Below are 53,254 nucleotides of genomic sequence, written 5' to 3'. Positions count from 1 at the left end.
GTGGAGCTGGGCAGCATGTTCGGCAGCGACACCGCCGTGATCATGTCCGGGGCGTGCCCGCCGCCGGCGCCCTCGACGTGGAAGGCGTGCAGGGTGCGGCCCGCGACGGCGGCGAACGTGGCGTCGATGAAGCCCGCTTCGTTCAGGGTGTCGGTGTGCACGGCGAGCTGGGCGCCGGTGTCCTCGCAGACGTTCAGGCACGCGTCGATGGTGGCGGGCGTCGCGCCCCAGTCCTCGTGAATCTTGAAGCTGACGGCTCCGGCCCGCAGTTGGGCGTGCATGGACTCGGCGGAGACCGTGTTGCCCTTGCCGAGGAAGCCGATGTTGACGGGGCTGGACTCCATCGCCGCGAACATCCGGGCCAGATGCCAGGAGCCGGGCGTGATCGTGGTCGCCTTGCTGCCTTCGGCGGGTCCGGTGCCGCCGCCGAAGAGCGTGGTGACCCCGGAGGCGAGCGCCTCGTCGACGATGGTCGGCGAGATGAAGTGGATGTGGGTGTCGATGCCGCCGGCGGTGAGGATCTTGCCGTTGCCGGAGAGGACTTCGGTCTCCGGGCCGATCACGAGATCGGGGTGCACGCCGTCCATGGTGTCCGGGTTGCCGGACTTGCCGATGCCGGTGATGCGGCCGTCGCGTATGCCGATGTCGGCCTTGACGACGCCCCAGTGGTCGATGATCACGGCGCCGGTGACGACGGTGTCGGGGGCGCCTTCGGCGCGCGTCGTGCGCGACTGTCCCATCGACTCGCGGATGACCTTGCCGCCGCCGAACACGGCCTCGTCGCCCGAGCGTCCGGGGCCGCCTGAGCGGTCCTCCTCGATCTCGACGAGGAGGTCGGTGTCGGCGAGCCGGATCCGGTCGCCCACGGTGGGGCCGAACAGGTCGGCGTACGCGGCGCGGGAGAGCTCAGGCATCGAGGGGGCCTCCGGTCTCGCCGCGCAGTCCGGGCACGATGCGCAGACCGGCCAGGGGGACGAGTTCGACGTCGACGGGTATTCCGGGTTCGAAGCGCACGGCGGTCCCGGCGGCGATGTTGAGCCGCTTGCCGCGCGCGGCCCCGCGGTCGAAGTCGAGGCCGGGGTTGGCCTCGGCGAAGTGGTAGTGGGAGCCGACCTGGACAGGGCGGTCGGCGGCGTTGAGGACGGTGAGGGCGGTGACCTCGCGGCCTTCGTTGTAGACGACGGGGTCGTCGGCGAAGAGGATCTCGCCGGGGACGAGGGGCTGCGTGGGGCGTGTGGGGCTCTGCGCGGGATTCATGTGGCCGGCCCCCCGTCAGACGATCGGGTCGTGGACGGTGACGAGCTTGGTGCCGTCCGGGAAGGTGGCCTCGACCTGGACGTCGTGGATCATCTCGGGGATGCCGCTCATGACGTCGTCACGGGTGAGCACCTTGCGCCCCGACGACATGAGTTCGGAGACGGTGCGACCGTCACGGGCACCTTCGAGGATGTGGGACGTGATGAGCGCGATCGCCTCGGGGTGGTTGAGCAGCAGCCCCCGCGCCCTTCGCTTCTCGGCCACGTCCGCGGCCACATGGATGAGCAGTCTCTCCTGCTCGTGCGGGGTCAATTGCACGCGTCCCACCTCACAGTCCTCGCTCCGGACCGTGCGGGGTCCGGCTGCCGCGGCCACCGCGACGGATATAGATGTAACACACATGCAGCGCGCTCGATCTTGCGCACCCCGGCTACGAAATCCCCTGGTGGCGTGGCATCGCAGGCTAGTTGGGAGGAGTTTCAACGAGGTTAACCAGCACTTGACCGCTCCATGACCATCAGCTGGGCCGCCCCATACTCATCAGTCCGCGCAGACCGTCCTCCAGCGCCTCGACCGGGACCTCGTCGAACAGCGCGAGCTGGGCCGCGAATCCCTGCGCCGCGGCGACCATCACGCGAGCGACATGGTCGGCCGGGATGTCGTCCCGCATCATGCCCGCCTCCTGATATCCCTCGACGATCTTCACCCAGGCGACCCGCACCTTGGCGTACCCCTCGTTCATCAGGGCCGCGAGCTCTTCGTTGCGCAGGGTCTCCGCCCACACCTGCACGATCAGCCGCGGGAAGTACGAGACCTCCCCCTCCGGGGCGCCGGACTTCCGGCTGAGGACCTGGCCCAACGCCCGGCCCACCAGCACGTCCGGCGGCGGTGGCGGAGCCTCCTCGGCCGCCGCCTCGAAGGTCGCCCGGAGGTACTCGAGGACCTCGCCGACGATCGCCCCGATCAACTCCTCCTTGCCCCCGAAGTAGCGGTAGACCGCTCCGGCCGAGAGGCCGACCTCCTTGAGCACGTCCTGCATCGAGGTGGCGTGGAAGCCATTGCGGGCGAAGCAGAGGGCGGCGCCGTCGAGGATCTGACGGCGGCGGGCGTCGAGGTGCTCCTGGGATACGCGGGCCATGCCGCCAAACTAAAACGAACATTCCTTCTTGACAAGCTCCCCACCCGGCAGCACAGTGAGGGCATCTCGTAAAACGAACGATCCTTCTCTTTAAATCCCGAAGAGCACGCGGCAGAGCACGCGGCACCACAACACACGGCACACGACCCTCGAAGGAGCTCAGTCCCATGCCCACGCCCGTCGCCACCTCGCCCCCACAGGGCCGCCGCATGGTGGCGGTGGCCATCTTGGTCTCCGCCGTCGCGGCCCTCGCCCTGTGGGCCTTCGCCTGGCCCGCCACCAGGACCGCCCCGCGCGACCTGCCCCTCGGCGTCGCGGGGACCGCCGCGGCGACAGCTCCGCTCAAGTCCCAACTCGCGGACCAAGGAGGCGCTTTCGACGTTCATCAGTACGCCGACGAGGCCGCGGCCCGTGAGGCCGTCAAGGACCGAGCGGTGTACGGAGCGGTCGTCGTCACGCCGCAGGGCGTGCGGCTGCTGACCGCGACGGCTGCCGGGCCTGTGGTGGCTCAGCTCCTGGAGCAGGCGGTGGCGGACCAGGCTCCCCAGGGGGCCGAGGTGCGGACCATCGATGTGGTGGCGGCGCCCGCGGCCGACCCGCGGGGCTCCGCCCTCGGGGCGAGCGTCCTGCCGCTGGCCATCGCGGGAGTCGCGGCCGGCGCGATGGTGACGATGCTCGGCCTGCGCGGCATCCGCGCGGTGACCTCCCTCGTACTGGCCGCCGGGGCGGTCGGCGTGGTCGCCACGGCCGTGACGCACAGCTGGCTGGGCGTCCTGACGGGCAACTGGTGGGCGGAGGCCGGGGTGTTGGGGCTCTCGGCGCTCGCGGTGGGCGGCGCCGTCGCCGGGTGCGCCGCGCTCTTCGGTCCGGCGGGCATCGGGGCCGGCGCGCTGACCATGGTCCTGCTCGGCAACCCGTTCTCCGGTGTGACGTCCGCGCCGCAGCTGCTGCCCGAACCTGTCGGATTCATCGGTCAGTTGCTGCCGCCGGGCGCCGGGGGCACCTTGTTGCGCTCGGTGTCCTTCTTTGACGGCGCGCGCGTCGCGGGCCCGCTCGTCACCCTCGCCGTCTGGGTTCTGCTCGGCCTGACGGCCGTCCTGCTCGGCGCGCTCCGCCGCCGTCCCGCTGCCGCGGCGCGCGACGAGGCGCCGACGGCGACGGAAGCGGTGCCGGTCTCCTGACCTGGCGGCGCTCCGAGACAGCCGTACGCCCCCGCTGTAGCGGACGGGGGCGTACGGCCATGTCTGGGATCGATCGTCCGACTGCTACGTCGCGCTGGGGCCCCGGTGCTCGGCCGCGATGCCGAAGCGCCGCCGCTCACCCGCGCCGGATGACGGAGACGACGTGGGGGTCAACGACGAGACGGAGCTGACGACCTGCTCCTCGTCCGCCGCCAACGCCTCGAGCCGCTCCAGGTCGGCGGCGGAGACAAGGGCCACGAGGGGCTTGCCATGACGCGTGACGACCACCCGCTCACCGCCGTACACGACGCGGTTGATCAGGTCGGCGAGCTCTGCACGGGCTTGCGTCACCGGAATCTCGTAGGCCATGCTCCCCAGCTTAACCGGCGCCCGGTCCGCCATCCCGGTCCGCGAGAAGCGGATGCGCCGCAGGTCAGCCCACACATCACGAGTCGGACTTCAGGCTGCGCGCGTGCGGTGGTGCCGACTCCAACTGCCGCGAGCCGTCCCCGTGGTCCGCATCGTGCTGGGCGAGGAGCGTGAGGAGCTCCGCAACGGCGAGCCCCGATTCGGCGGGATGACGCAGGATCGTCCCCTCTTCGATGCGATACGTGTTGGAGCGGCCTCGTCGTGTGTGCGAGAGATATCCGCCCTCCTCCAGATCGGAGACGATCTTCTGCACGGCACGCTCGGTGAGCCGGCAGCGAGCGGCGATGTCCCGGATGCGGGTGGCGGGATCGGCGGCGATCGCGGCCAGCACGCGGGCGTGGTTGGTGAGGAAGGTCCAACCGCTGTGTGATTCAGGTACGGCACCCATCCCTACAAGATAGGTGGTTTGATTCACGCATTCAAAAGGGCGAACCACATTTCCGGTATCCCTTGACGGGTATGCCCTCTCGGGCCGACGCTGGGTGAGGTGATGACGCCCGGACGCCTACGGAGTGGCCGCCATGACAGAACCTGCACTTTCCACGCAGCTCGCGGAGGAGATGGCCATCGCGGATGACCTGGTATGCGTGTCGGACGACTTGGTGTCCATGCCGGATGACCTGATGGCCGCCTCGGACGCGGACGTGGAGCAGGACCCGCGCGCCGAACTCGTCCAGTTGCGGCGGGCCATGGAGACGAGGCCCGCCATCGACATGGCCCGCGGAGTCCTGATGGCCTCCTTCGGCCTGGCCCCCGAGGACGCGTGGAGCGTGCTGGTGTCGGTCTCCCAGAACACGAACACCAAGCTGCATGTCGTCGCCGACGAACTGGTCGGCGCCGTCACGGGAGGACAGATCCCGAAGCCGTTCCGACGGCAACTGGCCGCGACGATCGCCCGAGTCCAGGAGACACCGGCGGCGGTCGGCCTCGACAAGGTATGAGGCATGCCTGCCCGGGCCCCGGCCCGGGCAGGTCCGACAGGCCGACAGGCCGACAGGTCCGAGAGGAACTCCGCCCCGGAGGGGCACCGAATCAGTGCCCCTCCGCACACGTGCAGTGCTAAAGCGCCGCGGCCCGCAAGGGCACCGGCCGGGCCGCGGGCGCGGTGGCCTCGCCCTGGCTGACCTCCGCCCACCACGCGCCGCCGTCCTCCATATGGCGCAGAAGTACGCCTTCGCGGATGGCCCACGGGCAGAGGGTGACCGTCTTGACACCGGTCAGCTTCATCGCCGTATGCCCCACGATCGCCCCGGCCAGGCTCTGCGCGGCCCGCGGCGCCGAGACCCCTGGCAGAGCGGCGCGCTCGGCCACCGGCAGCTCGGCGAGCCGGTCGCGGCAGCGGCGCAGGTCCGCCCGGCTCAATTGCCGTGCCATGAAGGGACCGTGGCGGCCGGGAGCGGCGCCTCCGAGGCGCGCGAGCTGCTGGAACGTCCGGGATGTGCCCACAGCGGTGCGCGGGCCCTCCCAGCGGATCCGAGCGGCGACATCCCGCAGCTGGTGCCGCACCTTGCGCCGCAGCGCCTTCACGCTCTGCTCGGTCGGCGGGTCCTCGCCGTCGAAGAACTCCCGGGTCAGCCGGCGGGCGCCGAGGGGCAGCGAGGCGACGTAATCCGGGAGCCGTCCGCGCCCGAAGGCCACCTCCAGCGAACCACCGCCGATGTCGAACATGGCGAGGGGCCCGGCCCGCCAGCCCATCCACCGCCGGGCGCCGAGGAAGGTGAGTTCGGCCTCCACCTCCCCGGGCAGCGTGCACAGCGGTACGCCGGTCTCCTCGCCTATCGCCCGCAGCACCTCCACCCGGTTGGGCGCACTGCGTACCACTGTCGTCGCGAAGGCCAGCGGCTCCGCCGCGCCCCATCTCCGGGCGGTCCTGGCCGCCTCGGCCACCGCCTCGACGAGCCGGCCCACCGATTCTTCGGGGATCACCCCGCTCGGCCCCGTCTCCTCGGAGAGTCTCACCTTCCACTTGGCGGTGTGGACCGGCAAGGGCACACCGTCCTCCGCGTCCACGACAACCAGCCGGACCGCATTCGCACCCACGTCCATCACACACATCCGCATGTAACTCTGAGTACCCAGGAGACCCGGGCTCAGTCACTCTGATTGACCTGCGCGGGACCAGGGAACCCGTGATCCGTGACTGTCGTTCGTGCCGGAGTCCCCGTGCTCGAAGCCCTGGCGGACCACCGCAGGAACGGACGGCCACCAGAGACCGACACACCGATCCCCCGCGAGGAAGAAAGCCCGGACGTCTCCGTCCGAGCCCCTACAAGGAGAGTGAGCATCCATGCGTATCGCATTCCTGATGGCGCCCGAGGGCGTCGAGCAGATCGAACTCACCGACCCCTGGAAGGCGGTCACCGACGCGGGCGGCGAGCCCGTCCTCGTGTCGACCGAGCCGGGCCGGGTCCAGGCCTTCAACCATCTCGACAAGGCCGACACGTTCCCCGTGGACAAGGTCGCCGGCGAAGTGTCCGCGGATTCCTTCGACGGGCTCGTGCTGCCGGGTGGCGTGGCCAACCCGGACGCCCTGCGCCTCGACGAGGGGGCCGTCTCCTTCGTACGCGGCTTCTTCGACAGCGGTCGTCCGGTGGCCGCCATCTGCCACGCGCCGTGGATCCTCATCGAGGCCGACGTCGTTTCGGGCCGGGAACTCACCTCGTTCCCGAGTCTCCGTACGGACATCCGCAATGCGGGCGGCACCTGGGTCGACGAACAGGTGAAGGTCTGCGACGGCGGGTCCAACACGCTGATCACCAGCCGCAAGCCGGACGACCTGAAGGCATTCTGCGACGCGTTCCTGACGGAGTTCGCGAAGCCGATCGCTTCCTGAGCTCCCTGAGCTACTCCCTCGGAAGGAGCGGCCCCAGCGGCCCGAGGTCCAGATTCAGGTCCTCGGGCCGCAGCCCGTAGCGCTCGCGCAGTTCGGCCATACGGTCGTCGAGGAGCATCAGCGTGAGGCCGATGCGTTCCTCCTGGTCCTCGTCCAGCTCTCCGGTGTCGAACCGGCGCACGGCCTGCCGCTCCATGAGCTGCCGCAGCAGCTCCACGACGGTCAGGACGAGTTTGATCAGGTCGCGTTCCACCGTGTCCGGCTCGAGTTCCAGCCGGTTCTTCCCCGCTGTCCGCTCCCGTCCCGGCTCCCGCTCGCTCACAGCAACTCCTCGAAGGGGGAGGGCACTTGCTCGTTCACCGAGCTGATGAGTGCGTTCAGGTCGATGCGGACGAGATCGACGTCCGCGATGCGCAGGGTGAGGTCCCCGGTGATGACGACCCCGCCCGCGAGCAGCCGGTCGAGCAGGTCGACCAGGGCGACCTCGCGGCGTTCTACGACAGTCACAGTCCCGCCTCCCCCGCCATGTCGTCCCCTTCGGCCTCCATGCCCGCGAAGGAGTACGCGGCCCACGGCCCGGTGAGTTCCACGCGCATGCCGGACTCCTCGCCCTTCACGCGTTCCACCAGTTCGACGAAGGCCTCCGAGTCCGCCCGCGGCACCAGGTAGGCCGCGTTGAGTACGTTGCGGCCCGATTCCTTGGAGAGCGCGGAGTTCTGCGGTGCGTGCAGCCGGGCATCCTCCGCCTGCTCGCAGAGCGTGTCGTGCAGCCGTCGCGCGAACTTCTCGGCGCTCTCCCACATCTCTTCGTGAGCCCTGTTGCGCTGCCGGCGCTGGCGCAGATAGTCCCGGCCCGACACGGCCTTCTCGGGCTCGGCCGCCGGGCGGGCGGCCTCCGCGTCGGCGTAGATCTTGACGCCCCATTCCACGCGGCCGTCGAGCCGTTCGAGCGTGCGCCTGAGGGAGTCCTCCCGTGCCTCCATCATCGCGCGCACCCCCGCGTCGTCCCGGAACACCGTGGCCAGGCGCAGCGGCAACGGCGTGGTGACCGCCGTGAGCGCGTCGATCACGGACTGGTGAGCGCGCGCGGTCGCGCTCAGCCAGTCCAGGTCCTCCAGATGGCGCCGCAGCGGCTCCTCGGCGAAGTCCTGCTCCGGCACGGTGCCGACCACGGCGATCAGGCCGTGGTGCGACACCTGGCCGGGTGGCGCGCCGTCCACTCCGGTCACCTGCGCCTGAAGCGCCGCGTCGAAGGGCCGGCAGATCGCGTAGACGTACCGCAGCCCACTCATGCGCTCTCCTCCGCCTCGCCGCGCCTCGTCTCGCCCTGCTCCACCTTGCCTTGCTCCGTCCTGCCCTCTTGTCCGGTCCTGCTCTCCTGCTCCGGCCTGCCGCGTTCCAGTTCGGCGACATGGGCGCGCAACTCGGCGTTCTCACGGGTGAGTTCGTCACGGCGTGCGCGAGTGGAAAGCGCGGGGTCGTCCTCCCACCAGTCGATCCCCATCTCCTTCGCCTTGTCGACGGAGGCGACGATGAGCCGCAGCTTGATCGTCAGCAGCTCGATGTCGAGCAGGTTGATCCGGATGTCCCCGGCGATCACGATTCCCTTGTCGAGCACGCGCTCCAGGATGTCGGCGAGGTTCGCCCCGCCGCCCTGCCCGTACGGCTCCGGCATCCGACCAGCCATAGTCATCGACGACTCCCGCTCGCCGCGGCGTCTTCGTCGTACTTCGCCTCGTCGTCCTCGTACTCGTCCTCTTCCTCGCCCTCGTCATACTTCGCTTCGCCCTCGTCCTCCTCGTCCTCGTAGGACTCCTCGGGCAGCTCCTCTTCCTCGCGCTGGTCCTCGTCGCGCGCTTCCTCGTCCTCGTAGGACTCCTCGGGTCGTTCCTCTTCGCCCTCGTACTCGTCCTCGGCGACGTCCTCCCGCTCGTCCTCGGCCTGCTCCTCCGCGACCGCGTCATCGTGGCTGTGGACGACCTCGCCGTCGCGGATCTCGCCGCGCCAGCCGTCTTCCGCCTCGCCCTTGATGGTGATGAACCGCGCGAAGTTCTTCAGGTCGAGCCGGGCCCGGCGGCCCTGGGCGCGCCAGATGTTGCCGGTCTTCTCGAAGAGACCCTTCGGGTAGTACTCCAGGACCAGCAGGACGCGCGTGAGGTTCTCGGCCAGCGAGTGGAAGGAGACGACGCCCTTCGTCGTGCCCTTCGCGCCCTCCGAGGACCACGCGATCCGGTCGTCCGCCACCTGTTCCGTGGTGTGGGACTTCCAGCTCCGGCTGGACCAGAAGACCTTGGCCTGCCAGTCGGAGGTGGTGTCGTCGGCGCGGTTCGCGTTCTTGACGCCCTTGGCGAAGGTCCCGAAATCCTGATACTGCGTCCACTGGTCGTAGGCCGTGCGCAGCGGCACGCCGACGTCGACGAACTCCATGATGACCGTCGGCTTCTTGCCGGCCCCGCTCTTGCGACGGCCCTTGCCGCCGCTCATGTTCTTGAAGGCGCCGACGACACTGTCCTTGGCCCGGCCGGCGCCGATCTCCACGGCGGACCGCAGCGGCCCCTTGCCCTCGGCCAGCTTGCGGCCACCGTCGCGGGCGAGCTTGGCGAAGCCCGGACTGTTGCCCTCGGCGATGTCGTTGAGCTTGCCCGTCGTCTGGCCGAGCTTGTGGCCCACTCCGACGAGCAGGCGCTGGGCCTGGGCGCCGAGATACTCCTGGACCTCTGCCTTCAGCCGGTCAGCGGCCTCGCTCTGCGCGATGCCGGTGAGCGGATTGTCCTTCGCCTTGCCCGTCGCGGACTTCACGGTGTCAGTCATCGCGGCCCCCATCCTTCTTCGGCAGCCGGGCCCCGGTGGCACGGCGTCCGGACGTCTTCGCCGCGGCCCTGGCGGGGGCCTTCTTCGCCGTCTTCTTCGCAGGGCTCTTCTTCGCCGCCGACTTTCCGGCGGGAGTCTTCTTGGCGGCCGCCTTCTTGGGGGCGGCCTTCTGCGCGGGGGCCTTCTTCCGCGACCGGGGCCTTTCGTCGGGTTCGTCCTCGGACTCCCCCTCCGCGGTCCCCTCGCGGTCCCGCTCATCGCGGTCGTCCCGGTCGTTTTCGTCCTCGTCGTCGTACTCGTCGTACGCGTCGTCCGGCTCTTCCGCGTCTTCCTCGCCACCGCGGCCCGGTATGTCAGGTTTCACGCCCGCGAGCTGGTCCCGCACATCCGCGGTCCGGCCGTGCAGCCGGTCGGCGAGACCCGAGATCTGCCGCTCGACCAGCGCTCCGGACGCGGCCTTGCCGACCCCGCGCATGTCCTCGCGCAGCTGATCGCCGATCTCCTTGAACTGCGGGTTGTTCTGCAGCTGTTGAGACAGCAGGTCGCCCAGGGCACGCGGGCTCAGATTCATCCGCTTGCCGGCCACCATGGTGCCGACCGCGAACGCCAGCTTCATCTTCTTCGTACGTCCGAGGACGTATCCGGCCCCTACGGCGAGGCCAAGTCCGACTCGATTCATTGTGTCGTCCCGTTGTCGGTTCCCGCGCCGGTGCGCAGGCCAATTTCCAGACGGTCGAGCAACTCGTCCTCCCTGCGGTCGAATTCCTCCTCACCGATCTCGCCCGACTCGAGCTGCTGCTCGAGAAGGGCGAGTTCGGACCGGACGGTGGCCGGGTCGTAATACAGGCGCTCGGCTTCGGCGAGTACCTGGCTCACCGCCCAGAGGCCGCCGCGCACCGGGGCGAGCGGCAGCATCAGTACTTCGCCGATGAGTCCCATGTGCTACTCCCGGCCGGCCTGCGAGCTCGCGGACTCCGGCGAGGCCCCGGCCGGCTCGGCGGGGCCGGGCTCGACGAAGCTGTAGGGCGGCAGCGGGCCGTTGACGCGCAGTTCGATGTGCGGGTGGGCCTTGCGGGCTTCCTCGACGGCGGCGAGGAACACCTCGGCCGACTTGCGCTCCACGAGGAACGAGAGATTGGCCAGCCACCCCGTGGACTCGGGTCCCACGCTGACGGAGTGCGCCGCCGGCTCCAGGGCGCGGTGCAGTTCCACCGCGTCCTCGGCCTCGCGGGCCTGGAGCGCGGCCACCACCATCTCGCCGAGCTGCAGCTTCTGCTCGTAACTGCCCCCGCCTGCCTGGCGGTTGGCCTCGGCGAGCGCCTGTACCTCGGGGTTGTCCGCCATCACACGGTGCAGTGCGGCCTGTTCGTCGTGGCTGGCCTTGACGTTGTACTCGACCTTGCCGGCCAGCGTCGAGAGCCGCTCCTGGTAGTGCTCGGCGCGCTCCGCGAGGACGCTCGTGACGGCCGCGTCGTCGGGGGCGACGTTTCCGAACCGCATGGGAAGGACCGGACCCGCCGCGCCCGCCTCGCTCAGCACGTTCTGATGGGCCAGCAGGTCGTTGCGCTTGGCGCGCAGCCCGTCGGGGGCGTCACTGACGATCGCCGCCAGGTCACCTTCCTTGATGATGCGCACGGGGCGGGCCGGCTTCCCCACGCCTTCCATGCCCTCGGGGAGCGAAGGGTGCGAAGCCGCGGTGATGCCGTAGACGTACGTGCTCATTCCTGCTCCTCCTTCCGGCGCGCCGACGTGCTCTTGCGGGCGCGCGGGCGGGACTCCGACTGGCTCTCTTCACGGGACTGCTTGAACGCGTCGGAAATGGTCTCGGCCGCACCGGACAGGGCGCCCTTGGACTTGCCGCGCGCACCGGATTCGGTGATCTCGCCCATGAGGTCGGGGAGTCCGGGGTTCTTGTGCGGGCCCGCCTCCAGGTCGAGGCGGTTGCACGCCTCTGCGAAGCGCAGATAGGTGTCGACGCTGGCGACCACCACACGCACGTCGATCTTCAGGATCTCGATGCCCACGAGCGAGACACGCACGAAGGCGTCGATCACGAGGCCACGGTCGAGGACCAGCTCCAGGACGTCGTACAGACCACTGGTGCCGCCCGATCCGCCGGATTGTTGTGCAGGGACAACGGTCATGCCGATCGACCCTCCTTAGTCTGGGATGTTGTGGACATTTCGCTGGAAATCGCGACAGCCGCTTAGCGGCCGCCGGCCTTGCTGCCGTCGGCGCGACCGCGTTCGTAGCGGCGGACGCGCCGGTAACCCCGGAGTTCGCCCTGCGGGTCGCACTCCACCCGATAGCTCGCCAGGAGGCTCATCGTGTCCGGCACCCGGGTGAGTTCCAGGACCTCCACCTCCAACGTCCAGCCGTCCTCGGTCTGTTCGAAGGACGACACGGATTCGGCGGTCATCCCGGTCAGCTCGGCGAGCTGGCTGCAGGCGATGCGCAGGACCTCCGTGAGGCCCGGGCTGCGCTTCGCGCTGCCGCTTTCCCCATTTCCGGTTGAATTCCGCGAGTTTTGTGAACTCGCCTTCTTCTTCTCTGGATCCGATGATGTGTTCAATACCGTCACCTCGATTTCCCGAGTGGCCCGTAAGTCGTTGGCCAAACATCCGTGTCCGGGGTGTCGAAAATCACTGTCCCCAGCGGTGCGGCGGGTCGGGCTCCGCGCCGCCCGGGTGTATCGCGTCCACGGTCGGCGGCGCCACCGGCCGCTCGGGCGTCGGCGGCGTCACGGGCGGCGGGGTCATGGCCGGTCCGTCCACGGAGGGCAGGTCCGCGGACGGGTGTTCGGGGGAACTCCGGTCGGTGGAAGCCCGGTCCGGGGAATGGCGGTCCGCGGAAGAGCGGTCCGCGGCAGGGCGCGCCGCACTTCGCAGCAGATAGGCCACGCCACCGAGCACCACCGCGGTGATCAGCGCCGCCGCCCAGTCGGGCAGCGCCAGAGCAAGCGCGAGGCCGAAGGCGAGTGCCAGTGCGGCGCCGGCGTAGAGGCCGACGGCTCCCGCACCCGCGTACAGCGCGGCCTTGCGGCGCTGCCCACGCGTCTGCTCCCTCAGTTCGTCCCGTACGGCCTCGCGGGCCGCACGCGTCAGTTCATCGACGAGGCTCTTGTCCAGATGCTCCAAACGATTCATGGCGCCCGAGTACCCGTCCGTCCGGGCGCGTAACGCCCTGCCCCGGCCTGCGCTCGCCGTGCCGGGTGGCTTGTTCGAAGGCGTGCCCGATCCGCAGAACTCGTAAGTCGCAGCGGTGCGGCCCAACGATCTGCAGGCCGACCGGCAGTCCGCCCGGAGTGAAACCCGCGGGCACGGACAGGGCCGGGCTGCCGGTGGCGGACACCAGGTACGCCGAGCGCATCCACTCCAGGTAGTCCTTCATCGGCACCCCCTCGACGTTGTCCGGATACTCCAACTCCAGAGGGAAGGGTGGCACTTGGCTGGTCGGCAGGATCAGCGCGTCGTACCGGTCGAAGAACTCCCGCACCCGGTGGAACAGCCGCCCTTGCAGCACGGTGGCCCGCTCCAGGTCGACACCGGTGAGCGCGCGCCCCTGTCGTACGTTGTGGACCAGGCTGGGTTTCATCCGGTCTCCCGCGCTCTCCACGAGCGCGCCGAGCGCCAGGTGGAACTGCCAGGCGCGGAAGGTCCGGAACACCTCGTCGGCGCCGGTCAGTTCGGGGCACGCCTCCTCGACCACGCAACCCAGGTCGGCGAAGACCGTGACGGCGGACGCGAGTACGTCCCTGACCTCGCGGTCGACCGGCACCGCTCCTCCCAGGTCGGGAGACCAGGCGATCCGCAGCCCCTTCGGATCCCGTTCCAGCGGACCGCCGAACGCGCTCCCCGGCGTCTCAAGGGCGATCGGCGAGCGCGGGTCGGGGCCGGCGACGACGGAAAGAAGGAGGGCCGCGTCGGCGACCGTGCGCGCCATCGGCCCCTGCACGGCCATCGTCGACCAGGGTGCGGTCTCCGGCCAGCTCGGCACCCGGCCAGGCGAGGGGCGCAGGCCCACCACGTTGCAGAACGACGCGGGGTTGCGCAGCGAACCGCCCATGTCGCTGCCGTCGGCCAGGGGATGCATGCCGCACGCGAGCGCCGCCGCCGCTCCCCCGCTGCTGCCACCCGCCGATCGCCGGAGGTCGTACGGGTTACGGGTCGCCCCGAAGACCGGGTTGACAGTGTGCGAACCGGCCGCGAACTCGGGCACGTTGGTCTTGCCGAGGGTGATCGCCCCGGCGGCGCGGATCCGCTCGACGATCAACTCGTCCCGGGCCGGGACGTTGTCGGCCAGGAGCGGCGTCCCGTAGGTGGTCCGGATGCCGCGGGTGTCATGGGTGTCCTTGTGGGCGACGGGCAGCCCGTGCAGCGGGCCGAGCGGCCCACCGCGCGCGGCGGTCTCGTCGGCGGCGTGCGCCTCGTCGAGCGCGCGTTCCGCCACGAGCGTCACCACCGCGTTCACGGGTCCGTTGACCTGCTCGATCCGGTCCAGGTGCGCCCGGACGACCTCGCGCGCGGACACCTCGCGGGTGCGGATCCTGACGGCGAGTTCGCGGGCGGTGAGGTGGACGAGCTCGGGGGGCGGGGGGAATGGGTGAGCGTCCGCGGCTTCGGCGGATCGGTGCGTTTCGGGGCTCATGCGACACCTTCGGCTCGGGGCGGCGGAGATCGCGACGAGGCGGAGTATGCCCACGCCGCCGCGCCGGTCATCCGTTCCGCACCAGAACCCTCGCCACAACGCTACGTACGTCCTGTACATTTTTTACAGGAAGTCTTGGGGAGCAGCCGACCCCGGCAGAGGAGAGACGCGCCATGAACCGACCGATCGCCCGTTATGTCCTGCCCGAGTTCACCGAACGCTCCAGCACGGGGCAGCGGACGCTGGACCCGTACTCGAAGCTGCTCGAGGAGCGCATCGTCTTTCTGGGGACGCCGATCGACGACACGTCGGCCAACGACGTGATGGCGCAGTTCATGCACCTCGAATACCTGGCGCCCGATCGCGACATCTCGCTCTACATCAACTCCCCGGGCGGCTCGTTCAGCGCGATGACCGCGATCTACGACACGATCCAGTTCGTCACCTGCGACGTGGCGACGACCTGCCTGGGACAGGCCGCGTCGTCGGCCGCCGTCCTGCTGGCCGCCGGCACCCCCGGCAAGCGGTCCGCGCTGCCCGGCGCCCGCGTGCTGATCCACCAGCCCTCGCTCGCCGAGCCGATCCAGGGCCAGACCTCCGACCTGGCGATCCAGGCCGACGAACTCCTGCGCACCCGCGCGCGGCTGGAGAAGCTGCTCGTCCAACACACGGGCCAGAGCGCCGAACGTGTCGCGGCCGACATCGAGCGGGACAAGATCCTCGACGCGGCCGAGGCAGTTGAGTACGGCCTGGTGGACCGAGTCATCGCCAGCCGCAAGTCGTCTTCGCGCACTCCGAACCCGCACACCCCGGACGCGGGGTGAACCGCCGATGCTGCCGCCCGAACTGCCCCCGCTGCCCGCTCTGACCCGCGCCGAGGGCGAGTTGATCGACCGGTACCTCGAAGTGGTCGACCTGCTGGGCCGGATCAACCCCGGCCGCGCCTCGGACACCTACGGCGGACTGCGTGCCGCCCAGGCCCTGGTGGCCGGCGCGACCGCCCTGCGGGACGCGCTGACGCTCATGCATCAGCGGGGCGAGAGCACCGTGCACGCGCCGACGTTGGCCCGTGCGCTGCGCGTTCTCGACGGGGAGCGGCGGACAGGACGGGTCACCGTGCCGCCCCCGTCGGCGTCCTGAGCGCCCGTCACCCGGGCCCTCGAACTCAGTTGTGTCCGGGGCCGATCTCAAACGAACCAAACGGGCTACCTCGTTCGGCGTAGACATCCGTCCTTTTTTGAGACGTCTTCAGTTGCGTCAGTTGTGTACGCGTGAGCCGGAATTACTCGTTCCGGTGCTGGTCGAACGATCATCCGGTGCCCTCTCCGCTCCCCGAATCCGACCTTGTCCACCCGAACGGTTCAGGCGTGAGGAGCCTCACAAAACACCGTTTCGACTCGGAATTCGTGCCCTTGACGGGTCAAGATCCCTTCCGACGACAAGCCCCCGCCACCACGGCGGGGCGGTCCGAGCGGACGCCAAATCCTGCCGCCGCCCGGATGACCGGTCGACATCTGTGCATCGGCAGGAGTGGAGGACCCAGGCATGACGGGTCGGTCCGGAAAGTCCGGACGACGGCCCTTGGGGTGAAGCCGCACACAGCGGCCGGGCAACTTCGCCAGCCCGAATCCGACAGGTCATCCTTCACAGGCGGTTGACGAAGGGTTGCGCATGACCGCGCTGAATCATGTCCCGTCGCTGCTCACCAGGGCCGGATCCGTGTCCGCCCTCACGCTCGCCGTCGTAGGCGGCACCCTCGTGGCCCCAGGGCTCACGTCGGAGGCAGAGGCGGCCACTCACGGGACGAAGGCGCTCAAGATCGCCGCCGCCAAGAAAGGCTCCCCGTACCGCTACGGAGCGACGGGACCGAACCGGTTCGACTGCTCGGGCCTGACCCAGTACTCGTTCAAGCGCGCGGGCAAGAAACTGCCGCGCACCGCCGGACAGCAGTACAACAAGACCCGCCACATCTCCGCGTCCAACCGAGTCCGCGGTGACCTGGTCTTCTTCCACTCCGGCCGGAACGTCTACCACGTCGGCATCTACGCGGGTAAGGGCCGCATCTGGCACGCCCCCAAGTCGAACACCGTGGTGCGGCTCGAGAAGATCTGGACGAAGAGCGTCTGGTACGGCAGGGTGCGCTGATCTTCCGTCACCGGCGGTCGGCCGGGCGGCGGTAGCGGTGGCGGTGGCCTCACGGCCGCCGTCACCGCCCGCCCGGCCCGGCGCGGCCCCCGCCCGGCCCTCTGGTCGGCGCGCCCGCCAGGCGTGGGGCGCGTGGGCGCGGATACTCGTGCGCCATGGCCGAAAACAACAGCTCTCACACCTCGGACGACCCACCGCGCAACGAGACGCGCTTCGAGCGCGCCGACCGCAACTTCGCGGAGCTTCTCCAGGAGCTGCGCGTCACGCAGGCCGGGGTGCAGATCCTCTTCGCCTTCCTGCTGACGCTCGCCTTCACCGAGCGCTTTCCCTCCCTCGACACGATGCAGCGCACCACCTACGTGACCACGCTGCTGCTCGCCGTGCTCGCCGCGGCGCTGTTCACCGCTCCGGCCGCCGTGCACAGGTCGCTCTTCCAGCAGCACGCCAAGCCACTGATCGTGCGCGTGTCGTCCCGCCTCGCCGGCATCGGTCTGACGGTCCTGGTGTTCGCGGTCTCCAGCGCCGTGCTCCTGGTCGTCGACGTGGCGGTGGGCCGGACCGGCGGGATCATCGCGGGGGCGGGCACGCTGGTGGTGTGCGCGGGCCTGTGGGGGCTGCTTCCCCTTCTGGTGCGCCGCGCGCGCGACGAGGGAGATGCGGACACGTCGGACGACGTCAGGCCGTCAGCGCCTCGGTGAGGAGCACCAGGCCGAGGACGCTCAGCGCGACGCCCGTGCCCCCCTCGATCGCACGGGCCGTACGCGGCTTGCGCAACCACCGCCCGAGCCGGTCGACAAGGAGCGCGACGACCGGGAACCACACCAGGGCGAGGGCCACGATGATCGACGCGAGCAGCAGTGTCCTGGGCATCGCGGGGCTGCCCGCGGGCACGAACTGCGGCAGCACGCTGAGGAAGGTGATGGGCGCCTTGGGATTGAGGGCGTTGGTGAAGAAGCCCTGACGCAGACTGCCCCCGACCGCCTCCTGCCGCGCACCGTCCCGGAGGCCGAAGCTCTCCAGCGGCCGCGCCGCCGACCGCAGCGCGCGACACCCCAGGTACAGGACATAGGCCCCGCCCACGACCTGCAACGCCCTGAAGAGGGTGGGGACGGCCGCGAGGACCGCCGCGACCCCGGCCACCGCGAGCGCCGTGTGCACCACAAGCCCGCCCGCCACACCGATCGCGCAGGCGACTCCGGCGCGGCGGGAGGTGAGGGCATTGCGCACCACGACGGCGAAATCGGCGCCCGGCAGCGCGACCATGCCCGCGGCGACGCCCGTGAAAGCGACCAGTTGTGCGTCCATGGCGGCAAGCCTGCCGTTCTCGTGCCTTCAGCAGGTATGTGGAATATTCTGGGTCTGCCTTAAGCAGTTGTTTACCCCCGTCGTTTACCCCGCCACCGGGAGAGACCATGTACGACCCCACGCGGCTCGCCGCACTGGTGGCCGTCTCCGAGGCCGGGTCGATCACACGCGCCGCCGAGCGCCTCGGCTACACCGTGCCCGCCCTCTCCCAGCAGCTGGCCAAGCTCGAACGTGAGGCGGGCACCGCGCTCCTGGTGCGGCATCACCGCGGGGCACGGCTGACCGGAGCGGGCGAGCTGCTGCTCGCGCGGGCTCGCCGGGTCCTTGACGAGATGGAGCAGGCCCGGCACGAGCTGGCCCGGCTGACGGGCCTGACCGGCGGCAGGCTTCGCGTGGGCACCTTCACCACCGCCGGAATCCATCTGGTGCCGCCCGCGCTGACCGCGTTCCGCCGCGCCCATCCGGACATCGAGCTGACGGTACGGGGCTACGAACCGCCGCTCGGCGTCGCTGCCGTGGCGGCGGGCGAGGTCGATCTGGCCCTCACGCACACGTATGAGCCCACGGATCCGGCACCGCTGCCCGCGTCCGTGAGCGCGGAGCCGGTCCTGGTCGAGGAGCTGGTCCTGGTGACCTCGCCCGGGCACGTGCTCGCGAGCGGCACCTCAAGGCTGCCCCTGAGCGAACTCGCCGGGCAGCCGCTCATCAGCATGGCGCCGACGCACCCGCCCCGGCAGGGCGTGGAGTCCGCGCTCGTCCGGGCCGGTGCGACCCCCTCGGTCCTGGTCGAGACTCCGGGCTACGCGCTGGTGTGCGCGCTGGTCAGCGCCGGGCTCGGCGTCGCCGTCGTACCGGAGATGGTGGCGCGGACGGCTGCCACCCCGGTGGGGACGAGGCCGCTGGAGCCGGGCAGTCTGCGCCGCACGATCTCGGTCGTCCACCGCACCGATCAGTCGCATCCGGCGGCGGACACCTTCCGGGCCCTGCTCCGGGGGGCCTTCGGCCGGTCAGTGGGGTGAGGTCGAGGTCGAGGGGGCCGCTGCCTCGCCGCGGACCGGCGCGGTCCACGGCAGTTCGATCCAGACCGTCTTGCCGCCCTCGGCAGTGGGCGTGACGGAGAGTCTGCCGCCGCACTCCGTTGTCAGCCAGCGGATGATGACCAGACCACGGCCGTTGTCCTGCTGGACGGCGGCGGGCAGCCGCTTGGGGTAGCGGGGGTGGCTGTCGGTGACACCGATGCGCAGCTGCTCGTCCCGGTCCAGCTGGACGTCCACCCGGAAGGTGGGCGACTCGCCCCGGGTGTGCTGGACGGCGTTCGTGGCGAGTTCGGAGACGATGAGCCGGACAGTGTCGGCCTCTTCGGTCTCACTCGGCAGGCCCCACTCGGCCAGGACGGTCGAGACGTATTTCCGGGCCGCGGAGACCGAGGCAGGATCGCTCGGCAGGGTGACGGATGCTTCCTGAAGGTCTGCCATGGCGACGTTGTCCCTTTCCCACCGGGGCTCGGCTCCGACTCGTAGCGAAGGCCCGAGGACAGTCCCGGAATGGTGCTTCGAATCAGCCTGCCACTCTTGGGCCCCTCAGAGGTGGCCATCCACCAAGATGTGCATATATCTGTCGCTCAAAGCGGTGAACTCTGCTACGAGAGACCATATTTGGGCGCGGGTTCGGCACTTCCTCTACTGTCGCCCCTGAGCGGCCCGGGGGAGGCCGAAAAGAAGCGCTCCGTCGGGAAGGAGACGGACATGCCGTACGGTCCCGCGGTGCGCCGCCGGAAACTCGGCGCCGAACTGCGTGCGCTGCGCACGCACGCCGGGCTCACCAGTGGCCAGGCGGCGGACCGGGTCGGCTGGCATCAGTCGAAGGTCAGCCGGATCGAGACCGGCCGTAGCAGCGTCAAGGCGGCTGACGTAGGGCTGCTGCTCGATGCGTACGAGGTGCGGGACCCTCAACTCCGCCAGTTGCTGGTGGCATTGGCGGGCTCGGACGACGACGGTGGCCGCCGCCACTGGTGGCACGCCTATCGCGAGCTGTTGCCGCCCGCCTACCGCGACTTCATCAGTCTGGAGTCGCAGGCCTGTCGGATGCGCACCCTGGAGACGACCGTCGTACCGGGCCTGTTGCAGACGCCGGACTACGCGCGTGCGGTGACGCGGGCGGCGCTCGACGGCCTGCCGGACCAGCAGGTGGACACGCTGGTGGAGGTGCGTCTGGCCCGTCAGGACGTGCTGCGCACGGCCCCGCCGCTACGACTGAGCGTGATCCTGGACGAGGCGGTGCTGCACCGGCCGGTGGGCGGCGGCACGGTGCTCGCGGGTCAGTTGAAACGGTTACTGGAGGCGGCGCGGCTGCCCCACGTACGGCTTCAGGTCCTGCCGTTCGCCGCCGGAGAACACGTGGGCCTCATCGGCCCTTTCGTTATTTTCTCATTTCCGAACATTGCTGATCTGGATGTGGTTGTTCTCGACCACTTGACGAGTAGCCTCTACCTCGAACGGAAAGAAGACCTCCAGGCCTACACCGAGGCCTTCAACTCCCTTCAGAGCAAAGCCCTTTCACCCGAGGAATCAACGGATCACATCGCCGGGATACGTGACGGCGCGTAAGGGGGCACCATGACGGCACTGCCTCGACACGTACCTTCCAGCACATCTCTGCACGGCGCACGGTGGTACCGCAGCAGTCGCAGCAACGGCATGAACAACTGTGTGGAGACAGCCTCGCTCGCTTCAGGGCCGAAGCAGGGGCTGCTCGCCGTGCGCGACTCGAAGAACACGGCGGGGCCCGCCCTGCTCTTCTCGCCCGCGACATGGGAGGCCTTCGTCCACGGCCTCCGGTGACTACCGGGGTGCGGTGCGGCTGATCACTCGTACGGCATCGGCGATCTGTTCGTCGGTGAGATCCGCTCGGGCGGTCAGCCGCAGCCGCGAGATGCCGTCGGGCACCGACGGCGGACGGAAGCAGCCGACGGCGAGCCCCGCGCCCCTGCAGTCGGCCGCCCACCGCACGGCCGCCTCCGGTGAGGGTGCGCGCACGGAGACGACGGCGGCGTCGGGACGTACCGCCGAAAGGCCTTCCGCCGTGAGGCGGGTCCGCAGCTCGGCCGCGACGGCGCGAGCCCGTGCGGCGCGCTCCGGCTCCCGGCGCAGCAGCCGCAGGGCCGCGAGGGCGGCGCCCACGGCGGCGGGCGCGAGCCCCGTGTCGAAGATGAAGGTCCGCGCCGCGTTGACCAGATGGTCGATGACCTTGGCGGGCCCGAGGACGGCGCCGCCCTGACTGCCGAAGGACTTCGACAGGGTGACCGTGGCCACCGTGTGGGACGTGCCCGCGAGCCCGGCCGCCTGCGGGGCGCCCCGGCCGCCGTCGCCGAGCACGCCGAGCCCATGGGCGTCGTCGACGACGAGAGCGGACCCGAACTCCTGGCAGGCGGAACTGAGTTCGGTCAGTGAAGCCGCGTCTCCGTCGACCGAGAAGACCGTGTCCGACACGACGATCGCGGGACCCGCGTGAGCGTCCAGTGTCTTGCGCACCGCTTCGGGATCGGCGTGCGGCACCACCTGCGTCGTGCCGCGGGCCAGGCGGCAGCCGTCGATCAGCGAGGCGTGGTTGCCCGCGTCCGAGACGATCAGCGAACCGTGCGGGGCGAGGGCGGTGACGGCGGCGAGGTTCGCGGCGTACCCGGAGGAGAGGACCAGGGCGGCCTCGAAGCCGCAGAACTCGGCGAGCTCGCGTTCGAGTTCCGCGTGCAGTTCGGTGGAGCCCGTCACCAGGCGGGAGCCGGTCGCCCCGCCTCCCCAGCGCCGGGCCGCGGCCGCCGCGCCTTCGGTGATCTCGGGGTGCCTGGCCAGGCCCAGATAGTCGTTGCTCGCCAGGTCGAGAAGGTCCCCGGCGTCGGCGGGGCGGGGACGCAGGGTGCGGACGAGTCCGGCCCGTGCGCGCAGGCTCGCCTGCTCGTCGATCCAGTCGAACGGCGAGCTCGCCATGGGGTCCCCTCCGGGTCGTCGGCACTGGCCGGTTTGTAGACAGTGCACAGACCCTAGCCGTCCGGCCACCGGGCCAGGATGTGGCAATACCCACACCTCTCAGCGTTTCTGTTGTGCGAAGTCTCCTTGGAAAGCGAGGCTCTCGTACGTAAGGATCAGCGCCATGGATCTGCTGAACACGCTGGTGGACAAGGGGCTTCGGCGCGAGCTGCCGACCCGTGACGAGGCGCTGGCCGTGCTGGCCACCTCCGACGACGAGCTTCTCGACGTGGTTTCCGCCGCCGGGAAGGTACGGCGGCAATGGTTCGGGCGCCGGGTGAAACTCAACTATCTGGTCAACCTCAAGTCAGGGCTCTGCCCCGAGGACTGCTCGTACTGTTCGCAGCGCCTCGGCTCGACGGCAGGCATCCTCAAGTACACCTGGCTCAAGCCCGACGAGGCCTCGCAGGCCGCGGCCGCCGGGGTGGCGGGCGGCGCCAAGCGGGTCTGTCTGGTCGCCAGCGGGCGCGGTCCCACCGACCGCGACGTCGACCGGGTCTCGCAGACCATCGAGGCGATCAAGGAGCAGAACGGCGGCGTCGAGGTGTGCGCGTGCCTCGGGCTGCTCTCCGCGGGCCAGGCGGACAGACTGCGCACGGCGGGCGCGGACGCGTACAACCACAACCTCAACACGTCCGAGGGCACGTACGGCGAGATCACCACGACCCACACGTACGCCGACCGCGTGGACACCGTGCGGCAGGCGCAGGCCGCGGGACTCTCCGCCTGTTCGGGACTGATCGCGGGTATGGGCGAGACGGACGAGGACCTGGTGGACGTGGTCTACGCGCTGCGCGACCTCGACCCCGACTCGGTGCCGGTCAACTTCCTGATCCCCTTCGAGGGCACGCCGCTGGCGAAGGAGTGGAACCTCACCCCGCAGCGCTGCCTGCGCATCCTCGCCATGGTCCGCTTCGTCTGCCCCGACGTGGAGGTCCGCATCGCGGGCGGTCGCGAGGTGCACCTGCGCTCGATGCAGCCCCTGGCGCTGCACCTCGCCAACTCGATCTTCCTGGGCGACTACCTGACCAGCGAGGGCCAGGCCGGCAAGACCGACCTGGAGATGATCGCGGACGCCGGTTTCGAGGTCGAGGGCACGGACACGGTGACGCTGCCGGAACACCGCGCGGACGCCATCGCGGCCGCGGGGTGCGGGTCGCACGGCGAGAGCGGGGGCGGCTGCGGGCCGTGCGGCTCGTCGGAGCGCGAGCCGGCACCGGCCGAGGCCGCCTCGGACGAGACGTCCGAGGCGCGTACGGACCTGGTGGCGGTACGCCGCCGGGGTGCGGGAACGGATCTGGCGCCCAATGCCTGACCTCTCCGTTCCCGAACTGCTCGATCTCGACCGTCGCCACGTGTGGCACCCGTACGGCCCCATGCCCGGCCGCCAGGAGCCCCTGGTGGTCGAGGCGGCGAGCGGCGTGCGGCTCCGACTCGCGGGCGGAGGCGGCGAGTTGGTGGACGGCATGTCCTCCTGGTGGTCGGCGATCCATGGTTACAACCACCCCGTGCTCAACGACGCGGTGCGCGGTCAGCTGGACCGGATGAGCCATGTGATGTTCGGCGGGCTCACCCATGAGCCCGCCGTGCGCCTGGCGAAGCGTCTTGTCGACATATCTCCGGACGGGCTCGAGCATGTCTTCCTCGCGGACTCCGGTTCGGTGTCGGTCGAGGTCGCGGTCAAGATGTGCCTGCAGCACTGGCGCTCGCTCGGCCGCCCGGCCAAGCGGCGGATGCTGACCTGGCGCGGCGGCTACCACGGGGACACCTGGCAGCCCATGTCGGTGTGCGACCCCGAGGGCGGCATGCACGAGCTATGGCAGGGGGCGCTGCCCCAGCAGGTGTTCGCGGACGCGCCGCCCGCGGGCTTCGAGTCGTACGACGACGCCTACGCCGACCATCTGCGCGAGGTGATCGGGCGCCACGCCGACGATCTCGCCGGTGTGATCGTGGAGCCTGTGGTGCAGGGCGCGGGCGGTATGCGGTTCCACTCCCCCGCCTATCTGCGGGTCCTGCGGGAGGCGTGCGACGAGCATGACGTGCTGCTCGTGTTCGACGAGATCGCCACGGGGTTCGGCCGCACGGGCGCGCTGTTCGCCGCGGATCACGCGGGGGTCACGCCCGATGTGATGTGTCTGGGCAAGGCGCTGACCGGAGGCTATCTGACGCTGGCGGCGACGCTGTGCACCTCGCGGGTCGCGGACGGCATCTCTCGCGGCGAGGTTCCGGTCCTGGCCCACGGCCCGACGTTCATGGGCAATCCGCTCGCCACGGCGGTGGCCTGCGCCTCCATCGAGCTGCTGCTCGGGCAGGACTGGCAGAGCGAGGTCAAGCGCATCGAGGCGGGCCTGCGCGACACGCTGGCCGAGGCGGCGGAGCTGCCGGGTGTACGGGACGTACGCGTGCTCGGCGCGATCGGCGTCGTGCAGCTGGACCACGACGTGGACATGGCGGCGGCAACGCGCGCCGCGACGCGCGAAGGGGTGTGGGTGCGGCCGTTCCGTGACCTCATCTACACGATGCCGCCGTTCATCACGAGCGACGACGACGTGACACGGATCGGGCGCGCGGTGTGCGCGGCGGCGAAGGAGGGCTGAGATGACGGTCGTCGTGGTGTCCGGGACGGGCACCGAGATCGGCAAGACGGTGACGACGGCGGCGGTGTCCGCCCTCGCGCTCGCCTCGGGGCGCAGCGTCGCGGTGCTCAAGCCCGCGCAGACGGGAGTGGCGCCCGGTGAGCCGGGCGACGCGCGAGAGGTGACGCGACTTGCGGGCGACGCGGTCACCACCCTCGAACTCGCCCGCTTCCCGGAGCCGTTGGCGCCGAACACCGCCGCGCGGCGGGCGGGCATGGCGCAGGTCCGTCCGTACGAGGTCGCCGCGGCGGCGGAGAAGCTGGCGGCCGAACACGACCTGGTCCTGATCGAGGGGGCGGGCGGCCTGCTGGTCCACTACGACGACGAGGGCGCCACCCTCGCCGACGCCGCGCGCCTCCTCACGGCGCCGGTCCTGGTGGTCGCGTCGGCCGGCCTCGGCACGCTGAACACGACGGCCCTCACGGCCGAGGCACTGCGGGCACGCGACCTCACCGCCCTGGGGGTGGTGGTCGGCAGCTGGCCCGCGACACCGGACCTGGCATCACGCTGCAACCTCGCTGACCTGCCACGGTGCGCGGGCGCTCCCCTGCTGGGCGCTGTACCGGAGGGCGCCGGATCCCTTGCGCCCGTCGACTTCCGCGGCCGGTCCGGGACCTGGCTGTCCCCGGAACTGGGAGGAACGTGGAACGCCACGGCGTTCACCACGCGGGAGGCACCGCCGGGCGGCTGAGTTGACGAGGGTCCACGGGCGGCCTGGCATTACGGCGGGCCGCGCCTGGCACGGGTTGCGGGTCTCGCCTGGCACGGGTTGCGGGCCGCGTCTGGCACGGGTCGCGGGCCGCGCCTGGCACGGGTTGCGGGCCGCGCCGGGGGGGCTGCGAGACTCGCGCGGCGCCCACGCGGTCTCCGTCCGGCACCGATGCGGAACTCGCGCGGCACGGTCCGCCTTCGTGCGCCCGCGCGTGGCGCGGATCCCGGTGAACTCCTTGGCCAGGCCAGGGCGAGCCGTTCCGGCAGCCCGTCGTCCAGTGCCGACCGGCACGGCTACGGCTCTCGCCAGCTCCCCACCGAACTTTACGTCCGGTACCGCTGCGGGTCTTGCCCAGCGCCCCACGCGGACTTACGTCCGGCACCGCCGTCGGTCTCGCGCGGCGCCGCTGTGGCTCTCGCCCAGGGCCCGCGGTGTCCGTCCGCGGCTCTCGCCCAGCGCCCGCGGCGTTCGCCCGGCACAGCTGCGGCTCTAGCCCGGCGCCCCACGCGGTTTCGCCCAGCGGCTACGGGCCGCGCCCAGCACCACCGCGGCTCTCGCACGGTGCCCCGCAGCTTTCCGTTTCCGCCCGTGCCGCCCTCGTTCGGCGGTCCGTGAGTGTGCCTCGGCGCTCGGGCGGATCCGGCGCAGACGGGTGCCCCCGGCATCGTCGGGAGGACACGGTGTTCGACTCGCTTGCGTTCGGCGTAGGGGAAAGCGGCGTCGCGGGGGCACCATTGCCGTATCCGCTCGCCCCGCCGAGGAGGGCCCATGTCACCTCGCTCCGCCAAGGCCGCGTCACGAGATGCGGTGCATCATCCCGTCTTCGCCCGGTTCTACGCCCGTCAGAGCGTGGCCGCCGAGCGCGTCATCGCCACGTACCGCAAGGAGCTGCTCGCCGGTCTCTCCGGGCGGGTGATCGAGGTCGGCGCGGGGAACGGGCTGAACTTCGCGCACTACCCGGCGGCGGTCTCCGAGGTCGTGGCCATCGAACCGGAGCGCACCCTGCGCCAGTTGGCCGCGTCGGCGGCCGTGCGGGCCGACGTACCGGTCGACGTCGTGCCCGGCGCCGCCGAGGCGCTGCCCGTCAAGAGCGAGGCCTTCGACGGAGCCGTGGCCTCACTGGTGCTGTGCAGTGTGCGTGACGTACCCCGCGCCCTCGGCGAGCTGCGGCGTGTCCTGCGGCCGGGCGGCGAGCTGCGGTTCTTCGAGCACGGCATGGCTCCGGGCGCGGCGATGGCGGCCACGCAGCGCGCCCTGGACCGCACGGTCTGGCCTCTGCTCTTCGGCGGCTGTCATGTCGCACGGGACACCCTGGGCGCCCTGCGCGGCGCGGGCTTCGAGATCGGCCCGTACCGGAAGCTGTTGGTGCCCCCGAGGGGCCCGCGGCTGCCCACCTCCTACTGCGTGCTCGGCACGGCCCGGCGGCCCGAGAGCGACTGACCGCGGCGGCGGGACTCAGATCACCTGCGTGAGGTTGACCGCGTTGCCGTCCGGGTCCTTGATGTGCGCCACACGCTGACCCCACGGCATGTCGTTGGCCGGCCCGAGCGCCTCGCCGCCCAGGGATTCCACCTTCTCCAGGAGGACGTCCACGGCTTCCACAGCGACGCTCAGCAGAATGCGCTGCGGCGTGTCGAGCGGCACGCTCGTGTCCGAGACGACGCCGAGCTCCGAGTCGCCGATGCGCAGATCCACGAAGACCGCGGGCCCCTCCTCCGGAGTCCTCGACACCTCCTCGGCCCCGAGCAACTCCTGGTAGAAGCGCAGCAGACGGTCGAGATCCGGGGTGATGATCATCGGCTGGATGGCGACAGGCATGGACGTCCTCCTGGGGTGCGGCTCTTCCCGGCCGAACCTATCCCCGCCGCATGAGCAATGGTGCGCACCCGTGGGTGAACCTGTCCGCCAGGGCGTGCGGTGCGGCTATGCGGCTAAAGGCTCCATTTCCGCAGTTCGTCCGCGATGGCGCGCACGCTCGCGCCGTCCTCCTTCACCAGGCGGGCCAGTTCGCGCACCTGCTCGGGCGAGGTGACGACCTTCATGCCGCTGGCGACCAGGTAGGCGTAGGCGACGGACGAGGCGAAGAGCGCGTTGGAGCGTTCCAGAGCCGGGATGTGCAGAAGGACCTGGAGCAGGGCGGCGGCGCGGTCGTGCGGGCCTTCGTAGACGGGCACGCCGAAAATCTCCGCCTCGTGCCGACTGACGGCGGCCACGAGGGCGCCCCAGTCGGTGACCTGCGGGTCTCCGGGCGTCTTGTGTTCGGCGATCATCAACAACCACGCAAGATCGATTCTGAGGTTCAAGGGCTAACGACGACCCTCGCGCTCAGCACCGAACTCTTCGGCGAACACGGATTCGTACTGCTTCATGAAGTCGGCGGCAGCCTCGACAAAGGTGTGGCCGACCTCGCCGGCGTCCTGTTTGACCAGTTCCTCGATGTAGCGGTTCACGCTCATGCCGCGGGCGAGCGCTCGCTCGCGCGCGGCTCGGGCGGTACCTTCGTCCACCCGCACGTTCAGCTGGGTCTTCGCCATGCCTTCAAGCTAGCGCCGCGGCGCTAGCACCGGCAAGAGGGCGCAGGAGAGCGCGGAAGGGCGCACGCGCGCACCCGCGAAGGCTGCCCCCGTGCCCCTTACATACGTCTCGTGTTCACGACCTTGGAGGGATACCGACACCCGCTCCGAACCTCTACTCTCGGCAGAATCACGGCAGTTGGAGCGGCCACGACCCAGGAGGCGGCCTTGTCCACACCTGCTTCGGCATCGGCCACAGGCCTTGCGGAGCCCACCAAGGTCGCCGCGCGGGCACGCGGCCTGACCAAGGCGTACGGCTCCGGCGAGACCACCGTGCTCGCCCTCGACGCGGTCGACGTGGACATCGCACGCGGCCGTTTCACGGCAGTCATGGGCCCGTCGGGCTCGGGCAAATCCACGCTCATGCATCTGCTCGCCGGTCTCGACACGGTCTCCGCGGGCCAGGTCTGGCTCGGCGACACCGAGATCACCGGGCTCCGGGAGCGGGAGCTGACGCAGCTGCGGCGAGACCGCATCGGATTCATGTTCCAGTCCTTCAACCTCATCCCCACCCTGAACGCCGCCGAGAACATCACGCTGCCCATGGACATCGCGGGCCAGCGCCCGGACCGCGCGTGGCTGGACCACGTCATCGAGACGCTCGGCCTGCGAGACCGCCTCAAGCACCGGCCCGCCCAGCTCTCCGGCGGCCAGCAGCAGCGCGTGGCATGCGCGCGAGCGCTCGCCTCGCGCCCCGAGCTGATCTTCGCGGACGAACCGACCGGCAACCTCGACTCCCGTGCGGGCCTTGAAGTGCTCGGCTTCCTGCGCGAGGCCGTCGACAAGCTGGAGCAGACCGTTGTGATGGTGACCCACGATCCCGGCGCCGCCGCCCACGCCGACCTGGTGCTCTTCCTCGCGGACGGCCGCATCGTCGACGAGATGCCGCGTCCGACGGCGGAGTCGGTCCTCGAACGCCTCAAGCGTTTCGACGTGATCCACGCGCTGCCGCAGGAGAGCCGGGCAGAGACCGACGGCGGCCAGGCCGTCGACGACAGCAAGCCGGACCGGGACTGAGGCGGCTCGCGACCATGCTGAAGGCGACGCTCCGCAGCTTCCTCGCGCACAAGGGCCGACTTCTGCTCTCCGCGCTCGCCGTGATCCTCTCGGTGGCGTTCGTCGCGGGCAGCCTCATCTTCTCGGACACGGTGGCCCGCACCTTCGACCGGCTCTTCGCCTCGACGTCCGCCGACGTGATCGTCGAGCCGAAGGAGAACCTCGAAGAGGCGGTGCCGTCGGGGCGTACACCGACGGTCCCCGCGAAACTCGCCGACCGTCTCGCCGAGGTCGACGGCGTCGCGAGGACCCGTGTCGACGCGGCCGTCGAGAACATCACGGTCGTCGACAGCAAGAACGACCCGGTGGGGCCCACCACCGGCGCGCCCACCATCGCCACGAACTGGTACGTCACCGACCGCAGCCCCGTGGAGCTGACCTCGGGCCGCGCCCCGCGCGGCAAGGACCAGGCCCTGCTCGACGCGGACACGGCCGACAAGAAGGACGTGAAGATCGGCGACACCCTCACGGTGCTCGCCGCGCCCGGCTCGTTCAAGGTCGAGGTCGTCGGCATCGTCACCTTCACCACCACCAACCCCGGCGCGGCCCTGGTCTTCCTGGACACCCCGACCGCCCAGCGCGAACTCCTCGGCGACAAGGACGCCGCGACGGGCATCTCGGTGGACGCCTCCCCCGGCGTGAGCGACACCGAGCTCAAGCGACGTGTGGCCGCCGAACTCGGCTCGGGCTACGACCTGCAGACCGCCGACGAACAGGCCGACTCGGCGGCGTCCGAACTCGGCGGTTTCCTGGACGTCATCAAGTACGTGATGCTGGGCTTCGCCGGGATCGCCGTCCTGGTCGGCATCTTCCTGATCGTCAACACCTTCTCGATGCTGATCGCGCAGCGCACCCGCGAGCTCGGCCTGCTGCGCGCCCTCGGCGCCGACCGCAGGCAGGTGCGCCGCTCCGTGCTCACCGAAGCGGTCCTGCTCGGTGTGGTCGGTTCGACGGTCGGTCTCGCGGCCGGGATCGGTCTCGCGGCCGGGCTCATCGAGCTCATGGGCACCTTCGGGATGAACCTGAAGTCCACCGAGATGGTCATCGGGTGGCCAACTCCCGTCGCCTCGTATGTGGTCGGGGTCGGCGTCACGTTCGTCGCGGCGTATCTCCCGGCGCGGCGGGCGGCGCACGTCTCGCCGATGGCGGCACTCGCCGACGCGGAAATCGCCGGCGTGGGGCGGCCGTTGAAGATCCGCGCGGTACTCGGCGCGACGGTGGGGGCTGCGGGCGCCGCCGCGCTGGTGGGCTGTGCCACCGCGGAGAAGACCTCGTCGGCGGCGTCCCTGCTCGGGCTCGGCCTCGTCCTGACCCTGATCGCCACCGTGATAGCGGGGCCGCTCCTGGTCCGTCCGGTGATCCGGGTGCTCGGTGGCGCCTTCCCCGCCCTGTTCGGCTCGGTCGGCCGGATGAGCCAGCGCAACGCGCTGCGCAACCCACGGCGTACGGGCGCCACGGCCGCCGCGCTGATGGTGGGGCTCGCCCTGGTGAGCGGCATGTCCGTGGCGAGCGCGTCGATGAGCAAGTCGTTCGACGAACAGATAGACAAGACGCTGGGCGCCGACTTCGTCGTACAGAACAGCAACTTCATGCCCTTCTCGAAGGAGATCACCGAGCAGGTGAAGGACACCGAGGGCGCCGGGCTCGTCGTACGCCAGCGGTTCGCGCCCGTGAAGGTGTCCATGCCGGACGGCAAGAGCGTGGAGACGACCGCGGCGGGCTACGATCCGCGCCTCGACGACGTCGCCCGCGTCACGTACGTGGACGGCGGCACCTCGCGGGCGCTCGCACCCGGAAGCATCGCCATGCAGCGGGACTTCGCGCAGGACCACAAGGCCCGGATGGGTTCCAAGCTGCCCGTGGAATTCCCCGGCGGGCGCAAGACGGAACTGACGGTGGGCGCGCTCACCGATCAGCCGGGGGCCGAGGGGTTCGGCGTCGAGGGCGGGATCTTCTTCGGCATGGAGACGGTCGAGGAGTTCGTGCCGGGCGGCCAGGACTCCGCGCTGTACGTGAACGCGGCGTCGGGCACGCAGGCCGACACGCTGCGCGACCGGCTCGAGAAGACGCTGGACCCGTACCCGCAGGTGCAGGTCCGCGACCAGGCCGACTACAAGGAACTGATCCGCGAGCAGATCGCCGTGATGCTCTATCTCGTCTACGCGCTGCTCGGCCTGGCGATCATCATCGCGGTCCTCGGCGTGGTCAACACCCTTGCCCTTTCGGTCGTCGAGCGCACCCGCGAGATCGGTCTGCTGCGCGCCATCGGGCTCGGCCGGCGCCAACTGCGCCGGATGATCCGCCTGGAGTCGGTGGTCATCGCGGTGTTCGGCGCGCTCCTTGGACTCGCGCTGGGTCTGGTGTGGGGCGTCGCGGCGCAACAGGTGCTCGCGCTGCAGGGCATGACGGCGTTCGCGATCCCCTGGACGACGGTGATCGCGGTCCTGATCGGTTCGGTGATCGTCGGCCTGGCGGCGGCCCTGCTGCCCGCGCTGCGTGCCTCGCGCATGAACGTGCTGGCGGCCATCGCGCACGAGTGATGGACTGGGACCGTCATGCCCCACTGTCCCTATAGCTAAGGCGAGTTCATGACGCGTCCGTTCCGTTTCGGGGTCAACATGGTCATCGCTGCCACCGGTGACGAGTGGCGCAGGAAATGCCGCAAGGCAGAGGCGCTCGGCTACGACGTCATCCTGGTCGCCGACCATCTCGGCATGCCCGCGCCGTTCTCCTCGGTCGTCGCCGCCGCCGAGGCCACCGAGCGGCCCCGCGTCGGGACGTTCGTACTGAACACCGGGTTCTGGAACCCCACCCTGCTCGCCCGCGAGGTGGCTACCGCGGACGCGCTCACGGGCGGCCGCCTTGAGCTGGGGCTCGGCACGGGCTACGTCAAATCGGAGCACGACGCGGCCGGTCTGCCCTGGGGCACGCCCGGCGAGCGTGTCACCCATCTCCGGCGCACCGTCGAGGAGTTGGACCGGCTCTTCGCCTCCGACGAGTTCCAGCCGCAGCCTCGGCAGCAGCCCCGGCCGCCGATCCTCATTGGCGGCAACGGTGACCGCATGCTGGAGCTCACCGCCGAGCACGCCGACATCGCCGCGTTCACCGGCGCCAAGGCGGCCCCCGGTGACAGCAGCGGGAAGATGACCCACCTCACACCCGATGAGCTCGACGAACGCGTCGCCGTCTACCAGCGGTTCGCGGCGCGCCGCCCCGAACCGGCGGAGCTGAACCTGCTGATCCAGCTGGTCGAAGTGACCGGCGACCGCCGCAAGGCGGTACAACAGGTCCTCGAATACGTCCCGCATCTCACCGAGGACGCGGCACTCGGCCTGCCGCTCCTGCTGATCGGCACCGTCCGGCAGATCGCCGACCAGTTGCGCGCCCAGCGGGAGCGGTACGGCTTCTCGTACATCACCGTCCTCGAGCCGTACTTCGAGGCGTTCGGTCCCGTCATGGAGGAACTCGCCGGCGAGTGAGGCGCGTGAGCGGCGTCGATGGCCCGACCGCTCGCGCGGCCGGGCCGTGTCCGCCTACTTGGCGGCGAAGCCGAACATCATGATCGTCTTCTTGTCGCTGGAGTACTGACCGAGCAGATCGGAGCTGAGGAACAGCTTGTTGCGGTGGAAGCGCAGTTCGGAGATCAGGGGCGGCAGCGCGGTCGGCCGGGTGCCGGCGTCGAGGAGCACCGTCTCTTTCTTCAGATCCCTGCCGTCGAGGGAGACGACCTGCGCGTACGGACCGCTCTTGTAGACGAGTACGTTCCCGCCGTCCATGCGGATCGGGAAGATGGGGGAGCTGTCGCCCGCCTCCACCTTCTCGCCCGTGGTCTTTCCGGTGGTCAGGGAGAAGACCACGATGTCGTTCGTCGACGAGAACTCCTTCGCCCCGTCGCGCTGTTTGGTGGGGACGTAGAGCTTTCCGTTGCCCGCCGCGATGCCCCGGCAGTCCTGCACGACGGAGACGGTGCCGCACTCGTGCAGATACTTGCCGTCCGGCAGCGCGATCCTCGTACGCCGGTCGCCCTTCTCGTCGAGGGAGAAGACGTCCGTGGCGCCGGACGAGCTGATCTCACCGGAGTCGAGGGCGAGAACCACCGGCTTCGTCGAGACCACGCTGGGGCTGCGGACGCCCGCGGGCAGCTTGTGGGTCCACTTCGACTTTCCCGTGGCCGGGTCGAGGAGCTGGACCTGGAACCGCTCAGAGCCGTAGTCACCGCAGGAGCGGACCGCCAGGAGCCGCTCGCCGCCGCCGTACCCGACGTCGCGGCACTTCTCCCCCTGCTTCGGCTCCCACCGCACATCGCCAGTGCGCAGGTCGAAGGCCGCGCCACCGTAGAGGCCTCCGACGGCGACCGTGTCACCGCTGATGGTGACCTGATTGAACTCCGTCTTCTTCTTCTGGTAGCCGATGGTGATCGACTTGGTCCAGAGCTTCTTGCCGGTGTCCACCTCGAAGGCGGTGACCTCCGTGCACGCGTCCTTGAAGCCCCTTTCGTCGTGCACTTTCGCCCCCGTGACGACGACGGCGATGTTGCCCTTGCCGAGATCCGGGGAGCCCGCGCACGACTCCCCCGGCTTCGGCAGGCGCCAGAGCCCCTTACCCGACGTGGCGTCTACGCCCACGATCGCCTCGACCGAGGCCTTCGCGTACACCTTGTCGGTGAGCCAGGACCCCTGCGCCTTCCACGTGGTCTCCCCCTTGGGCAACTTGGGCTGTATCGCCTTGGTCGTGAAGAAGGCCTTGGGGTCCTTCGGTGCCGTCTCCTTCGGCTTCTCGTACTTGGGCGCCGCGCTGTCGCCGCCCGGCTTGGCCGCGGTCTCGTCCTTCGAGCCGCCGTCTGCCGAGGTGGCGTACCAGACGCCGCCGCCGACGATCAGGGCGATCGCGGTGACGACGGAGACGACGATCGCGGTGCGGCGACCGGGCCGTCTGCCCCCCGCGCCCGGTGGCGGGACGGGCGCCGGTATCGGGTGGTAGGCCTGATGGGGGCCGAAGCCGCTGGGCGGCGGGGCGACGGGCGGGCCGAAGCCCGGGGCCTGTCCCTGCGGAGGCGGGCCGAAGCCCGGGGCCTGTCCCTGCGGAGGCGGGCCGAAGCCCGGGGTCTGTCCCTGCTGGGGCGGGCCGAAGCCGTCTTGCGGGGGCGGGCCGAAGCCACCCTGCGGAGGCACGGGGCTCTGTGGGTGCTGCGGGGACTGCTCGGGGGGCGGCTGCGTCATCGTGGCTCCACTGCTGGTGAGGGTATGCGGGTGTACTGCTGGACCGGTGACCTCACCGGGCGAAGGAGAGCATGCGGGCGCTGCCTTCCTCGCCCTTGCCGCCGTGCGCCTTGCCGTCCAGGCGCGTCGGGGTCACGAAGAACCGCCCGTCGGCGTACAGAGTGTTGCCCGCGAACATCCCGGATTCCATGCTCTGGGCCGACGAGGTGTGCCGCAGCAGCACGTCCGGCTTGCCGCCACTCGGCCGGAACCGCACGGTCTGCCCGTTCTTGCCGTGCTGCGCCCGCGCGTAGGTGATCACCCCGGGCCGGTCGCCTCCGGCCACGGTGACGGGTGTGATCTGCCGTCCGCCCTCGGCCGAACCGGCCCATTTGGACTTCCCCGTACGGAGGTCGAAGGCGACGAGCTTGTTGGCTCCGAGGATGCCGTCCTTGGGCTCGCTCGCCAGGTACAGCGTGTCCTCGCTGACGGCGGCCCCCGGACAGTTCTGCACACCCTCGCCGGAGTCTCCTGCCCCCGCGCACATCTCGAACTCGTGCGGGCCCTTGTCGGCGCTGATCCAGGAGCGCTGGTTCCCCTTGTCGTCGACGGCGACGACGGCCCACTTGTCCATCTCGTCGCGGTTGCGGACGGCGACCACGACGGGGTCGACGGAGTAGACCTTCTGGATGCTCCAGCCCTTCTTCGTCCGGTGGCTCCACTCGACGTCGCCGGTGCGGGGGTCGAGCCTCTTGAGCCGACCGTGCGTGCTGGGGCTACCCGGTTGGCAGGACTCCACCTGGATCAGCCGTGAGCCGCCCGCGACGCCGTCGAGGGAGCAGCCGCCCTTCTTTTCCCGCTCGGTCGTGAACAGCCGCTTGCCGTCGCTGATCCGGTAGGCGCGCATGGTGGCGCTCTGGTCGACCATGACGGTGCTGCCCGTGATGGAGACGTGCGTCATGCTGGTGTCGTCCCAGAAGCCGCCGTCGACGAGCTCCTTGTGCCAGCCCTTCTCACCGGTCTTCAGGTCGATCATCCGGAGCTGGTCGCACTGCGAGTTCCCCTCGGACTTCCGCTTCGTGTACACGACCACGACCTTGCCGTCCGGTGTGGGGTTCACCGGGGTGTCGCACACCGTGCCGGGCAGCGGCACCGACCATGCCTTCGAGCCGTCGCCGGTCCGGTACCCGGTGACCTCGTTGTGCTCGGCCTGGGCGACGATTTTGGGCACGTGCCAGAGGTCGAGGAGCTGCGCGCCCTTGCCCGGCAGCTTGATGTCGTTCATGGCGACCCAGGCCTTGGCCTCACCGGGCTTGCGCCCCGCGTTGACGTCGATCACGGCGGGCGCCCCGTCGTCCTTCGCGTCGGCGTCCCGGTCCGGGTCCGCCGACTCCGGCCCGTCGTCCGGGGACTGACGTGTCTGCCCGGCGACGGGCTCGCGGGAACCGCTCCCCTTCCCGTCCTCGTCTGCTTGCGTGACGGCGTAGAAACCCACACCGATCAGGACCAGGGCGACGGCGCCGGCACCGAGAGCGAGACGAAGCCTTCGCGGGGTGCCTGCCGGGGGCGCCGGCTGGGCGTAGGGATTGCCGGGCACGGGCTTGTGCACCGGCTCGGACTCACGATTGACCATGAACGAGATTCTGGCCCAATCATCGCCCTTTCTAGAGACATTTTCTAGAAAAAGTTTTCAACGCAGGCTTCCGCTCCGAGCCGGAGGGCAGCGGGTGCTGCGTTTCTGGCGCGAGGCGGCAGAGGGGACGAGCGTCAGCGACGACCACAGGGGAGTGGCGGCCCTGCTCGCCGCGGGCTACGCGGCCCAGCCCCAGGGGAGCCGCTGGGTGAAGCACCTCGTCGACTGAGGGGCCGGGGCGTGGGTACCCGTAGGTGGTCCGCACGAGTGGGCTTTGCTGATCCTTTAACATGGACGGACCACTCGAACGTCTACGAAAGGTGTGAGCGTCCGCCCATGGGCGAGCCTCCCAGTACCCGACATCGCGCATTCCCCCGGTCCCTGCCCGATCATGGGACGGAGGTGACCCGATGACCGAAGTGCTCCTGCTCCTCGTGGCGGTGCTGCTCTCGCTGGCCTGCGGCGTCTTCGTCGCGGCCGAGTTCTCCCTCACTACGGTCGAGCGCAGCGAACTGGAGCGAGCCGCCGAACGCGGCGAGCGCGGTGCCGCGGGCGCTCTCAAAGCGGTCAAGAACCTCACCTTCCAGCTCTCCGGAGCCCAGCTGGGCATCACCGTCACCAATCTGGTCGTCGGCATGCTCTCCGAGGCCTCCATCGCCAAGCTGATCTCGGGCCCGCTGCGCTCCATGGGCATCCCCGCATCGGCGGCCTCGTCGATCGCCCTGGTCATCGGCACGGCCCTGTCGACGATCTTCCTGATGGTCGTCGGTGAGCTGGTCCCCAAGAACTGGGCGATCTCGTCGCCGCTGGCCGTCGCCAAACGGGTGGCGACCCCCCAGCGCCTGTTCAGCGCCGTGTTCCGCCCCTTCATCGCGCACCTGAACAACACCGCGAACCGCTCCGTACGCCGCTTCGGCATCCAGCCCACCGAGGAGCTGGCCTCCGCGCGCAGCCCCAAGGAGCTGGTGGCGCTCGCCCGGCACTCCGCCAAGGAGGGCTCACTGGAAGCGGACACCGCCGAGCTGTTCGTCCGCACCCTGAACCTCGCCGACCTCTCCGCCCAGAACGTGATGACGCCGCGGGTCCAGGTCATGGCTCTCGACACGATGGCCACCTGCGAGGACGTGGCGAACGCCACCCGCGCGACGGGCCTGTCCCGCTTCCCCGTCTACCGCGGCAACCTCGACTCGGTCGTCGGCGTCGCGCACATCAAGGACGTCCTGGCCGTACCGGCCGAGCGCCGGGCCCGCTTCCCCGTGGCCGAGGTGATGCGCGAGCCCCTCCTCGTACCGGAGACACTGACCGTCGACCGGCTGCTCGACCGGCTCTCCGGCAAACGCACGATGGCCGTGGTCATCGACGAGTACGGCGGCACGGCCGGCGTCGCGACCCTGGAGGACATCGTCGAGGAGGTGGTCGGCGAGGTGCGGGACGAACACGACCCGCACGAGACGCCCGACATCGCCACCGAGGGCAAGGACGACGAAGGCCGGACCCGGTACTCCGCCGACGGCTCGGCCCGGACCGACCAGCTGGCCCGCGTCGGCCTGCGCACACCGGACGGGCCGTACGAGACGCTCGCCGGACTCGTCGCCACCGAACTCGGACGCATCCCCGCCGAGGGCGACACCGTGGAGGTGGGCGGCTGGCGACTCGACGTCGTCGACGCCCGGGGCCGCCGCGCGGCCCGCGTCCTGCTGCACGCGCCCCTGCACGACGACCACCAGGAGGAGGAGCGATGACCGCGATCCAGCTGTTGATCGGCCTGGCGACCCTCGTCGTCAACGCCTTCTTCGTGGGCGCCGAGTTCGCCCTCATCTCCGTACGAAGGAGCCAGATCGAGCCGTATGCCGAGGACGGCGACCGGCGTGCCAAGAGCGTGCTGTGGGGGCTGCGGCACGTCTCCGCGCTGCTCGCCGCCGCGCAACTCGGCATCACGCTGTGCACGCTGGTGCTCGGTATCGTCGCCGAGCCCGCGATCGCACACATCCTGGAGCCGCTCTTCGACGGCGTCGGGATGCCGCACGGCCTGGTCCACCCCGTCTCGTTCGTCATCGCCCTGGCCCTCGCGACGTATCTGCACATGCTGCTCGGCGAGATGATCCCCAAGAACATCTCGCTGGCCGAGCCCGTGCGCACGGCTCTGCTGCTCGGCCCGCCGCTGGTCGCGATCGCCCGGGCGCTTCGCCCGGTCATCTTCGCGATCAACGCGTTCGCCAACGGCCTCCTGAAGCTGCTCAGGGTCGAGGCGAAGGACGAGGTGAGCGCCTCGTTCTCGGATGACGAGCTCGCTCGGATGGTCAAGGACTCCGGCGAGGCGGGGCTGCTCGACGACCGCGCCCAGGAGCGGCTGCACGACGCCCTGGAGCTGGGCCGCCGCCCCGTCAGGGATGTGGTCCTCCCGCTGGAGAGCGTGGTCTACGCCCGCATGGGCGTGACACCCGAGGAACTGGAGCGGCTTTCGTCGGAGTCCGGCTTCTCGCGCTTCCCCGTCGTGGACGACGGGCGTCGCATCGTCGGCTACCTCCACGTCAAGGACGCGCTCGACCGGATGCCGCGCGATCTGCCGTTCCGGGTGCCGGACATGCGGAAGATCGCCCAGGTCCGGGAGACCACACCGCTGGACGACGTGCTGACCGCGATGCGCGGCAGCCGCACGCATGTGGCGGCGGTCCTCGGCTCGGACGGCAGGCTTGCGGGCATGGTCACGATGGAGGATGTACTGAGGGAGCTGTTCGGTCAGCCTGTCTGACGCCGAGACCTTGCAGCCGTGGCTCCGCGGCGAGGGGGATGTGCACCGTGAGTCAACTCGTCCTGCGCGACGTGTCGTACGGCTATCCGGAGCGGCCCGTGCTCGAACGGGTCTCCCTGTCGGTGCGGCCCGGCGAGAAGGCGTGTGTCATCGGTGAGAACGGCTCGGGCAAGTCGACGCTCCTGCGCCTGATGGCGGGCGAGTTCGCGCCCGCCGACGGCGAGGTGGCCGTCGTCTCGGACGGCGGCACCGGCTGTCTCGCGCAGGTCCCGCGGCTGCCGCCGCATGCCACCGTGCGGGACGCCGTGGACGACGCGCTCGCCGAACTGCGGGACCTGGAGCGGCGGATCCGGGCGGCGGAGGAGTCGCTCGGCTCGGCGGGCCCCGCCGGACTGAGCGCGTACGGGGACCTCGTCGCCGCGTTCGAGGCGCGCGACGGCTACCGCGCCGACGCGCGCCTGGACGCCGCGCTTCACGGTCTCGGCGTACCGCACCTGGAGCGTTCGCGCACCCTGGGTTCGTTGTCCGGCGGTGAGGCCGCGCGCCTCGCGCTCGCCTGCGTCCTGGCCCCGCAGCCCGAGCTGCTCCTCCTGGACGAGCCGACGAACCACCTGGACGACCAGGCGCTCGGCTGGCTCGAGGAGCGGCTGCGCGCCCACCGGGGCACGGTCGTCGCCGTCACCCACGACCGGGTCTTCCTCGACCGGGTCGCGGAGGTGATCGTCGAGGTCGACGGCGACCGCAGGGCCGTGGCCCGCTTCGGCGGCGGCTGGCACGGCTACCTGCAACAGCGCGCCACGGCCCGGCGTCGCTGGGAGGAGCGTCACCGCGAGTGGAGCGACGAGGTCGCGCGCCAGGAGCGGCTCGCGGAGGGCGGCTCCGACCGGCTCTCGGTGGGCTGGCGCATGAGCGAAAGCCCCCGTTTCGCGGGCCACAACCGGTCGGTGGAGGGCCAGCTCTCCGGCATCGTGCGCAACGCGCGCGAGCGGCTGCGCAGACTGCGCGCGGACCCGGTGCCACGCCCGCCCGACCCCCTGCGTTTCACGGCCGGTGAGGGCCTGGCGGGCGGCGACCATCCCTTCGTACGCCCGGTCGCGCTGACGGACGTCACGGTGGGCGAGCGCCTCTCCGTCGACCGCCTCACCCTCGATCCGGGCTCGCGCACGCTGGTGACCGGGGCGAACGGCGCCGGCAAGTCGACGCTGCTCGGCGTCCTCGCCGGAGTGCTCGCCCCGGACCGCGGGGAGGTCCAACTCCCGTCCCGCATCGGCTACTTGCCGCAGGAGATCGAGTACATCACCTACGAGGACACGGCGAGGCCGCTGCTCGACGCCTTCGCGACGGGGCTCGCGGGGCTGCCCGAGGACCACACGGAGGCGCTCCTGTCCCTCGGCCTCTTCCGCGAGGAGGACCTGGCCGTGCCGGTGAAGGGGCTCTCCGTGGGCCAGCGGCGCCGCTTGGCGCTCGCACGGCTGGTGACGCGCCCCGCCGACCTCCTCCTGCTCGACGAGCCGACGAACCACCTCTCCCCCGCCCTTGTCGAGGAGCTCGACGAGGCGCTGGCGGGGTATCGGGGCACGCTGGTCGTGGTGTCGCACGACCGGAGGCTGCGGGAGCGGTTCCGAGGGGAGCGGCTCTCGGTGGAAGCCGGCCGGGTGGTTGGACCCTGGGGCCCCTAGGGCGTGGCCCGCCCCTGGCGGACGGTCGGCGTCTCCATGATGCCCGGCCCGTGCGTTCCGACGTGCGCGGCACCGACCGCCGTGAGTACGGCGAGCAGTGTCGCCATTCCCGCGGTGGCGAGCGCCGCCTGCCAGTCGACGTCCAGGAGGGTGGTCGCCCCGGCGACCAGAACGGCGGCGAGCGACTGCGCGAAGGTACGGAGCGCACGCTCCGCGGTGGCCTTCCAGAATCCAGCGGTCCACATGTCTGGCCCACCCTCTCGTGGTTGACGGTCACCCCTTGGCATACCGCTGTTGTGCGCCGCTGCCCAGAAGGCCGGTGGGGCGCCCTCAGAGTTCGAGGCCGTGGCCCGTCGTCGCGTCGATGTGGGACGGGATCTCGTCATGGCGGTCGCCGACCGTCGGGGTGCCCGTGGGCTCGAAGAGGAGGATTCTGGCACCGAGCGGGGCCGTCGGCTTGTGTTCGGTGCCGCGCGGGACCGTGAAGACGGCGTCCTTGGGGAGAGTGACCGTGCGTTCGCCGGTCGGCTCGCGCAGGCAGATGCGCAGTTCGCCGTCGAGAACCAGGAAGAACTCGTCGGTGTCGTCGTGGACGTGCCACAGGTGCTCGCCCTCGACCTTGGCGACGCGTACGTCGTAGTCGTTGACGCGGGTGACGATGCGGGGGCTCCAGAGGGCGTCGAAGGAGGCCAGGGCCTTGCCGAGGGCGATCGGTTCGTTCGGTTCGTTCGGTTCGCTGTTCATGCGTACAGCTTCCGACGGTCGACGGCGTCTGCGTGAGTGGTAGAAACAGCCTATGCCGCAAGAATCCTCTCAAGCCGTGCAGCGGCGGCCCCCGCACCGCGTCGTCGTCATCGTCGACGCGAACTCCAACCCCTTCGAGCTGGGGTGCGCCACCGAGGTCTTCGGCCTGCGCCGACCCGAACTCGGGCGTGAGCTTTATGACTTCACCCTGTGTTCGCCCGAGCCGCGCACCCTGATGCGGGACGGCTTCTTCACGCTCTCGGGGGTCGCGGCGCTGGACGCGGCAGAATCCGCGGACACCTTGATCGTGCCCAACCGGCCCGACGTCGAGGTCCCCCGCCGCCCGGCCGTCCTGGACGCCGTTCGCCGGGCGCACGCCCGGGGGGCTCGGCTCGTCGGGTTCTGCAGCGGTGCCTTCACGCTCGCCGAGGCCGGGGTCCTGGAGGGGCGCCGGGCCACCGCCCACTGGCAGTGGGCGGACGACTTCCGGGCCCGCTTCCCCGGGGTGCGGCTCGAACCGGACGTGCTCTTCGTCGACGACGGCGACATCCTCACCGCCGCGGGCAGCGCCGCCGCTCTCGATCTCGGGCTGCATCTGGTCCGCCGCGACCACGGCGCCGAGGTCGCCAACGCGGTGAGCCGGCGGCTCGTCTTCGCCGCCCACCGGGACGGCGGTCAGCGGCAGTTCGTGGAGCGACCGGTACCCGAGGTGCCGGACGAGTCCCTGGCCCCCGTCCTCGCCTGGGCCCAGGAACGGCTCGACTCGCCCCTTTCCGTGCCGGATCTCGCGGCACGCGCCGCCCTCAGCCCCGCGACCCTGCACCGCCGTTTCCAGGCCCAGTTGGGCACCACTCCCCTGGCCTGGCTCACCGGCGAACGGCTCGCGCTGGCCTGCCGGTTGATCGAGCGCGGCGTGGCTCCCTTCGACACGGTCGCCCGGCGCAGCGGTCTTGGCACCACCGCCAATCTGCGCGCCCTGCTGCGCCGCGAGACAGGGCTGACCCCCTCGGCGTACCGGCGCCGGTTCGGGCCCGCACCGGACTGATACAGCCAGTCTTGGCCGACTTGCGGCCTACTGCTCCCCCACCCCTTCTCCTAAGGTCACCGCTTGAAATGGCCATGACGAATAAGGACGAAGAAGAGGGAGCCCATGCGCAGACGTCTGCTTCACCTGGTCCTCGCCCCGCTCGCGGGGATCCTGATGGTCACGGCACCGGGACCGGCACCGGCACCGGCCTCCGCGGCGCCCACGCCACCGGGGGACGTGTACCGCCCCGTACGCGGCCCCGCCGCGCCCGCCGAGTACCGCTACCTGCAAAAGACCGTCCCCGGAGAGTCGATTCCGCGCCACGCCCACGAGGAGGCCGCCGCGCAGGCCCGTCAGCTCCCCACCACCGGCGGCCGGTGGAAGTCCGTCGGACCGACCAACATCGGCGGGCGCATCGTCTCCCTCGCACTCGACCCGAAGCGCGCGGACACCCTGTACGCCGCCGCGGCCAGCGGCGGCATCTGGCGCAGCACGGACGCCGGGCAGACCTTCAAGTCCGCCTGGCCCGACGGCTGGACGCAGGCGATGGGCGCGGTCGCCACGGGCCCCGACGGCACCTTGTACGCGGGGACGGGCGAGCCCAACCCCGGCGGCGGCAGCATCACGTACGAAGGAACGGGCCTCTACCGCAGCACCGACGGAGGCAAGCACTGGAAGCAGTCGGGCCTGCGCGACTCGGGCGCGATCAGCGCCATCACGGTGGACCCCGACAATCCGCGCCGCGTCTACGTGGCCGCGGCGGGCTCGCTCTACAACGGCGGCGGCGACCGCGGCGTCTACCGCTCGGAGAACGGCGGCAGGACCTGGCAGCGCATCCTCACCGGCGCCAACGAGTTCACGGGTGCCACCGAGATCGTCGTCCAGGGCAAGAAGCTGTACGCCGTGCTGTGGGACCACCGCCGCACACCCGAGCGCCGTACCTACGGCGGCGAGGGCTCCGGCGTCTTCCGCTCCGGTGACGACGGCAAGACCTGGAAGCGGCTCGGCGGTGGTCTGCCCGCGCGGGGCCCGGACGTGGGACGGATCGGTCTCGCCGTCGCGGGTGAGCGCGCCTACGCCATCGTCAACAAGACGGACGGCCCCTTCGAGGGCTTCTACGCCTCCACGGACGCGGGCGACACCTGGCAGCGGACCCCGGCCGACACGAAGCTCACCGAGTCGCAGTCCACGTTCGGCTGGTGGTTCGGGAAGGTCTGGACCGACCCCCGCGACGCCGAGCACGTGCACGTCGCCGGCGTCCCCCTGATGAGCTCGAAGGACGGCGCCGCCACCTGGACGGCCGACGACACCAGCATCCACGTCGACCAGCACGCGATGATCTGGGACCCGCGCCACCCCGGCCGCGTCTACCTGGGCAACGACGGCGGCGTCTACCGCTCCGACGCGAACGGCGACGGCGGCTGGGTCAAGGCACGCCACGAGCCGTACACCCAGCTCTACAGCGCGGCGATATCTCCCCAGGACACCTCGCGGATCTCCGGGGGCTCGCAGGACAACGGCTCGATACGTTCCTGGGGCGGCGACCGCTTCAACGAGTACCTCGGCGGGGACGGCGAGGAGAACCTGATCAACCCGACCGACGTGAACAACGTCTACGCCTGCTACCAGTACGGCAACTGCTTCAGCTCCACCGACGGCGGCGACACCCTCACGTACTTCGCGGACAAGACCACATTCAAGCGCCGCAACTGGTTCACGCCGGTCGTCTTCGACCCCCGTGATCCCAAGGTCCTCTACTACGGCTCCGAAGTGCTCAACCGCTCCACGGACGGCGGCGCCACCTGGCAGGCCATCAGCCCCGACCTGTCGGGCGGCCCGGGCCCCGACCCGATCTACACCAACTACGGCACGATCACCTCGATCGCCCCGGCCGCGGACGGCCGCACCATCTACGCCGGCACGGACGACGGCCGCGTCTGGGTCACGAAGGACCGGGGCGCGCACTGGACGAAACTCGCCGAGGGGCTCCCCTGGGTGACCCGTGTCGTCGTCGACCCGCGCGACGCCGACCGGGTCTACACCACCCACTCCGCCTACCGTTCCGGCTCCGGCACACCGCACGTCTACGGCAGTACGGACGGCGGCGAGCACTGGAGGAACCTGTCGGGCAACCTGCCGGACGCGCCCGTCAACGACCTCGTCATCGCACGGGGCGGCAAGCTCCACATCGGCACCGACCAGGGAGTGTTCACCTCCGGCGCCAAGGGCAACCACTGGTCGCGCCTGGGCCGCGGGATGCCCGCGGTGCCGGTGGACGACATCGAGTACGACGCCGGGAACCATCGCCTGGTGGCCGCGACGTTCGGCAGGGGGTTCTACGAGCTGACCACTGCCTGATCCACTCCGTCAGCGCCGGTGCGCGCCCCGGCGGCGGGCCCGCGCCTTCGCGTCCTTCTTGAACGCCCACTCCATGTCGGGTTCCATCGCGAACCTGAAGAGCCGCTGCACCGGTGGGGTGCAGAGCACGGTGATGACGGCCGCGGCGGCGAGGGTGACGGCGATCTCGCCGGGCGGCGTGTGCAGCCAGGCGAGGTCGTACCAGTCCCAGAAGCGGGAGCCCTTGGCGAGGAATCCGTGCAGCAGGTAGCCGTAGAGCGTGCCCGCGCCCAGCGCGGTGAACCAGAGCCTGCGACCGGGGACCCAGGCGAAGAAGCACGCGACGAGGATCACCGAGCAGCCGAACATCGCGAGCGTCATCACGCCCCCGGACCAGCCGGGGGCGGCCAATTCCTGTGCGCTGTCCCGGCGGTAGAACCACGCCGCGTTCATGCGCGGCGCCGCCCAGTACGCGAACAGCAGGGCGCCCGCGAAGACGGGCAGCGCCAGGATGCGGGCCTCCCGGCGGCGCACGATCTGGAAGTGCTCGGGCTTCAGGCACAGGCCGAGGACGAAGAACGGCAGGAACTGCAGCACCCGTTGCAGGTCCAGGTCGTCGCCGATGTCCGGCGAGACCGAGGCGAGCACCGCGATGGCGAGCGCGATGGGCAGCGGCCGGCGGACCACCTTCCACAGCGGGGTGGTCAGCCGCCAGACGAAGAGCGCGACCAGGAACCAGGTGAGGTACCAGGGGTCGAGCAGACTGATCGGGTACGTCGGGTCGTCGCCCGCCCAGCGCTTGAAGAGGGTGTACGCGACCTCGAAGACGACGTACGGCACGGCGACGCCCGTCACCAGGCGCTTGAGACGGCCGGGGCTCGCGTCGAAGCTCCGCGAGAAGTAGCCGGAGATGACGATGAACGCCGGCATGTGGAAGGTGTAGACGGTGATGTAGAGCGCGGCGGCCGCCCGGCTGTCGCCGCGCAGCGGCTCCCAGGCGTGGCCCATCGCGACCAGCACGATCGCCAGGTACTTGGCGTTGTCGAAGAACGAGTCCCGGCGCTTGACCGGAGGCTTCGGCACCACGGTGGGGGCCGCCGGAGCCTGCGGAGGGGCACTGCGCGCGGCGGGCAGCGGCGCGCGCAGTGCCCCGCCCCGGTGCATTGAGCGGACAGGCTCACTCACGGGACCTCCCGGGGGATCCCGGAAGACCCCGGGCCCGCGGTCTCACGTCTTACGTCCGATGCGGGTGCTACACCTGTGTAGAACATCACGGGCACCCTAGCCACCGGAGCCCCCGCACGTACAGTCGCGCCACCTGTGAATCAGCTGAGCGCCGCCGGTGAGGGGCCGACCAGCTCGGACAGGACGTCCTCCATGGTGACGAACCCGAGCACCGTGCCGCTCTCGCCGGTGACCGCGGCCAGGTGGCTGCCCGCGGCCCGCAGCGCGGTGAGCGTGTCGTCCAGCGGGGTGTCGATGTGCACCCGGGTGACCACGTGCAACGCCCCGCGCGGGAAGGGCCGGTCCCGCTCGGCGATGCCCAGGGTGTCCTTGATGTGGAGGTAGCCGAGCAGGGTGCCGTCGGGTCCTGTCACCGGGAAGCGGGAGAAGCCGGCGTCCGCGGCCACGCGCTCCAGCCGCGCCGGGGTGACCGAGTGTTCGACGGTGCGCATCTTGGCCGTCGGCACCAGGATCTCGCCGACCGGCCGCGTCCCCAGCTCCAGTGCGTCGCGCAGCCGCTCGCCGTCGGCCGCCGAGAGGAGGCCGGCCGCGCTGGAGTCGACGACCATGCGGGCGAGCTGGTCGTCGGTGTAGACGGATTCGATCTCGTCCTTCGGTTCGACCCGCAGGAGCTTGAGGAGGGTGTTGGCGAAGGCGTTGATGCCGAAGACGACCGGCCTGAGCGCGCGGGTGAGCGCCACGAGTGGCGGGCCGAGGAGCAGGGCGGTCCGGGCGGGCGCGGCGAGTGCGATGTTCTTGGGGACCATCTCGCCGATCAGCATGTGCAGATACGTCGCCACGGTCAGGGCGATGACGAAGGCGATCGGGTGCACCAGGGCGTGCGGGATGTGGACGGCCTCGAAGCCGGGCTCCAGGAGATGCGCGATGGCGGGTTCGGCGACCGCGCCGAGCACCAAGGAGGAGACGGTGATGCCGAGTTGGGCGGTCGCCATCACCGCGGAGATGTGCTGCAGGCCCCACAGGGTGATGCGGGCGCGCTTGTCGCCTTCCTGGGCGCGGGGCTCGATCTGGCTGCGGCGTACGGAGATCAGGGCGAACTCGGCGCCGACGAAGAACGCGTTGGTGAGCAGGGTCAGGGCGCCGATGGCGAGCTGAAGCGTGGTCATCGTGCCTCCTCCACGGCTCGGCGGGGCGCCTGGAGCGCGGGTTCGGTGATGCGGATCCGGTCGGCGCGGTGGTGCTCGACCGTCAGGACGGCGAGTCGCCAGCCGTCGAGGTCGAGGGCGTCGCCCTCGGTCGGGATGCGGGAGAGCCGGGTGGCGATCAGTCCGGCCACGGTCTCGTAGGGTCCTTCGGGCGCGCTGAGTCCTATCGCGGCGAGCTGGTCGATGCGGACGCCGCCGTCGGCCTCCCACACGGTGCGGCCGTCCGGGGCCGCCTGGGCGGGCAGCAGGTCGGGGACCTCGATGGGGTCGTGCTCGTCGCGGACCTCGCCCACGACCTCCTCGACGATGTCCTCCACCGTCGCCACACCGGCCGTGCCGCCGTACTCGTCGATGACCACGGCCATCGTGCGCGCCTTCCGCATCCGCTCCAGGAGCCGGTCGGCGGGCAGGGTGTCGGGCACGAGCAGGGGCTCGGTGGCCAGGTCGGTGACCGGGGTGAGCCGGCGCTTCTCGGGGGCCAGGGCGAGCACGTCGCGGATGTGCACGGTGCCGATGACCTCGTCCAGGCTCTCGCGGAAGACGGGGAAACGGGACAGGCCCGTGGCGTGCGTCAGGTTCGCCGCGTCGGCGGCCGTGGCGTGCGCCTCAAGGGCCCGCACGTCCACCCGCGGCGTCATCACGTTCTCCGCGGTCAGCTCGCCCAGGTGCAGGGTGCGCACGAACAGTTCGGCGGAGTCCGCCTCCAGGGCGCCCTCGGCGGCCGAGCGCCGGGCGAGTGCGATCAGCTCCTCGGGGGTGCGCGCGGAGGCCAGCTCCTCGGCGGGTTCGAGACCGAAGCGGCGTACGACGCGGTTCGCGGTGTCGTTCAGGTGCCGGATGAACGGTCCGAAGGCGGCGGTGAAGCCGCGCTGCGGGGCCGCGACCACCTTGGCGACGGCCAGCGGCCGGGCGATCGCCCAGTTCTTGGGCACCAGCTCGCCGACGACCATCAGGATCACGGTGGACAGCGCCACACCGAGCAGGGTGGCCGTGGTCGGGGCGGCGCCCCCGAGACCGGCCGCCTCCAGCGGGCCGCGCAGCAGCGCCGCGAGGGACGGCTCGGCGAGCATGCCGATGACCAACGACGTGACGGTGATGCCGAGCTGGGCCCCGGACAGCTGGAGGGTCAGCCGCCGGACAGCCTTCAAAGCGCCTTCGGCACCCCGCTCACGCGCCTCGGCCGCGCGCTCCAGGTCACCGCGCTCGACGGTGGTCAGGGAGAACTCGGCCGCCACGAACAGCGCGCAGGCGAGCGTGAGGAGCAGGGCCAGCAGCAGAAGCAGGATCTCGGTCACCGTGCCACCCCCGTTCCCTCGCGCTCGGACAGCGGGCGGGACATGGCACGGTTCGTACTGGGAGGCTCACCCATTGCGGGTCCGTGGCTCCTTCTCGTACTCGTACGAAGCGTCGTACGAGGGCGGTGGCATGGAAGCGGTCGCGCTTCTACACCCACTGTAAAGGACTCGCAAAGCGAGCCGGCCGGGACCTGTGTGTCTAGAGCGGGGTGGCCGCGTGCAGGATCAGGACCATCGTCACGGCGGAGTTCGCCGACGACATCGCGGAGACCACCGCCCCCGCGGCGGCCGCCCACGCCGCGAGCCCCACCGCGGTGAACAGGGACGGCCAGCTGCGCGCCGTGGGAGCCGGGCCGAGCAGGGCCGCCACCCGGCGCGGCACGGGCCCCGGCGCGGCGAGTCCGGCCAGGGTCGGGGCCGGGGCACCCCGGGAGTGGAGAGCCGCCTTGCCGATCGCGCGGGCGACGGCCTTGCGGTCGCCGACGGCGTGGGCGGCGTCCTCGTCGGCCCAGCGCTCGGTCGTGTAGGACACGGCGGTACGCAGCGGGCGCAGGAACGGATTGGCGCGCGCCGCCAGCTGCACGGCGAGGAGGTAGCGGTGGTGCCGGGTCGCGAGGTGGGCCCGTTCATGGGCGAACAGGGCGCGGCGTTCGGCGGGCGCGAGGCAGTCGAGCAGAGCGGTGGTGACCACGACCCGGTCGCGGGCGCCGCCGGGAAGCGCGTACGCGTAGGGCAGGTTGTCGGGCAGGACGGCGACCGCGGTGCCGGGCAGCCCGGCAAGCGCGCGGTGGGCGCGGCGGCGTACCTGACGGTGGCGCCACAGTGTCCTGCCGCACGCCGCGGCCACGGCGAGCAGTCCCGGGATGGCGAGGCGCCCGGCGACCTCGTCGTACGGGACGGCCGCGCGCACCTCGGGGTCCGACCAGCCGTCGGGCAACGGGTTCCCGGGCAGTTGCGCCGTGCCGACGACCATCAGCAGGCCCAGGCACAGAGTGCTGCAGAGCGCCATGACCGCGGCGACCGTCGTGAGCAGCCGGGTGGCCGTCCGCGGGTGCAGACGCTGCTCGGCCAGCCGGGCGACCGGCCAGGCCGTCAGCGGCAGCACCAGCGGCAGAAGGACGAACATCCCCATGACGGTTCAGACGTCCTTCTCCGTCTCGGCCTCGGCCTCGGCCTGCCGCAGGAGTTCGCGCAGCACCTGTTCGTCGCCCGGCGGCAGGGCGGTGAGGAAACTGGCGAGGACCGCCTCCCGGTCGCGCTCGCCGTCGAGCACCTTGCGCATCTTGCGTGCCGCGAGGCCCGCCTCGTCGGCCGACGGCGTCCACGCGAAGGAGCGGCCCGCGCGCTCGCGCGTCACCGCGCCTTTCTCCAGGAGGCGGCTCAGAATCGTCACGACGGTCGTGTACGCGAGGTCCCCGCCGAGCCGCTCCTGCACCCAGCCCGCGGTCGCGGGACCCGCCGCATCGCGCAGGGCCGACAGGACCTGCGCCTCCAGCTCACCCTGCCCCCGCCGCCGGGGACGTCGCTCCTGCTCCGCCACGCCCGTCTCCCTTCCACCGCCCAGTCGTCCTGGACGAGGCTAACGCCCGGCCGCCGGTGGTGGGCCGCCGGTCACATCCGGCGCGGGAAATACGACGTTGCCCCGGCCCGCGGCGCCCATTAAGGTCACTCAGGTGACTGCCGGGTCGGCCATGGGCCACGTACGAGTGAGGCACCCGGCCTCGGCGTGAGCGCGAGGCGGGCCAGAGCCCCGCCGTCCCCTCTTCCAACTCCCCGCCGGCGCCCCATGGGGCGCACCGTCAGTGGAATCCATGACCCGGAAGAGACCTCACACATGCCGCAGGACCAGCATCCGCATGACCCCACTTTGCCTGTCACGACTGTCCAGTTGAACCACACCGTTGTCTACGCCAAGGACCGGCAGCTGTCCGCCGAGTTCCTCGCCGCGATCCTGGGTCTGAAGGTCGGCGCCCCGTTCGGGCCGTTCCTGCCCGTCGACCTCGGCAACGGCGTGACGCTCGACTATTACGAGCTGAGCGACGAGCCGGTCCAGTCCCAGCACTACGCGTTCCTCGTGCCCGACGATCAGTTCGACACCATGATCGCCCGCCTGGAGACGGTCGGGGTGACCTATTACGCCGACCCCAGCCACACCGAACCCGGTCACATCAACCGTCTGTTCGGCGGTCGTGGCGCGTACTTCGACGACCCGGACGGCCACAACATGGAGATCATGACCCGGCCCTACGCGCGCCCTTAGCTCCCGCGGACGGAACGGACCGCTCCCTGGGCCTGCTTGTTTGTTCGAGACGTGATTGAGGCACCGCGCCCCGCCCGCCCCGGCTGCGGGCGGGGCGTGGGTGCCCCGCGGTGGCTGCTGAGTCCCGGACCGAGGCCGTTCGCCGGGAGGCGGCCGGGTGTTCTGACGACCTGAGCGTCGAACGAGCCCTGCGGGGCGGTCTGTTGCCGCACCCGCTGCCCATCGCCCCGAAACACGCGCCTGCGCGACGTTCGGCGCAAAAGGCTCATTGCGCCACTTCTCCGGCGGCAGTAAGAACAGGGACACGACCCAGAAACGTTGCGGCCGCGGCGTCCTGCAAGGCATCACATCGCAGCTCTGAGAGAAGCCGGGTGATCCAGAATGGCGCACGATCCACACACCTCAGTGACGAACGAGCCGGACGACGGAGCGATAACACTGGCCGCCGAACAGGAGGCCGTACTCCAGCCGCCCTCGGAGGGGACCGAGGGCCAGGCCCAGCACTCGACGGGTGAGGGCCTGGAGCACGTAGAGGGCTACCGGCGCCCGGACCACTTCGCGCCGGAGGCCTGGACGGCCCCGACCGCCTCGCTTCCCGACATCGGTGAGGCGTCGTACGGCCCACCGCCCCTGGCCCCGGAGACCGTGCACGGTCCCGACGACCGCGTCCAGATCACCAACACCAGCGTGTATCCGTGGCGCGTGCACTGCTACCTGCTCATCACCGCCCGCGACAACGCCCTCTACCAGGGCACCGGATGGCTCCTCGGACCGCACACCCTCGCCACCGCGGGCCACTGCGTGTACATCAAGGGCAGCGGCGTGGCGGGACGGGACGGCTGGGTGAAGAGCATCCAGGTCATGCCGGGACGCAACGGCGCCTCGCTGCCCTACGGCAGCATCACCTGCACGAGCTTCCGCTCCGTGACCGGCTGGACGACCAACGGCGACGAGAACTTCGACTACGGCGCCATCGTCACGCCCTCCAACATCGGCTCCACCACCGGCTGGTTCGGCTTCGGCGTCTGGTCGGACTCGGACCTGCTCAAGACCACCGGCAACATCTCCGGCTATCCGGGCGACAAGCCGTCCGGGACGCAGTGGTACGCGGCGCGCGGGATCGACTCGGTCGCCCCGCGCAAGGTGTACTACGACATCGACACCGCGGGCGGGCAGAGCGGCAGCTCCGTCTACCGCATCGACAGCACCGGCCGCTACGGCTTCGGCATACACGCCTACGGCGGAGCCCGGGTGAACTCGGGAACCCGGTTCACCACACCCGTCTTCAACAACTACGTGGCATGGAAGGCGTGAGCGAACACCGATGAACGGCAGCAGGTCCGCAGTGGAGATCACCGGCGTCGTCCGCGACACCTCGGGCACCCCGGTGACGGGCGCCCACGTCCTGTTCACCGGAGGGCCGCAGCCTCTGCCGGACATCGCCGCCCTGACCGACACCGAGGGACGGTTCTCCCTCGTCGCCCCCACAGCGGGCGAGTACACGCTCATCTGCCGGGCGGACCCTCTCATGGGCTCGTCCGGCACGGCCGAGGCCACCGTCCGCGTCGAACCGTCGGCGCAAGCCGCTCACCAGGGGCGGCTGCGGGTCGACATGACGCTCGGCTAGCAGGGTGCGCGGCGCCGACCGGCATCGGTGGACGTGCGTGGTGCGCGACTCCTGGTCTAGCGTCACGTGCATGAACAGTGTCCCGCAGCGTTTCGAGATCCTGCTGGTCCCCGAGTTCTCGGGGGACGGCACGAGTACGACCGATGCCCGCGGCGCCCTGCGCTCGGCCGTCGTGGTGGCCACGGGCGAGACCGGGGCCTCCGGGTTTCCCCGGTTCACCGGTGACGGCATGGAGGCCGACATCGACCCCGAGACCCGTACCGTCGAGGCACTCCTGGTCGACGGGTCCGAACTGGACTACGGGCTCTCGGTGCGGGTCGCGGAGGCGTAGGAGGTCCGGGCCCCGCGGCAGGGGCCCGGACCACTCACGGCGGTGGGCTCACGTCGCCCGCGAGACGTGCCAGCACGTGCGCCAGCCCCGCCGGTGAACCGGCGGCAGTGGGTTCGACCGCGCCGTCGGCAAAGACCGCGCCCACCACGGTGTCGCCCGAGTGCACCAGGATGTGGCTGGGCGGCTGGAGTTGGCGCGCCTGGTCGATGACCGTCGCGGCGTCGCCGGCGAACCGGGCGGAGAGGTCGATGACCAGGACGTCGGGCAGCAGGGCCCGTGCCCGCGCCATGGCCAGGAAGCTCTCGTCCGTCTGGGAGATGACGTACACGCCGGGGACGGCCTCGATCCGCGGGATCAGGTCGCCCGCCCGGTGATCTGCGGCCAGCACCAGCACGGTCAGCACTTCGCCTTCGCCCTTCGCGTGGTCCAGGTACCACCGGCGGCTCGCCGTACGCGTACCGCGATCTCGACTTCACTGATCGTTTCAGCATGTCATCCGAAGCGGTCGATCCGGCGCCCTCCGGGAAGCGGGGCGTGTCGAACTGCGCTAGAGCGGCAGGTCGAGCCGGGTGAGGTGGTCGGGCGTGAGCGCACGCAGGAAGTCCACGGCGTCGAACGCCTCGCCGGCCGCGCGTACGCCCGGCCCCTTACCGCGTCCGTCGAGAAGACGCTCGACCGCCTCCACGACGAGCGGTGCCGTCACGGCGTAGATGTCGCGTCCGCCCGCGATCGCGCGGCGGGTCTCCTTGCCGCGCCGGACGACCGCCTCGACGAGGAAGGTCTGGGCGGAGCGCCCGGCGGCGTCGGCGGGCACGGGCGCCGGCGTCTCGTCGGCCCGGATGTCCCGCAGCGGCGCGAGGTTCATCACCGCCCGCACCTCGCGGGTGCGCACGTGACGCGGCAGGGTGACCTGGTCGGCCGTCGCGAACGCCGTGGCGTCCTGGGTGCCGAGCGGCTCGGGGAAGTCCCACGGGAAGACGTCCTGGGAGTAGTCGAACGGACGCAGTTCGTCTCCGGTGTACACGAGGTGCTGTCCGGCGTTGCTCTCACCGGTGCGCCGGGTGCCCTGGGTCGGATGCCAGCTGTCGAGGCCGTACGCCAGAGTGATCTCGTCCGCGTCCGGCCACTCCCCCAGCGCCGCGGTGGCCAGCAGGTCGCCCAGGCCGCCGTAGAACGCCAAGGACGGGGCGATGACGACGCCCGCCTCTCGCGCGCGGTCGCCGTACGTGTCGAAAA

The 53,254-nt window shown here is 70.8% G+C and carries 62 protein-coding genes, 1 pseudogene and 1 riboswitch (2 of these 64 only partly in view); of the genes and pseudogenes, 27 read left to right on the top strand and 36 right to left on the bottom strand.

From position 1 onward, the window contains the following. From AB0I94_RS20285 to AB0I94_RS20270, 4 genes are all read right to left on the bottom strand, one after another. A protein-coding gene (locus AB0I94_RS20285) for an urease subunit alpha (RefSeq protein ID WP_363310955.1) crosses the window boundary here: on the bottom strand, positions 1–914 show its 5' portion. 808 nt of this gene lie to the left of the window's left edge; the window shows 914 of its 1,722 coding nt (coding positions 1–914); it begins with the start codon at positions 912–914; the stop codon falls past the left edge of the window. Further along, entirely contained in the window at positions 907–1,257 is a 351-nt protein-coding gene (locus AB0I94_RS20280) for an urease subunit beta (RefSeq protein ID WP_363310954.1), read from the bottom strand. The genes AB0I94_RS20285 and AB0I94_RS20280 overlap by 8 nt, the downstream gene beginning before the upstream one ends. A 15-nt stretch (positions 1,258–1,272) precedes the next feature. Then, positions 1,273–1,575, bottom strand: a complete 303-nt coding sequence (locus AB0I94_RS20275) for an urease subunit gamma (RefSeq protein WP_361831764.1) — start codon at positions 1,573–1,575, stop codon at positions 1,273–1,275. A gap of 199 nt (positions 1,576–1,774) precedes the next feature. After that, positions 1,775–2,395 (bottom strand): TetR/AcrR family transcriptional regulator, encoded by a 621-nt coding sequence (locus AB0I94_RS20270; RefSeq protein ID WP_363310953.1) that lies wholly within the window; start codon positions 2,393–2,395, stop codon positions 1,775–1,777. Between the two features lie 167 nt (positions 2,396–2,562). Between AB0I94_RS20270 and AB0I94_RS20265 the strand changes: the two genes are divergently transcribed. Next, positions 2,563–3,576 (top strand): ABC transporter permease, encoded by a 1,014-nt coding sequence (locus tag AB0I94_RS20265; protein ID WP_363310952.1) that lies wholly within the window; start codon positions 2,563–2,565, stop codon positions 3,574–3,576. 84 nt (positions 3,577–3,660) lie between these two features. On the opposite strand, the gene AB0I94_RS20260 is transcribed toward AB0I94_RS20265, so the two are convergent. Both AB0I94_RS20260 and AB0I94_RS20255 read right to left on the bottom strand, forming a co-directional pair. Continuing rightward, positions 3,661–3,945: a type II toxin-antitoxin system Phd/YefM family antitoxin gene (locus AB0I94_RS20260; protein WP_363310951.1), complete on the bottom strand. Its 285-nt coding sequence runs from the start codon at positions 3,943–3,945 to the stop codon at positions 3,661–3,663. A 76-nt stretch (positions 3,946–4,021) separates the two neighbouring features. Further along, complete coding sequence (locus AB0I94_RS20255; RefSeq protein ID WP_363310950.1) at positions 4,022–4,393, bottom strand: helix-turn-helix domain-containing protein; 372 nt, start codon at positions 4,391–4,393, stop codon at positions 4,022–4,024. Positions 4,394–4,526: 133 nt separating this feature from the next. On the opposite strand from AB0I94_RS20255, the gene AB0I94_RS20250 reads away from it, so the two are divergent. Continuing rightward, positions 4,527–4,946: an ANTAR domain-containing protein gene (locus tag AB0I94_RS20250; protein WP_363310949.1), complete on the top strand. Its 420-nt coding sequence runs from the start codon at positions 4,527–4,529 to the stop codon at positions 4,944–4,946. Between the two features lie 118 nt (positions 4,947–5,064). On the opposite strand, the gene AB0I94_RS20245 is transcribed toward AB0I94_RS20250, so the two are convergent. After that, entirely contained in the window at positions 5,065–6,066 is a 1,002-nt protein-coding gene (locus tag AB0I94_RS20245; RefSeq protein ID WP_363310948.1) for a Ppx/GppA family phosphatase, read from the bottom strand. A gap of 226 nt (positions 6,067–6,292) precedes the next feature. Between AB0I94_RS20245 and AB0I94_RS20240 the strand changes: the two genes are divergently transcribed. Next, on the top strand, positions 6,293–6,838 hold the full coding sequence (locus AB0I94_RS20240) for a type 1 glutamine amidotransferase domain-containing protein (protein WP_363310947.1): 546 nt from the start codon (positions 6,293–6,295) through the stop codon (positions 6,836–6,838). A 10-nt stretch (positions 6,839–6,848) separates the two neighbouring features. On the opposite strand, the gene AB0I94_RS20235 is transcribed toward AB0I94_RS20240, so the two are convergent. The 12 genes from AB0I94_RS20235 to AB0I94_RS20180 all read right to left on the bottom strand — a co-directional run bounded on the left by AB0I94_RS20235 (position 6,849) and on the right by AB0I94_RS20180 (position 14,296). Further along, on the bottom strand, positions 6,849–7,160 hold the full coding sequence (locus AB0I94_RS20235) for a gas vesicle protein K (protein ID WP_363310946.1): 312 nt from the start codon (positions 7,158–7,160) through the stop codon (positions 6,849–6,851). Continuing rightward, complete coding sequence (locus AB0I94_RS20230) at positions 7,157–7,345, bottom strand: gas vesicle protein (protein WP_160509195.1); 189 nt, start codon at positions 7,343–7,345, stop codon at positions 7,157–7,159. The genes AB0I94_RS20235 and AB0I94_RS20230 overlap by 4 nt, the downstream gene beginning before the upstream one ends. Continuing rightward, positions 7,342–8,130, bottom strand: coding sequence for a GvpL/GvpF family gas vesicle protein (locus AB0I94_RS20225; RefSeq protein WP_363310945.1), 789 nt, complete (start codon positions 8,128–8,130; stop codon positions 7,342–7,344). Before AB0I94_RS20225 ends, AB0I94_RS20230 begins: the two co-directional genes overlap by 4 nt. Continuing rightward, entirely contained in the window at positions 8,127–8,531 is a 405-nt protein-coding gene (locus AB0I94_RS20220; protein ID WP_363310944.1) for a gas vesicle protein, read from the bottom strand. The genes AB0I94_RS20225 and AB0I94_RS20220 overlap by 4 nt, the downstream gene beginning before the upstream one ends. After that, entirely contained in the window at positions 8,528–9,649 is a 1,122-nt protein-coding gene (locus AB0I94_RS20215) for an SRPBCC family protein (protein ID WP_363310943.1), read from the bottom strand. Before AB0I94_RS20215 ends, AB0I94_RS20220 begins: the two co-directional genes overlap by 4 nt. Continuing rightward, positions 9,642–10,328, bottom strand: a complete 687-nt coding sequence (locus AB0I94_RS20210) for a DNA primase (RefSeq protein WP_363310942.1) — start codon at positions 10,326–10,328, stop codon at positions 9,642–9,644. Before AB0I94_RS20210 ends, AB0I94_RS20215 begins: the two co-directional genes overlap by 8 nt. After that, positions 10,325–10,588: a gas vesicle protein GvpG gene (locus tag AB0I94_RS20205; protein ID WP_363310941.1), complete on the bottom strand. Its 264-nt coding sequence runs from the start codon at positions 10,586–10,588 to the stop codon at positions 10,325–10,327. The genes AB0I94_RS20210 and AB0I94_RS20205 overlap by 4 nt, the downstream gene beginning before the upstream one ends. A 3-nt stretch (positions 10,589–10,591) precedes the next feature. Beyond that, on the bottom strand, positions 10,592–11,371 hold the full coding sequence (locus AB0I94_RS20200; protein WP_363310940.1) for a GvpL/GvpF family gas vesicle protein: 780 nt from the start codon (positions 11,369–11,371) through the stop codon (positions 10,592–10,594). Next, positions 11,368–11,793 carry a gas vesicle structural protein GvpA gene (locus AB0I94_RS20195; protein WP_363310939.1) on the bottom strand — a complete coding sequence of 142 codons (426 nt, stop codon included), beginning with the start codon at positions 11,791–11,793 and terminating at the stop codon, positions 11,368–11,370. Before AB0I94_RS20195 ends, AB0I94_RS20200 begins: the two co-directional genes overlap by 4 nt. Positions 11,794–11,855: 62 nt before the next feature. Further along, positions 11,856–12,221 (bottom strand): gas vesicle protein, encoded by a 366-nt coding sequence (locus tag AB0I94_RS20190; protein ID WP_363310938.1) that lies wholly within the window; start codon positions 12,219–12,221, stop codon positions 11,856–11,858. A gap of 70 nt (positions 12,222–12,291) precedes the next feature. Further along, on the bottom strand, positions 12,292–12,795 hold the full coding sequence (locus AB0I94_RS20185; RefSeq protein WP_363310937.1) for a phage holin family protein: 504 nt from the start codon (positions 12,793–12,795) through the stop codon (positions 12,292–12,294). Continuing rightward, a complete protein-coding gene (locus tag AB0I94_RS20180; protein WP_363310936.1) occupies positions 12,755–14,296 on the bottom strand; it encodes an amidase in 1,542 nt (513 codons plus the stop codon). The genes AB0I94_RS20185 and AB0I94_RS20180 overlap by 41 nt, the downstream gene beginning before the upstream one ends. Before the next feature lie 173 nt (positions 14,297–14,469). Between AB0I94_RS20180 and AB0I94_RS20175 the strand changes: the two genes are divergently transcribed. The 4 genes from AB0I94_RS20175 to AB0I94_RS20160 all read left to right on the top strand — a co-directional run bounded on the left by AB0I94_RS20175 (position 14,470) and on the right by AB0I94_RS20160 (position 17,139). Continuing rightward, positions 14,470–15,120, top strand: coding sequence for an ATP-dependent Clp protease proteolytic subunit (locus AB0I94_RS20175; protein WP_363310935.1), 651 nt, complete (start codon positions 14,470–14,472; stop codon positions 15,118–15,120). A 7-nt stretch (positions 15,121–15,127) separates the two neighbouring features. Beyond that, positions 15,128–15,436, top strand: coding sequence for a hypothetical protein (locus AB0I94_RS20170; RefSeq protein ID WP_363310934.1), 309 nt, complete (start codon positions 15,128–15,130; stop codon positions 15,434–15,436). 336 nt (positions 15,437–15,772) lie between these two features. After that, a riboswitch (cyclic di-AMP (ydaO/yuaA leader) is annotated at positions 15,773–15,964 on the top strand. Between the two features lie 3 nt (positions 15,965–15,967). Further along, a complete protein-coding gene (locus tag AB0I94_RS20165; RefSeq protein ID WP_363310933.1) occupies positions 15,968–16,441 on the top strand; it encodes a C40 family peptidase in 474 nt (157 codons plus the stop codon). 155 nt (positions 16,442–16,596) lie between these two features. Next, positions 16,597–17,139 (top strand): DUF6328 family protein, encoded by a 543-nt coding sequence (locus AB0I94_RS20160; RefSeq protein ID WP_363310932.1) that lies wholly within the window; start codon positions 16,597–16,599, stop codon positions 17,137–17,139. On the opposite strand, the gene AB0I94_RS20155 is transcribed toward AB0I94_RS20160, so the two are convergent. After that, entirely contained in the window at positions 17,117–17,746 is a 630-nt protein-coding gene (locus AB0I94_RS20155) for a LysE family transporter (protein ID WP_363310931.1), read from the bottom strand. The genes AB0I94_RS20160 and AB0I94_RS20155 overlap by 23 nt on opposite strands. Positions 17,747–17,853: 107 nt before the next feature. Here AB0I94_RS20155 and AB0I94_RS20150 point away from each other — a divergent pair, with 107 nt between their 5' ends. Continuing rightward, positions 17,854–18,765 carry a LysR family transcriptional regulator gene (locus AB0I94_RS20150; RefSeq protein ID WP_363310930.1) on the top strand — a complete coding sequence of 304 codons (912 nt, stop codon included), beginning with the start codon at positions 17,854–17,856 and terminating at the stop codon, positions 18,763–18,765. Here the strand turns inward: AB0I94_RS20150 and AB0I94_RS20145 are convergent. Next, positions 18,754–19,221: an ATP-binding protein gene (locus AB0I94_RS20145; protein ID WP_363310929.1), complete on the bottom strand. Its 468-nt coding sequence runs from the start codon at positions 19,219–19,221 to the stop codon at positions 18,754–18,756. The genes AB0I94_RS20150 and AB0I94_RS20145 overlap by 12 nt on opposite strands. Positions 19,222–19,491: 270 nt before the next feature. On the opposite strand from AB0I94_RS20145, the gene AB0I94_RS20140 reads away from it, so the two are divergent. Further along, a complete protein-coding gene (locus AB0I94_RS20140) occupies positions 19,492–20,352 on the top strand; it encodes a helix-turn-helix transcriptional regulator (RefSeq protein ID WP_363310928.1) in 861 nt (286 codons plus the stop codon). Positions 20,353–20,361: 9 nt separating this feature from the next. After that, complete coding sequence (locus AB0I94_RS20135; RefSeq protein WP_249585990.1) at positions 20,362–20,586, top strand: DUF397 domain-containing protein; 225 nt, start codon at positions 20,362–20,364, stop codon at positions 20,584–20,586. Here the strand turns inward: AB0I94_RS20135 and AB0I94_RS20130 are convergent, their stop codons facing one another. Continuing rightward, positions 20,587–21,729, bottom strand: a complete 1,143-nt coding sequence (locus AB0I94_RS20130) for an 8-amino-7-oxononanoate synthase (RefSeq protein WP_363310927.1) — start codon at positions 21,727–21,729, stop codon at positions 20,587–20,589. A gap of 163 nt (positions 21,730–21,892) precedes the next feature. Between AB0I94_RS20130 and bioB the strand changes: the two genes are divergently transcribed. The 4 genes from bioB (at position 21,893) to AB0I94_RS20110 (ending at position 26,556) form a co-directional block, all read left to right on the top strand. Then, positions 21,893–23,083 (top strand): biotin synthase BioB, encoded by a 1,191-nt coding sequence (gene bioB / locus AB0I94_RS20125; protein WP_363310926.1) that lies wholly within the window; start codon positions 21,893–21,895, stop codon positions 23,081–23,083. Further along, entirely contained in the window at positions 23,076–24,365 is a 1,290-nt protein-coding gene (locus AB0I94_RS20120; protein WP_363310925.1) for an adenosylmethionine--8-amino-7-oxononanoate transaminase, read from the top strand. Before bioB ends, AB0I94_RS20120 begins: the two co-directional genes overlap by 8 nt. Position 24,366: 1 nt before the next feature. Continuing rightward, complete coding sequence (gene bioD / locus AB0I94_RS20115; RefSeq protein ID WP_363310924.1) at positions 24,367–25,095, top strand: dethiobiotin synthase; 729 nt, start codon at positions 24,367–24,369, stop codon at positions 25,093–25,095. Between the two features lie 789 nt (positions 25,096–25,884). Next, positions 25,885–26,556, top strand: coding sequence for a class I SAM-dependent methyltransferase (locus tag AB0I94_RS20110; protein WP_363310923.1), 672 nt, complete (start codon positions 25,885–25,887; stop codon positions 26,554–26,556). A gap of 15 nt (positions 26,557–26,571) precedes the next feature. On the opposite strand, the gene AB0I94_RS20105 is transcribed toward AB0I94_RS20110, so the two are convergent. The 3 genes from AB0I94_RS20105 to AB0I94_RS20095 all read right to left on the bottom strand — a co-directional run bounded on the left by AB0I94_RS20105 (position 26,572) and on the right by AB0I94_RS20095 (position 27,650). Further along, the gene (locus tag AB0I94_RS20105) at positions 26,572–26,934 is read right to left on the bottom strand and encodes a VOC family protein (protein ID WP_363310922.1); all 363 of its coding nucleotides are present in this window, start codon (positions 26,932–26,934) and stop codon (positions 26,572–26,574) included. A 113-nt stretch (positions 26,935–27,047) separates the two neighbouring features. After that, positions 27,048–27,419 (bottom strand): fic family toxin-antitoxin system, toxin component, encoded by a 372-nt coding sequence (locus AB0I94_RS20100; protein WP_363310921.1) that lies wholly within the window; start codon positions 27,417–27,419, stop codon positions 27,048–27,050. Positions 27,420–27,422: 3 nt separating this feature from the next. After that, on the bottom strand, positions 27,423–27,650 hold the full coding sequence (locus AB0I94_RS20095) for an antitoxin (protein WP_344526843.1): 228 nt from the start codon (positions 27,648–27,650) through the stop codon (positions 27,423–27,425). A gap of 207 nt (positions 27,651–27,857) precedes the next feature. Here AB0I94_RS20095 and AB0I94_RS20090 point away from each other — a divergent pair, with 207 nt between their 5' ends. From AB0I94_RS20090 to AB0I94_RS20080, 3 genes are read left to right on the top strand one after another with little or no spacing between them, the layout of a single operon-like run. Continuing rightward, positions 27,858–28,706 carry an ABC transporter ATP-binding protein gene (locus AB0I94_RS20090; RefSeq protein ID WP_363310920.1) on the top strand — a complete coding sequence of 283 codons (849 nt, stop codon included), beginning with the start codon at positions 27,858–27,860 and terminating at the stop codon, positions 28,704–28,706. A 14-nt stretch (positions 28,707–28,720) separates the two neighbouring features. Beyond that, on the top strand, positions 28,721–31,285 hold the full coding sequence (locus tag AB0I94_RS20085; RefSeq protein WP_363310919.1) for an FtsX-like permease family protein: 2,565 nt from the start codon (positions 28,721–28,723) through the stop codon (positions 31,283–31,285). 48 nt (positions 31,286–31,333) lie between these two features. Further along, complete coding sequence (locus AB0I94_RS20080) at positions 31,334–32,224, top strand: LLM class F420-dependent oxidoreductase (protein ID WP_363310918.1); 891 nt, start codon at positions 31,334–31,336, stop codon at positions 32,222–32,224. A 54-nt stretch (positions 32,225–32,278) separates the two neighbouring features. On the opposite strand, the gene AB0I94_RS20075 is transcribed toward AB0I94_RS20080, so the two are convergent. Together AB0I94_RS20075 and AB0I94_RS20070 are read right to left on the bottom strand one after the other, a co-directional pair. Then, on the bottom strand, positions 32,279–33,964 hold the full coding sequence (locus tag AB0I94_RS20075; protein WP_363310916.1) for a PQQ-binding-like beta-propeller repeat protein: 1,686 nt from the start codon (positions 33,962–33,964) through the stop codon (positions 32,279–32,281). 52 nt (positions 33,965–34,016) lie between these two features. Next, complete coding sequence (locus AB0I94_RS20070) at positions 34,017–35,576, bottom strand: PQQ-binding-like beta-propeller repeat protein (protein WP_363310914.1); 1,560 nt, start codon at positions 35,574–35,576, stop codon at positions 34,017–34,019. A 94-nt stretch (positions 35,577–35,670) separates the two neighbouring features. Between AB0I94_RS20070 and AB0I94_RS20065 the strand changes: the two are divergent. From AB0I94_RS20065 to AB0I94_RS20050, 4 genes and pseudogenes are all read left to right on the top strand, one after another. Next, positions 35,671–35,745 (top strand): annotated as a pseudogene (locus AB0I94_RS20065) (GNAT family N-acetyltransferase); the annotation flags it as partial. Between the two features lie 241 nt (positions 35,746–35,986). Then, positions 35,987–37,318 carry a hemolysin family protein gene (locus tag AB0I94_RS20060; RefSeq protein ID WP_363310913.1) on the top strand — a complete coding sequence of 444 codons (1,332 nt, stop codon included), beginning with the start codon at positions 35,987–35,989 and terminating at the stop codon, positions 37,316–37,318. Next, complete coding sequence (locus AB0I94_RS20055; RefSeq protein ID WP_363310912.1) at positions 37,315–38,328, top strand: hemolysin family protein; 1,014 nt, start codon at positions 37,315–37,317, stop codon at positions 38,326–38,328. Before AB0I94_RS20060 ends, AB0I94_RS20055 begins: the two co-directional genes overlap by 4 nt. A gap of 38 nt (positions 38,329–38,366) precedes the next feature. Continuing rightward, positions 38,367–40,007, top strand: a complete 1,641-nt coding sequence (locus AB0I94_RS20050) for an ABC-F family ATP-binding cassette domain-containing protein (protein ID WP_363310911.1) — start codon at positions 38,367–38,369, stop codon at positions 40,005–40,007. Here AB0I94_RS20050 and AB0I94_RS20045 read toward each other — a convergent pair. After that, the gene (locus tag AB0I94_RS20045; protein WP_363310910.1) at positions 40,004–40,252 is read right to left on the bottom strand and encodes a holin; all 249 of its coding nucleotides are present in this window, start codon (positions 40,250–40,252) and stop codon (positions 40,004–40,006) included. The genes AB0I94_RS20050 and AB0I94_RS20045 overlap by 4 nt on opposite strands. An 85-nt stretch (positions 40,253–40,337) precedes the next feature. Continuing rightward, positions 40,338–40,751 (bottom strand): cupin domain-containing protein, encoded by a 414-nt coding sequence (locus AB0I94_RS20040; RefSeq protein WP_363310909.1) that lies wholly within the window; start codon positions 40,749–40,751, stop codon positions 40,338–40,340. 52 nt (positions 40,752–40,803) lie between these two features. On the opposite strand from AB0I94_RS20040, the gene AB0I94_RS20035 reads away from it, so the two are divergent. Continuing rightward, entirely contained in the window at positions 40,804–41,796 is a 993-nt protein-coding gene (locus tag AB0I94_RS20035) for a helix-turn-helix domain-containing protein (protein ID WP_363310908.1), read from the top strand. Between the two features lie 105 nt (positions 41,797–41,901). Continuing rightward, positions 41,902–44,136, top strand: coding sequence for a glycosyl hydrolase (locus AB0I94_RS20030; RefSeq protein WP_363310907.1), 2,235 nt, complete (start codon positions 41,902–41,904; stop codon positions 44,134–44,136). 9 nt (positions 44,137–44,145) lie between these two features. On the opposite strand, the gene AB0I94_RS20025 is transcribed toward AB0I94_RS20030, so the two are convergent. The 5 genes from AB0I94_RS20025 to AB0I94_RS20005 form a co-directional block, all read right to left on the bottom strand. Next, positions 44,146–45,279 (bottom strand): acyltransferase family protein, encoded by a 1,134-nt coding sequence (locus AB0I94_RS20025; protein WP_363311032.1) that lies wholly within the window; start codon positions 45,277–45,279, stop codon positions 44,146–44,148. A gap of 161 nt (positions 45,280–45,440) precedes the next feature. Continuing rightward, positions 45,441–46,466 carry a hemolysin family protein gene (locus AB0I94_RS20020; RefSeq protein ID WP_363310906.1) on the bottom strand — a complete coding sequence of 342 codons (1,026 nt, stop codon included), beginning with the start codon at positions 46,464–46,466 and terminating at the stop codon, positions 45,441–45,443. Then, complete coding sequence (locus AB0I94_RS20015) at positions 46,463–47,800, bottom strand: hemolysin family protein (RefSeq protein WP_363310905.1); 1,338 nt, start codon at positions 47,798–47,800, stop codon at positions 46,463–46,465. The genes AB0I94_RS20020 and AB0I94_RS20015 overlap by 4 nt, the downstream gene beginning before the upstream one ends. A gap of 199 nt (positions 47,801–47,999) precedes the next feature. Further along, a complete protein-coding gene (locus tag AB0I94_RS20010; RefSeq protein ID WP_363310904.1) occupies positions 48,000–48,932 on the bottom strand; it encodes a M56 family metallopeptidase in 933 nt (310 codons plus the stop codon). A gap of 6 nt (positions 48,933–48,938) precedes the next feature. Next, complete coding sequence (locus AB0I94_RS20005) at positions 48,939–49,340, bottom strand: BlaI/MecI/CopY family transcriptional regulator (RefSeq protein ID WP_363310903.1); 402 nt, start codon at positions 49,338–49,340, stop codon at positions 48,939–48,941. Positions 49,341–49,634: 294 nt separating this feature from the next. Here AB0I94_RS20005 and AB0I94_RS20000 point away from each other — a divergent pair, with 294 nt between their 5' ends. From AB0I94_RS20000 to AB0I94_RS19985, 4 genes are all read left to right on the top strand, one after another. Continuing rightward, positions 49,635–50,060: a VOC family protein gene (locus AB0I94_RS20000; protein WP_363310902.1), complete on the top strand. Its 426-nt coding sequence runs from the start codon at positions 49,635–49,637 to the stop codon at positions 50,058–50,060. A 381-nt stretch (positions 50,061–50,441) separates the two neighbouring features. Then, positions 50,442–51,374 carry an endopeptidase gene (locus AB0I94_RS19995; protein WP_363310901.1) on the top strand — a complete coding sequence of 311 codons (933 nt, stop codon included), beginning with the start codon at positions 50,442–50,444 and terminating at the stop codon, positions 51,372–51,374. A 10-nt stretch (positions 51,375–51,384) separates the two neighbouring features. Further along, positions 51,385–51,687: a carboxypeptidase-like regulatory domain-containing protein gene (locus tag AB0I94_RS19990; RefSeq protein ID WP_363310900.1), complete on the top strand. Its 303-nt coding sequence runs from the start codon at positions 51,385–51,387 to the stop codon at positions 51,685–51,687. A 70-nt stretch (positions 51,688–51,757) separates the two neighbouring features. Continuing rightward, positions 51,758–52,018 (top strand): hypothetical protein, encoded by a 261-nt coding sequence (locus tag AB0I94_RS19985; protein ID WP_363310899.1) that lies wholly within the window; start codon positions 51,758–51,760, stop codon positions 52,016–52,018. A gap of 34 nt (positions 52,019–52,052) precedes the next feature. On the opposite strand, the gene AB0I94_RS19980 is transcribed toward AB0I94_RS19985, so the two are convergent. Beyond that, a complete protein-coding gene (locus AB0I94_RS19980; RefSeq protein WP_363310898.1) occupies positions 52,053–52,421 on the bottom strand; it encodes a hypothetical protein in 369 nt (122 codons plus the stop codon). 144 nt (positions 52,422–52,565) lie between these two features. Then, positions 52,566–53,254 carry the 3' portion of a saccharopine dehydrogenase NADP-binding domain-containing protein gene (locus AB0I94_RS19975; protein WP_363310897.1) on the bottom strand. It continues 379 nt past the right edge of the window, so only the last 689 of its 1,068 coding nucleotides appear in the window; the start codon falls outside the window, past its right edge — the gene reads right to left on this strand; it ends in the stop codon at positions 52,566–52,568.

Source organism: Streptomyces sp. NPDC050147 (assembly GCF_040660195.1).
Lineage (GTDB): Bacteria > Actinomycetota > Actinomycetes > Streptomycetales > Streptomycetaceae > Streptomyces.
This window is presented reverse-complemented; position numbering and strand designations above follow the sequence as displayed.

Bases quoted from the DNA above. Each gene is read 5' to 3' on its own strand.
- AB0I94_RS20120 (WP_363310925.1), top strand. From the start codon at position 23,076: ATGCCTGACCTCTCCGTTCCCGAACTGCTCGATCTCGACCGTCGCCAC.
- AB0I94_RS20260 (WP_363310951.1), bottom strand. From the start codon at position 3,945: ATGGCCTACGAGATTCCGGTGACGCAAGCCCGTGCAGAGCTCGCCGAC.
- AB0I94_RS20265 (WP_363310952.1), top strand. From the start codon at position 2,563: ATGCCCACGCCCGTCGCCACCTCGCCCCCACAGGGCCGCCGCATGGTG.
- AB0I94_RS20050 (WP_363310911.1), top strand. From the start codon at position 38,367: ATGTGCACCGTGAGTCAACTCGTCCTGCGCGACGTGTCGTACGGCTAT.
- AB0I94_RS20080 (WP_363310918.1), top strand. From the start codon at position 31,334: ATGACGCGTCCGTTCCGTTTCGGGGTCAACATGGTCATCGCTGCCACC.
- AB0I94_RS20085 (WP_363310919.1), top strand. From the start codon at position 28,721: ATGCTGAAGGCGACGCTCCGCAGCTTCCTCGCGCACAAGGGCCGACTT.
- AB0I94_RS20155 (WP_363310931.1), bottom strand. From the start codon at position 17,746: ATGGACGCACAACTGGTCGCTTTCACGGGCGTCGCCGCGGGCATGGTC.
- AB0I94_RS19985 (WP_363310899.1), top strand. From the start codon at position 51,758: ATGAACAGTGTCCCGCAGCGTTTCGAGATCCTGCTGGTCCCCGAGTTC.
- AB0I94_RS20250 (WP_363310949.1), top strand. From the start codon at position 4,527: ATGACAGAACCTGCACTTTCCACGCAGCTCGCGGAGGAGATGGCCATC.
- AB0I94_RS20175 (WP_363310935.1), top strand. From the start codon at position 14,470: ATGAACCGACCGATCGCCCGTTATGTCCTGCCCGAGTTCACCGAACGC.
- AB0I94_RS20060 (WP_363310913.1), top strand. From the start codon at position 35,987: ATGACCGAAGTGCTCCTGCTCCTCGTGGCGGTGCTGCTCTCGCTGGCC.
- AB0I94_RS20045 (WP_363310910.1), bottom strand. From the start codon at position 40,252: ATGTGGACCGCTGGATTCTGGAAGGCCACCGCGGAGCGTGCGCTCCGT.
- AB0I94_RS20165 (WP_363310933.1), top strand. From the start codon at position 15,968: ATGACCGCGCTGAATCATGTCCCGTCGCTGCTCACCAGGGCCGGATCC.
- AB0I94_RS20055 (WP_363310912.1), top strand. From the start codon at position 37,315: ATGACCGCGATCCAGCTGTTGATCGGCCTGGCGACCCTCGTCGTCAAC.
- AB0I94_RS20225 (WP_363310945.1), bottom strand. From the start codon at position 8,130: ATGAGTGGGCTGCGGTACGTCTACGCGATCTGCCGGCCCTTCGACGCG.
- AB0I94_RS19995 (WP_363310901.1), top strand. From the start codon at position 50,442: ATGGCGCACGATCCACACACCTCAGTGACGAACGAGCCGGACGACGGA.
- AB0I94_RS20255 (WP_363310950.1), bottom strand. From the start codon at position 4,393: ATGGGTGCCGTACCTGAATCACACAGCGGTTGGACCTTCCTCACCAAC.
- AB0I94_RS20095 (WP_344526843.1), bottom strand. From the start codon at position 27,650: ATGGCGAAGACCCAGCTGAACGTGCGGGTGGACGAAGGTACCGCCCGA.
- AB0I94_RS20220 (WP_363310944.1), bottom strand. From the start codon at position 8,531: ATGACTATGGCTGGTCGGATGCCGGAGCCGTACGGGCAGGGCGGCGGG.
- AB0I94_RS20075 (WP_363310916.1), bottom strand. From the start codon at position 33,964: ATGACGCAGCCGCCCCCCGAGCAGTCCCCGCAGCACCCACAGAGCCCC.
- AB0I94_RS20215 (WP_363310943.1), bottom strand. From the start codon at position 9,649: ATGACTGACACCGTGAAGTCCGCGACGGGCAAGGCGAAGGACAATCCG.
- AB0I94_RS20110 (WP_363310923.1), top strand. From the start codon at position 25,885: ATGTCACCTCGCTCCGCCAAGGCCGCGTCACGAGATGCGGTGCATCAT.
- AB0I94_RS20150 (WP_363310930.1), top strand. From the start codon at position 17,854: ATGTACGACCCCACGCGGCTCGCCGCACTGGTGGCCGTCTCCGAGGCC.
- AB0I94_RS20240 (WP_363310947.1), top strand. From the start codon at position 6,293: ATGCGTATCGCATTCCTGATGGCGCCCGAGGGCGTCGAGCAGATCGAA.
- bioD (WP_363310924.1), top strand. From the start codon at position 24,367: ATGACGGTCGTCGTGGTGTCCGGGACGGGCACCGAGATCGGCAAGACG.
- AB0I94_RS20270 (WP_363310953.1), bottom strand. From the start codon at position 2,395: ATGGCCCGCGTATCCCAGGAGCACCTCGACGCCCGCCGCCGTCAGATC.
- AB0I94_RS20135 (WP_249585990.1), top strand. From the start codon at position 20,362: ATGACGGCACTGCCTCGACACGTACCTTCCAGCACATCTCTGCACGGC.
- AB0I94_RS20245 (WP_363310948.1), bottom strand. From the start codon at position 6,066: ATGCGGATGTGTGTGATGGACGTGGGTGCGAATGCGGTCCGGCTGGTT.
- AB0I94_RS20030 (WP_363310907.1), top strand. From the start codon at position 41,902: ATGCGCAGACGTCTGCTTCACCTGGTCCTCGCCCCGCTCGCGGGGATC.
- AB0I94_RS20145 (WP_363310929.1), bottom strand. From the start codon at position 19,221: ATGGCAGACCTTCAGGAAGCATCCGTCACCCTGCCGAGCGATCCTGCC.
- bioB (WP_363310926.1), top strand. From the start codon at position 21,893: ATGGATCTGCTGAACACGCTGGTGGACAAGGGGCTTCGGCGCGAGCTG.
- AB0I94_RS20070 (WP_363310914.1), bottom strand. From the start codon at position 35,576: ATGGTCAATCGTGAGTCCGAGCCGGTGCACAAGCCCGTGCCCGGCAAT.
- AB0I94_RS20130 (WP_363310927.1), bottom strand. From the start codon at position 21,729: ATGGCGAGCTCGCCGTTCGACTGGATCGACGAGCAGGCGAGCCTGCGC.
- AB0I94_RS20210 (WP_363310942.1), bottom strand. From the start codon at position 10,328: ATGAATCGAGTCGGACTTGGCCTCGCCGTAGGGGCCGGATACGTCCTC.
- AB0I94_RS20195 (WP_363310939.1), bottom strand. From the start codon at position 11,793: ATGACCGTTGTCCCTGCACAACAATCCGGCGGATCGGGCGGCACCAGT.
- AB0I94_RS20170 (WP_363310934.1), top strand. From the start codon at position 15,128: ATGCTGCCGCCCGAACTGCCCCCGCTGCCCGCTCTGACCCGCGCCGAG.
- AB0I94_RS20140 (WP_363310928.1), top strand. From the start codon at position 19,492: ATGCCGTACGGTCCCGCGGTGCGCCGCCGGAAACTCGGCGCCGAACTG.
- AB0I94_RS20025 (WP_363311032.1), bottom strand. From the start codon at position 45,279: ATGCACCGGGGCGGGGCACTGCGCGCGCCGCTGCCCGCCGCGCGCAGT.
- AB0I94_RS20035 (WP_363310908.1), top strand. From the start codon at position 40,804: ATGCCGCAAGAATCCTCTCAAGCCGTGCAGCGGCGGCCCCCGCACCGC.
- AB0I94_RS20040 (WP_363310909.1), bottom strand. From the start codon at position 40,751: ATGAACAGCGAACCGAACGAACCGAACGAACCGATCGCCCTCGGCAAG.
- AB0I94_RS20180 (WP_363310936.1), bottom strand. From the start codon at position 14,296: ATGAGCCCCGAAACGCACCGATCCGCCGAAGCCGCGGACGCTCACCCA.
- AB0I94_RS20020 (WP_363310906.1), bottom strand. From the start codon at position 46,466: ATGACCACGCTTCAGCTCGCCATCGGCGCCCTGACCCTGCTCACCAAC.
- AB0I94_RS20010 (WP_363310904.1), bottom strand. From the start codon at position 48,932: ATGGGGATGTTCGTCCTTCTGCCGCTGGTGCTGCCGCTGACGGCCTGG.
- AB0I94_RS20185 (WP_363310937.1), bottom strand. From the start codon at position 12,795: ATGAATCGTTTGGAGCATCTGGACAAGAGCCTCGTCGATGAACTGACG.
- AB0I94_RS20200 (WP_363310940.1), bottom strand. From the start codon at position 11,371: ATGAGCACGTACGTCTACGGCATCACCGCGGCTTCGCACCCTTCGCTC.
- AB0I94_RS19990 (WP_363310900.1), top strand. From the start codon at position 51,385: ATGAACGGCAGCAGGTCCGCAGTGGAGATCACCGGCGTCGTCCGCGAC.
- AB0I94_RS20280 (WP_363310954.1), bottom strand. From the start codon at position 1,257: ATGAATCCCGCGCAGAGCCCCACACGCCCCACGCAGCCCCTCGTCCCC.
- AB0I94_RS20205 (WP_363310941.1), bottom strand. From the start codon at position 10,588: ATGGGACTCATCGGCGAAGTACTGATGCTGCCGCTCGCCCCGGTGCGC.
- AB0I94_RS20160 (WP_363310932.1), top strand. From the start codon at position 16,597: ATGGCCGAAAACAACAGCTCTCACACCTCGGACGACCCACCGCGCAAC.
- AB0I94_RS20105 (WP_363310922.1), bottom strand. From the start codon at position 26,934: ATGCCTGTCGCCATCCAGCCGATGATCATCACCCCGGATCTCGACCGT.
- AB0I94_RS20000 (WP_363310902.1), top strand. From the start codon at position 49,635: ATGCCGCAGGACCAGCATCCGCATGACCCCACTTTGCCTGTCACGACT.